This window comes from Cecembia calidifontis (genome assembly GCF_004216715.1).
GTDB lineage: Bacteria > Bacteroidota > Bacteroidia > Cytophagales > Cyclobacteriaceae > Cecembia_A > Cecembia_A calidifontis.
In genome coordinates this window covers 1556273-1613943 of the sequence record NZ_SGXG01000001.1, presented here as the reverse complement: position 1 = coordinate 1613943, position 57671 = coordinate 1556273, and the positions used below count along the sequence as shown (strand labels likewise).

At 41.3% G+C, this 57671-nt stretch carries 51 protein-coding genes and 1 tRNA gene (2 of these 52 running past the window's edge); 32 read left to right on the top strand and 20 right to left on the bottom strand.

Annotation, left to right across the window (positions count from 1 at the left end; translation table 11 throughout):
• The 4 genes from BC751_RS07015 to BC751_RS07000 form a co-directional block, all read left to right on the top strand.
• Nucleotides 1-742 carry the 3' portion of an IS30 family transposase gene (locus tag BC751_RS07015; protein ID WP_130273814.1) on the top strand. It extends 269 nt beyond the left edge of the window, so 742 of the gene's 1011 nt are visible here — the last part of the coding sequence; the start codon falls outside the window, past its left edge; the stop codon is at nt 740-742.
• 108 nt (nt 743-850) lie between these two features.
• The gene (locus BC751_RS07010; protein ID WP_130274917.1) at nt 851-1528 is read left to right on the top strand and encodes a hypothetical protein; all 678 of its coding nucleotides are present in this window, start codon (nt 851-853) and stop codon (nt 1526-1528) included.
• Nucleotides 1529-1588: 60 nt separating this feature from the next.
• On the top strand, nt 1589-2269 hold the full coding sequence (locus BC751_RS21875) for a hypothetical protein (RefSeq protein ID WP_165389810.1): 681 nt from the start codon (nt 1589-1591) through the stop codon (nt 2267-2269).
• A gap of 4 nt (nt 2270-2273) precedes the next feature.
• Nucleotides 2274-2819, top strand: coding sequence for a hypothetical protein (locus tag BC751_RS07000; RefSeq protein WP_130274915.1), 546 nt, complete (start codon nt 2274-2276; stop codon nt 2817-2819).
• Here the strand turns inward: BC751_RS07000 and BC751_RS06995 are convergent.
• The gene (locus BC751_RS06995) at nt 2812-4014 is read right to left on the bottom strand and encodes an IS4 family transposase (RefSeq protein WP_165389808.1); all 1203 of its coding nucleotides are present in this window, start codon (nt 4012-4014) and stop codon (nt 2812-2814) included. The two genes, BC751_RS07000 and BC751_RS06995, sit on opposite strands and share 8 nt — an antisense overlap.
• Nucleotides 4015-4192: 178 nt before the next feature.
• Here BC751_RS06995 and BC751_RS06990 point away from each other — a divergent pair, with 178 nt between their 5' ends.
• From BC751_RS06990 to BC751_RS06975, 4 genes are all read left to right on the top strand, one after another.
• Complete coding sequence (locus BC751_RS06990; RefSeq protein WP_130274914.1) at nt 4193-5419, top strand: T9SS type A sorting domain-containing protein; 1227 nt, start codon at nt 4193-4195, stop codon at nt 5417-5419.
• A gap of 494 nt (nt 5420-5913) precedes the next feature.
• A complete protein-coding gene (locus BC751_RS22705) occupies nt 5914-6150 on the top strand; it encodes an AAA family ATPase (RefSeq protein ID WP_207226850.1) in 237 nt (78 codons plus the stop codon).
• Between the two features lie 489 nt (nt 6151-6639).
• Entirely contained in the window at nt 6640-10032 is a 3393-nt protein-coding gene (gene ileS / locus BC751_RS06980; RefSeq protein ID WP_130274913.1) for an isoleucine--tRNA ligase, read from the top strand.
• A gap of 75 nt (nt 10033-10107) precedes the next feature.
• Nucleotides 10108-10761, top strand: coding sequence for a lipoprotein signal peptidase (locus BC751_RS06975; protein WP_130274912.1), 654 nt, complete (start codon nt 10108-10110; stop codon nt 10759-10761).
• Here the strand turns inward: BC751_RS06975 and BC751_RS06970 are convergent.
• Entirely contained in the window at nt 10756-11568 is an 813-nt protein-coding gene (locus BC751_RS06970; protein ID WP_130274911.1) for an ion transporter, read from the bottom strand. The two genes, BC751_RS06975 and BC751_RS06970, sit on opposite strands and share 6 nt — an antisense overlap.
• A 494-nt stretch (nt 11569-12062) precedes the next feature.
• Between BC751_RS06970 and BC751_RS06965 the strand changes: the two genes are divergently transcribed.
• Nucleotides 12063-13619 (top strand): SulP family inorganic anion transporter, encoded by a 1557-nt coding sequence (locus BC751_RS06965; protein WP_130274910.1) that lies wholly within the window; start codon nt 12063-12065, stop codon nt 13617-13619.
• On the opposite strand, the gene BC751_RS22570 is transcribed toward BC751_RS06965, so the two are convergent.
• On the bottom strand, nt 13616-13741 hold the full coding sequence (locus BC751_RS22570) for a hypothetical protein (protein WP_278043582.1): 126 nt from the start codon (nt 13739-13741) through the stop codon (nt 13616-13618). The genes BC751_RS06965 and BC751_RS22570 overlap by 4 nt on opposite strands.
• A 95-nt stretch (nt 13742-13836) precedes the next feature.
• Here BC751_RS22570 and BC751_RS06960 point away from each other — a divergent pair, with 95 nt between their 5' ends.
• From BC751_RS06960 to BC751_RS06950, 3 genes are read left to right on the top strand one after another with little or no spacing between them, the layout of a single operon-like run.
• Nucleotides 13837-14472: a TSUP family transporter gene (locus BC751_RS06960; protein ID WP_242617400.1), complete on the top strand. Its 636-nt coding sequence runs from the start codon at nt 13837-13839 to the stop codon at nt 14470-14472.
• A gap of 43 nt (nt 14473-14515) precedes the next feature.
• Nucleotides 14516-15028, top strand: a complete 513-nt coding sequence (locus BC751_RS06955; RefSeq protein ID WP_130274909.1) for an FKBP-type peptidyl-prolyl cis-trans isomerase — start codon at nt 14516-14518, stop codon at nt 15026-15028.
• Nucleotides 15029-15071: 43 nt separating this feature from the next.
• Nucleotides 15072-16100, top strand: a complete 1029-nt coding sequence (locus BC751_RS06950; RefSeq protein WP_130274908.1) for an oxidoreductase — start codon at nt 15072-15074, stop codon at nt 16098-16100.
• Between the two features lie 7 nt (nt 16101-16107).
• Here BC751_RS06950 and BC751_RS06945 read toward each other — a convergent pair whose 3' ends face one another.
• A complete protein-coding gene (locus BC751_RS06945; RefSeq protein ID WP_130277525.1) occupies nt 16108-17460 on the bottom strand; it encodes a deoxyguanosinetriphosphate triphosphohydrolase in 1353 nt (450 codons plus the stop codon).
• A gap of 114 nt (nt 17461-17574) precedes the next feature.
• Here BC751_RS06945 and BC751_RS06940 point away from each other — a divergent pair, with 114 nt between their 5' ends.
• From BC751_RS06940 to BC751_RS06925, 4 genes are all read left to right on the top strand, one after another.
• Nucleotides 17575-18396, top strand: a complete 822-nt coding sequence (locus tag BC751_RS06940) for a DUF4382 domain-containing protein (RefSeq protein WP_130274907.1) — start codon at nt 17575-17577, stop codon at nt 18394-18396.
• 139 nt (nt 18397-18535) lie between these two features.
• Complete coding sequence (locus BC751_RS06935; RefSeq protein WP_242617398.1) at nt 18536-19348, top strand: DUF4382 domain-containing protein; 813 nt, start codon at nt 18536-18538, stop codon at nt 19346-19348.
• A complete protein-coding gene (gene ribD, locus BC751_RS06930) occupies nt 19348-20385 on the top strand; it encodes a bifunctional diaminohydroxyphosphoribosylaminopyrimidine deaminase/5-amino-6-(5-phosphoribosylamino)uracil reductase RibD (RefSeq protein WP_423191585.1) in 1038 nt (345 codons plus the stop codon). The genes BC751_RS06935 and ribD overlap by 1 nt, the downstream gene beginning before the upstream one ends.
• A gap of 15 nt (nt 20386-20400) precedes the next feature.
• A complete protein-coding gene (locus BC751_RS06925) occupies nt 20401-20889 on the top strand; it encodes a GAF domain-containing protein (RefSeq protein WP_130274905.1) in 489 nt (162 codons plus the stop codon).
• A gap of 85 nt (nt 20890-20974) precedes the next feature.
• On the opposite strand, the gene BC751_RS06920 is transcribed toward BC751_RS06925, so the two are convergent.
• The 3 genes from BC751_RS06920 to BC751_RS06910 form a co-directional block, all read right to left on the bottom strand.
• Nucleotides 20975-22813 carry a potassium channel family protein gene (locus BC751_RS06920; RefSeq protein ID WP_130274904.1) on the bottom strand — a complete coding sequence of 613 codons (1839 nt, stop codon included), beginning with the start codon at nt 22811-22813 and terminating at the stop codon, nt 20975-20977.
• 157 nt (nt 22814-22970) lie between these two features.
• Nucleotides 22971-23543 carry an LOG family protein gene (locus BC751_RS06915; RefSeq protein WP_130274903.1) on the bottom strand — a complete coding sequence of 191 codons (573 nt, stop codon included), beginning with the start codon at nt 23541-23543 and terminating at the stop codon, nt 22971-22973.
• A gap of 76 nt (nt 23544-23619) precedes the next feature.
• Nucleotides 23620-24216, bottom strand: coding sequence for a hypothetical protein (locus BC751_RS06910; RefSeq protein WP_130274902.1), 597 nt, complete (start codon nt 24214-24216; stop codon nt 23620-23622).
• Nucleotides 24217-24598: 382 nt separating this feature from the next.
• On the opposite strand from BC751_RS06910, the gene BC751_RS06905 reads away from it, so the two are divergent.
• Nucleotides 24599-24979, top strand: a complete 381-nt coding sequence (locus tag BC751_RS06905) for a DUF2784 domain-containing protein (protein ID WP_130274901.1) — start codon at nt 24599-24601, stop codon at nt 24977-24979.
• A gap of 661 nt (nt 24980-25640) precedes the next feature.
• On the opposite strand, the gene BC751_RS06900 is transcribed toward BC751_RS06905, so the two are convergent.
• Both BC751_RS06900 and rbfA read right to left on the bottom strand, forming a co-directional pair.
• Nucleotides 25641-26864 carry an ABC transporter permease gene (locus BC751_RS06900; RefSeq protein ID WP_165389809.1) on the bottom strand — a complete coding sequence of 408 codons (1224 nt, stop codon included), beginning with the start codon at nt 26862-26864 and terminating at the stop codon, nt 25641-25643.
• 12 nt (nt 26865-26876) lie between these two features.
• Nucleotides 26877-27257 (bottom strand): 30S ribosome-binding factor RbfA, encoded by a 381-nt coding sequence (rbfA, locus tag BC751_RS06895; RefSeq protein WP_130274899.1) that lies wholly within the window; start codon nt 27255-27257, stop codon nt 26877-26879.
• A gap of 138 nt (nt 27258-27395) precedes the next feature.
• Between rbfA and BC751_RS06890 the strand changes: the two genes are divergently transcribed.
• A complete protein-coding gene (locus BC751_RS06890; protein ID WP_242617397.1) occupies nt 27396-28754 on the top strand; it encodes a hypothetical protein in 1359 nt (452 codons plus the stop codon).
• A gap of 55 nt (nt 28755-28809) precedes the next feature.
• On the opposite strand, the gene rpiB is transcribed toward BC751_RS06890, so the two are convergent.
• The 6 genes from rpiB to BC751_RS06860 form a co-directional block, all read right to left on the bottom strand.
• On the bottom strand, nt 28810-29247 hold the full coding sequence (gene rpiB, locus BC751_RS06885; protein ID WP_130274897.1) for a ribose 5-phosphate isomerase B: 438 nt from the start codon (nt 29245-29247) through the stop codon (nt 28810-28812).
• Nucleotides 29240-30100, bottom strand: a complete 861-nt coding sequence (gene tatC, locus BC751_RS06880; protein ID WP_130274896.1) for a twin-arginine translocase subunit TatC — start codon at nt 30098-30100, stop codon at nt 29240-29242. Before tatC ends, rpiB begins: the two co-directional genes overlap by 8 nt.
• Nucleotides 30101-30114: 14 nt before the next feature.
• Nucleotides 30115-31383 carry a serine hydroxymethyltransferase gene (locus BC751_RS06875; protein WP_130274895.1) on the bottom strand — a complete coding sequence of 423 codons (1269 nt, stop codon included), beginning with the start codon at nt 31381-31383 and terminating at the stop codon, nt 30115-30117.
• Nucleotides 31384-31469: 86 nt separating this feature from the next.
• Nucleotides 31470-32072 (bottom strand): trimeric intracellular cation channel family protein, encoded by a 603-nt coding sequence (locus tag BC751_RS06870; RefSeq protein WP_130274894.1) that lies wholly within the window; start codon nt 32070-32072, stop codon nt 31470-31472.
• A 68-nt stretch (nt 32073-32140) separates the two neighbouring features.
• Nucleotides 32141-34957, bottom strand: a complete 2817-nt coding sequence (gene uvrA / locus BC751_RS06865; protein WP_130274893.1) for an excinuclease ABC subunit UvrA — start codon at nt 34955-34957, stop codon at nt 32141-32143.
• Nucleotides 34958-35008: 51 nt separating this feature from the next.
• Entirely contained in the window at nt 35009-35593 is a 585-nt protein-coding gene (locus BC751_RS06860) for a VTT domain-containing protein (protein ID WP_130274892.1), read from the bottom strand.
• A gap of 138 nt (nt 35594-35731) precedes the next feature.
• Here BC751_RS06860 and BC751_RS06855 point away from each other — a divergent pair, with 138 nt between their 5' ends.
• Nucleotides 35732-36943: an MFS transporter gene (locus BC751_RS06855; protein ID WP_130274891.1), complete on the top strand. Its 1212-nt coding sequence runs from the start codon at nt 35732-35734 to the stop codon at nt 36941-36943.
• A gap of 75 nt (nt 36944-37018) precedes the next feature.
• Here the strand turns inward: BC751_RS06855 and BC751_RS06850 are convergent, their stop codons facing one another.
• On the bottom strand, nt 37019-37786 hold the full coding sequence (locus BC751_RS06850) for a hypothetical protein (RefSeq protein WP_130274890.1): 768 nt from the start codon (nt 37784-37786) through the stop codon (nt 37019-37021).
• A 79-nt stretch (nt 37787-37865) separates the two neighbouring features.
• Here BC751_RS06850 and BC751_RS06845 point away from each other — a divergent pair, with 79 nt between their 5' ends.
• Together BC751_RS06845 and chrA are read left to right on the top strand one after the other, a co-directional pair.
• Nucleotides 37866-38846: an isopenicillin N synthase family dioxygenase gene (locus tag BC751_RS06845; RefSeq protein ID WP_130274889.1), complete on the top strand. Its 981-nt coding sequence runs from the start codon at nt 37866-37868 to the stop codon at nt 38844-38846.
• Nucleotides 38847-38849: 3 nt separating this feature from the next.
• A complete protein-coding gene (gene chrA / locus BC751_RS06840) occupies nt 38850-40046 on the top strand; it encodes a chromate efflux transporter (RefSeq protein WP_130274888.1) in 1197 nt (398 codons plus the stop codon).
• A 557-nt stretch (nt 40047-40603) separates the two neighbouring features.
• Here the strand turns inward: chrA and BC751_RS06835 are convergent.
• Nucleotides 40604-41932: a M24 family metallopeptidase gene (locus BC751_RS06835; protein ID WP_242617396.1), complete on the bottom strand. Its 1329-nt coding sequence runs from the start codon at nt 41930-41932 to the stop codon at nt 40604-40606.
• Between the two features lie 191 nt (nt 41933-42123).
• On the opposite strand from BC751_RS06835, the gene BC751_RS06830 reads away from it, so the two are divergent.
• Nucleotides 42124-42198 (top strand) — tRNA-Val (locus tag BC751_RS06830).
• A gap of 696 nt (nt 42199-42894) precedes the next feature.
• On the opposite strand, the gene BC751_RS06825 is transcribed toward BC751_RS06830, so the two are convergent.
• The gene (locus BC751_RS06825; protein WP_130274887.1) at nt 42895-43410 is read right to left on the bottom strand and encodes a hypothetical protein; all 516 of its coding nucleotides are present in this window, start codon (nt 43408-43410) and stop codon (nt 42895-42897) included.
• Nucleotides 43411-43988: 578 nt separating this feature from the next.
• Between BC751_RS06825 and BC751_RS06820 the strand changes: the two genes are divergently transcribed.
• Entirely contained in the window at nt 43989-46514 is a 2526-nt protein-coding gene (locus BC751_RS06820) for a M14 family metallopeptidase (RefSeq protein WP_130274886.1), read from the top strand.
• A gap of 391 nt (nt 46515-46905) precedes the next feature.
• Here BC751_RS06820 and BC751_RS06815 read toward each other — a convergent pair whose 3' ends face one another.
• Complete coding sequence (locus BC751_RS06815) at nt 46906-48114, bottom strand: ATP-binding protein (protein ID WP_130274885.1); 1209 nt, start codon at nt 48112-48114, stop codon at nt 46906-46908.
• A gap of 436 nt (nt 48115-48550) precedes the next feature.
• Here BC751_RS06815 and BC751_RS06810 point away from each other — a divergent pair, with 436 nt between their 5' ends.
• The 7 genes from BC751_RS06810 to BC751_RS06780 all read left to right on the top strand — a co-directional run bounded on the left by BC751_RS06810 (nt 48551) and on the right by BC751_RS06780 (nt 54250).
• Complete coding sequence (locus BC751_RS06810; protein ID WP_130274884.1) at nt 48551-48763, top strand: hypothetical protein; 213 nt, start codon at nt 48551-48553, stop codon at nt 48761-48763.
• Nucleotides 48760-49092: a hypothetical protein gene (locus BC751_RS06805; protein ID WP_130274883.1), complete on the top strand. Its 333-nt coding sequence runs from the start codon at nt 48760-48762 to the stop codon at nt 49090-49092. The genes BC751_RS06810 and BC751_RS06805 overlap by 4 nt, the downstream gene beginning before the upstream one ends.
• Nucleotides 49089-49607, top strand: coding sequence for a DUF2306 domain-containing protein (locus BC751_RS06800; RefSeq protein WP_130274882.1), 519 nt, complete (start codon nt 49089-49091; stop codon nt 49605-49607). Before BC751_RS06805 ends, BC751_RS06800 begins: the two co-directional genes overlap by 4 nt.
• 49 nt (nt 49608-49656) lie before the next feature.
• A complete protein-coding gene (locus BC751_RS06795) occupies nt 49657-50724 on the top strand; it encodes a sensor histidine kinase (RefSeq protein ID WP_130274881.1) in 1068 nt (355 codons plus the stop codon).
• Entirely contained in the window at nt 50721-51476 is a 756-nt protein-coding gene (locus tag BC751_RS06790) for a LytR/AlgR family response regulator transcription factor (protein ID WP_130274880.1), read from the top strand. Before BC751_RS06795 ends, BC751_RS06790 begins: the two co-directional genes overlap by 4 nt.
• 236 nt (nt 51477-51712) lie before the next feature.
• Nucleotides 51713-52867, top strand: coding sequence for a DUF4221 family protein (locus tag BC751_RS06785; protein WP_130274879.1), 1155 nt, complete (start codon nt 51713-51715; stop codon nt 52865-52867).
• A gap of 219 nt (nt 52868-53086) precedes the next feature.
• Nucleotides 53087-54250 (top strand): ATP-binding protein, encoded by a 1164-nt coding sequence (locus BC751_RS06780; RefSeq protein ID WP_130274878.1) that lies wholly within the window; start codon nt 53087-53089, stop codon nt 54248-54250.
• 233 nt (nt 54251-54483) lie between these two features.
• Here BC751_RS06780 and BC751_RS06775 read toward each other — a convergent pair whose 3' ends face one another.
• On the bottom strand, nt 54484-55686 hold the full coding sequence (locus BC751_RS06775; protein ID WP_165389808.1) for an IS4 family transposase: 1203 nt from the start codon (nt 55684-55686) through the stop codon (nt 54484-54486).
• A 261-nt stretch (nt 55687-55947) separates the two neighbouring features.
• Here BC751_RS06775 and BC751_RS06770 point away from each other — a divergent pair, with 261 nt between their 5' ends.
• On the top strand, nt 55948-57105 hold the full coding sequence (locus BC751_RS06770; RefSeq protein ID WP_207226849.1) for a vitamin K epoxide reductase family protein: 1158 nt from the start codon (nt 55948-55950) through the stop codon (nt 57103-57105).
• A 160-nt stretch (nt 57106-57265) separates the two neighbouring features.
• Nucleotides 57266-57671, top strand: partial view of an IS1634 family transposase gene (locus BC751_RS06765; protein ID WP_242617395.1) — the start only. Its footprint extends 1481 nt past the window's final position; only the first 406 of its 1887 coding nucleotides appear in the window; the start codon lies at nt 57266-57268; the stop codon falls past the right edge of the window.

The following is a 57671-nucleotide window of genomic DNA, read 5'->3' as shown; positions in this document are numbered from 1 at the left end:
CCTTGTTGTTGACAAATTGAGCCCAGAGCTAATATCGGTCACCTGGAAGAAACAAGGTAAAGAAGGGGTTTGTCATGAGACACTCTACAACTGGATATTTACTGCCAAAAAAAGTAGCCATTGGAGATACCGAAGGGACAGGGAGCTTTACAAGAATCTCCGGCATGGTAAAAGAAAGCGTAAGAGAGGTAATTACAGGCATACCAGAGGAATTATCAGGGAGAGAGTTCCAATTGACCAAAGGCCTCCTGTAGTTGAAAAAAGACAAAGGATAGGAGATATTGAAGTAGACCTTATGATGGGGAAAAACCACAAATCAGCTCTTTTGGTACTGGTGGACAGGGCAACCTTGGTTACTACCATAGAGAAACTTGATGGTAAAAATGCAGATATCATTGAACAGAAAATAGCAAAGAGAATACAGAGAATTGGTGCTTCGTTCTTCAAATCAATCACTTTCGATAATGATATGGCATTCGCAAACCATTATAAAATCAGAGATAAATTCAATATCCCAACATTCTTTACAAGACCATACACTTCACAGGATAAAGGAACAGTGGAAAACAGAATCGGACTTATCAGGGCTTTCCTGCCAAAGGGTACTGACCTCAATCAAATCTCTCGGGAACAGATCCAAAATATAGAAACCAAAATCAATAACAGGCCAATAAGAAAGTTTAATTATCTTAGTCCTATCGAATGTCTAATGAAAAAATTAGGCGTTGCATTTATGACTTGAACATGGCCTATTTTTTGTTGTATTTTTTATTTTAAATTTATAGTTTTATTTCAACAAAAAACCTTTATAAGATATTCAATTCACAAAAATTTTTAACCAATAACCATCATGAAAGATAAATTCTTAATGGCCGGAATTAGCTTGATGCTTATTCTGATTACAATTCAGTCCAAAGCCCAGCAAACAGACACGATTCCGGTACCACGTTGGGAAGTAGGCGTGGATGTCCTTTCATTATTTGATCAGAATTCACTGGTCCCCTATTCTCTTTTTGGAAGGTATTTACTTAATCCTACAGGAGACAAAAAATCCCACCTGAGGGCCAGAATTGGTTTTGACGGTTTTTCGTATTTAGATACAGCCAACCATCCAAACAGGCTGGAACATGACAGCCGTGCTTTTGCTTTCTCGGTCATGGTAGGCTATCAGAAGGAAATAACTTCAACTGACCGCTCCAGTCTTTATTTTGGATCTGATTTATCCTTTTCAAGGGAATCCAGCAACAAAAAGTGGGACATACCCGGTCCTTTTGGTGTCCAAGGCTACGAGGATTACAGTCACAGCAAGATTGGGCTACATATCTTGGCAGGATATTCCTACAGCTTAGGTAGTCGAATAAGGATTTCATTGGAGTCTTCCCTTTCAGTTTTCTTTAGAAGGGAAATTTTTGATCAGGATGTCACCTTCTTTGCTTCTGATAATCGGCTTTATGAAGACAGTTCCGCTAGCAGAATCGATTCCCGTATCAATCCTTTCCACCAACTTTTGTTCACCTATAAATTTTAAACCTTGATTTCTTCATGGTTAAATAATTACCTCATTATGAATCATTTATAAACTACAACTATGGTTTTTAACAAATTTCTTCTTATAGTATTGATGGCTGTAATAGGAGCCTTATTTAGTGCCTCATCTCATGCACAGCAAACCAAATCGTCTAATCGCTGGGAAGTTGGTGTCGATGCTTTGTCCCTTTTTGACAAAAATACCTTTGTGCCTTACTCGCTATTTGGAAGGTACCTGCTCAATCCTGAAAGCGATAAGAAATCTCACCTTAGGGTTAGGATAGGCTACGATTTTTTCACTTATCTCGACACAGCAGTCAGGGGAAATACTTTTGACCATGACAGCCACAGGCTCGCTTTTATGGCCTTACTGGGATACCAAAGGGAATTTTCCACTTGGGAGAGGTCCAGTCTGTATTGGGGTGCAGAACTTTCATTTTCCAGTGATTTCAGGAAGGTTAATTGGGATTTGCCCAATATCCAAGGATTTGAATCACTGACTTGGCGCTTTATTGGTCTTCATGGATTGGTCGGTTATACCTACCATTTGACCGAAAATATTAGCTTTTCCTTGGAGTCTTCCGTTTCCATCTCCCATAGGTATTATCATACCCTCGAGGATGTATTCTTTTTCCGAGATGATGGTAGTGGAATTAGTGGTAGGAATGGAATTGATTCTAGCAATCGTATTGACACCGCCATAAATCCATTCCATCAGATATTGTTCACTTATAAATTTTGAATATATGAAGAAAATTTTATTGATCTTATTTGTATTTGGAATAGCTATAAATGCATATACCCAAACTACGCCAACACTAACACTTGATATAAGTCCATTTGGTAACAGTCCATTTTGGTATGGGGAAACTACTTCTTTCAATTATGAATGGAGACTAAACGGAACCATAAGCCCACTACCCCTGGGATGTGTACAATCATCATTTTCTGTCTTAAATAATAGTGGTGCTACTGTGGTCAAAAGACCCGGAAACAACCTGGATGTTACCTGGGGTGGCCAAAAATCCACCACAGCTAGGGTGAACATCTTATTACAGCAATGTTCAAATAATTCTTTCAATCGTGATTATCCGTCTAGTAATTACAGTGTCATGTCTATATTGGGAGAGACACCTTCTCCTATTACAGGCACCAGCGATGTTCCGGTCTGCCAAAATACCCCAATCACCTACAGTACCACTGCCATGAGCATCCCAAACGGAATAAACAGGGCTGCAGATGGTTATGAATGGACTATTAATGCCGTTAAGTTAAGGAATGTGATTAAATAGATTTGTAATTCATTGAGTATTTCAGTTTAGCTCTGAATTTCCGCTTGAATACCTGGTTTCTTTTTGAATATTCTATTTTGGAAGCGATTTTCTTTACATATTTCTGGATAATCTGCTCCAATTCACCAATTAAATCTCTGATTTTAAGAATCAGGGATTTTGTTTTTGACAATGCATAAGTTTTATTGATTATCAAGGTCCTTGCTGACTTTGATGTCCGTCCTGTTTTGGTTTTTGGCTCCACATCATAGCAAAGAATATTGCAGAGTGATATGATCAGGGTCTTAGCATAGAAGTCCTGCTGGACCGCCCATGCTGTTTTGCCGGAAAAATCAGATACTTCAAGTCTTGATTTGATCAGTTTATATGCTTCTTCTATTCCCCATCTCTGTTTGTACAGGTTTATTAGAGAGGAGGCTGTATATTTTTTCCTGTCCAACAGCGAAGTCGCATATATTGAAATCTTACCCTTCTTATTCTTTTTCTTGATCAGTCTTACGGTCATGGTTTGGGATAACGAGGGATACTTTTCAAGCAGCCATCTGTATTTTGGAGGGAGTATTAATGTATATTCCGCATCAGAGGAACTACTTCGGGAAAAATCTTCGACACATTTCCACCAATTGTCTTTCATCCTGAAAAGAAAGTCGGCCCCTTTTCCTTTCAATTCGAAAAAAAGTCTCAGTGATGCATAATACCTGTCGCACACAAGAAGATCCCCTTCTTTAATATGTCCAAGATGGGCATGACATAGGGTGGCTTCCGAAGTGGTGTAGCTTTCCATACCGGCATCCAGTACAAGGCCGTTGTAAACATCATACAGGTAAGATATCCTGCTCATGTAATGTCCCGCATCCGCATTGGGCCCAAAACCATGATAGCTGAACTTCTCTGACATGGAGGGATGATCCGGGAGTTCAAGTGTTGAACCATCAACAGAAAGCACCCTATGCCCCTTCCATTTCTTGAACTTTGCATGTTGGTAAAAAAGACTGCAGATCAAACCGTTAAGCTTTTTAAAAACTGTATAGCACAGTTTTTTCCTGGCCTGGGTAAATGCACTTTTAGTGGGCGATAAGGAAGATTCCCCAAAAAACTCTTCAAGGCAGATATTAAGTCCTTTGTTGCTCTTTGACAAAATAAAAAGCACAAGAACTTCAAAGGAAAAGAAACGGTCACGAAGAAAATCTTTCACCGAAGTCCTACTTTCGATGATAAATTTTTCATAACTTAGTTTTAACTTGAATTCATTTACAATTAAAGTTTTAAGGCTTCCAGCACTCCCTGCTTTCGGAAGCCTTATTTTATACCTCTAATATAATGAATTTCAGTTAATTAACCACTAACTAAACGGCATTAAATGGACTATCCCTGTGGGTTGGAAATTCTCGGATGGAAGCGTATCCAACGGAACCCCTAGACTTTTTCTTGGAACCAATGGCAGAACTCAGCAATTCACTCCTAACTGTAATGGTGCCGGCGCTGTGGTTGTCCGGGCTTGGACCAATGCAGAAGGAAGAGGAACTCCCCATTATAGCTTACCTAGAAGTTTAACAATAACCAGAAGTCCTAATATCTCTATAAGTACACCAAGTGAAATCAGGTGTGGAGTACCTTTTACTGCAACTGTTCCTGAAGTCTCCTGTGCTACTTCTTACAATTGGACAGTACCACAAGGATGGACAATATCAGGAACAGGAAGGATAGTAACAATTACTCCTCTTGGCACCTCAGGTACAATATCCGTAAACATTCCTGTTCCAGGTGGTTGTAATCTATCAGGATCCCAAAGCGTAAATGCTCCTTTTAATTATGTCATTAACGGTCCTTCTTTAATCTGCTCAACAGGTGTATTTTCTGTGGGAACAGTTCCGGCAGGAACTTCGATTTCTTGGACTTCTTCAAATCCTTCAGGTCTTTCTATCAATAGCTCAACTGGTTTGGCTACACGTTTAAATAATTTCAATGGACCAATTACAGTTACTGTTAATATTAGCAATCAATGTGGAGCAGGATCATTTTCTCGTAATGTCTGGGTCGGCACTCCCCACATTACCAATATGAGGGTCAACAACCAGCCTGTTTTTCCAAGTCAGAATGTCTCCTTATGTCCCGGCAACCATTTTCTCAACGTGACTCCAACAGGAGGTGATGTCGGAATTGCCACCTGGACAGTTCCATCAGGTGTTCCTCATTGGATCGGAAACAATACGATGGACTTTACTTTTCCCTCTCATATGTCGTCCATTGCTATCTCCGCCAGGGCTTCCAATTCCTGTGGACAAGGTGCCAACTACAATTTCTTCCTGACCCGACAGACATGGAACTGCCCAAGCTCTTTTGCTGTGGTCGCTTACCCTAATCCTACCAGTGATATCCTAAACATAGAAATGATGCCTGTCACAACAGATGTTTCTAAGGAGGATGCACCAGCTATTGAGTCAGCCACCCTGCTGAATTCAGAAGGTAGGGAAATGGCCAAAGGCTACAGGGAAGGTTCAAAAATTGTTTTCGATGTCAGAAGCCTGAAAAAGGGTGTTTACTTTATCCATGTAATGGTGGATGGCGAACTTATAAGAGAACAAATTCTGATTGATTAAAGTCTAATTCAAATTTTTAGAAAAAGGGGGAACCATTGTAGTTCCCCTTTAATTTTCTCTCCATAGGTTCAAGCATGTCTTCCACCTAAAGTCAATGTCATCAAAATTAAACCCACAACCCAAAAAACATTCTTTTGGCTCACCTGAATGTCAATAATGCCAATCCGTGCCTTTCAGGCCTGGCATCACCCCCCCTCCATCATGAAATGGGCTGCCCCATTCCTAGGGTATTCTAACCTTTAAGGCTGAGGATCGCTACTCGAAATTTGTAATTTCGAGTAGCGATAGAAAGAATTTGTAATTCTTTAACCTTCAAGATAGACAAGTTTGAAAATCCTTTTTGATACGGCGCTATTTACCCTGAAATTAAAAATCCTTTTTTAATTTTAAGGGCAAATAATTGATTTTAGTTCACGATTAAACGAATGATAACTAAGAATTACTAGGGCTTATTTCATTTTTCCCGTCAGTTGGCCTCCTTGATCCTCCGCCAGGTGGGAAAAACCACTTTGTCAAAATTGTTGGCAGATAAAACCCATAAAGAAATACCTTATCTAGACGTAAGGCTTCCGACTGATTTAGCAAAGCTGGAAGAACCCGAGTTATTTCTTAAACAATTCAAGAACCACTGTATTGTTATTGATGAGGTGCAGTGCAAAGCCGATTTGTTTCCGGTCCTAAGGGCATTGATAGACCAGTATTGCATGCCGGGAAGAATCATATTACTCTGATCCGCTTCGCCTGAACTTATTCGTTACAGTTTTGATTCTTTAGCTGGTAGAATTCCTTACAAGGAGTTAAGTCCTCTCAACCTTATTGAGGTTTAATATAAGCATTTGTTACTGTCCCTTGATTTGGATTGCTTTCAAGACTTTCAATAAGTTCAATTAATTCATCTTTCAGAGAAGGATATTTCTTTAATAATTTTTTTACCTCCTTTCTCAAACTCAGGTGTAGCTTTAACTTCAAAAATCATAATCCAAGAAGTAAGTCTTTGGCATTTTTAGCATTAAGTTTCCCGATTTAACTTTTATTGGAAAGGAAGACTCCCACACAATTCCCAAGAATTTCTCCCCAATCCTGTAAAATCTCTTAACTTTGTGCCCGCATTCGAGTGTTATAATGCACCAATTGCGGCTGTATCAAAGGCTTTTGCAATCCTTTAAAGGTTTTACATTGTAATTATCTTGGGGCCTTTCCCCATCAATCTATAGAAGACCGTGAAAAAATACCAGGAGTTTAAGCAAGTTGATTATCCCCAGATAGGAGAAAGCATCCTACAGTTCTGGAAAACGAACGATATTTTTAACAAATCCATCCAATTCAGGGAAGGTGCGGATACCTTTACCTTTTTCGAAGGTCCTCCTTCCGCCAATGGAACGCCGGGAATCCACCATGTGATGGCCAGAACCCTCAAAGATATTTTCTGCCGTTATAAGACCCTGAAGGGCTTTCAGGTAAAAAGAAAAGGAGGCTGGGATACCCATGGCTTACCGGTGGAATTGCAGGTGGAAAAGGAATTAGGCATCACCAAAGAGGATATCGGCAAAAAAATCTCCGTAGAAGAATACAACAGGAAATGTCAGGAAACGGTCATGCGCTTCAAAAATGAATGGGATGACCTGACTGAAAAAATTGGCTATTGGGTGGACCTGGATGATCCTTACATCACCTTCGATGCCAAATACATAGAATCTCTTTGGTATCTTTTGAAGAGGCTTTATGAAAAAGGCCTACTGTATAAAGGCTATACCATACAGCCCTATTCGCCTGCTGCCGGAACAGGTCTGAGCTCCCATGAGCTCAATCAGCCAGGTTGTTACAGGGACGTAAAGGATACTTCCATCACGGCACAGTTCAAGGTCAAGGGGCAGGACAATACCTATATCCTTGCCTGGACCACCACCCCTTGGACCCTTCCTTCCAACTCTGCTTTGGCAGTGGGAGAAAACCTGGATTATGTAAAGGTAAAAACTTTCAATCCCTACACATACGAACCCATGTATGCCATCCTGGCCAAGGCAAGGATGCATGCCTACCTGAACCCAAAAGCTCAGGAAATAGCACTGCAAGACTACAAACCGGGTGACAAGCTTATCCCATACCAGATTGTGGAAGAATTCAAAGGTAAAGCCATGCTGGGATGGGAATATGAACAGCTTTTCCCTATACCTGCTTTAGCCTTGCCGTATCCAGCCTTTACGGTTGTGGCGGGTGACTACGTGACTACAGAAGACGGTACCGGAATCGTTCACCTTGCCAAAGCCTTCGGTGCAGATGACTTCAGGACCCTTGTACAAAACAATGTGCCGGGCATTTTTGTAAAAGACGAATTGGGTAATGAGGTACCCGTAGTCGATAAACAGGGAAAATTCCTTCCTGTAGTAGGGGAATACCTGGCTGCCAAAATGAAGGAACACGGCATCAACGCCCACAAGGAATTTGGTCCAGATGACTTTTTTGTAAAAAATTACACCAATGATGATGAATCTGACAAAGAATATAAAAATACGGACGTCATTATTTCCATCATTCTCAAAAACGAAAACAAGGCCTTCAAGGTAGAAAAATACGAACACAGCTACCCACATTGCTGGAGAACGGATAAGCCCATCTTGTACTATCCATTGGAAAGCTGGTTTATCAAAACCACCGCATACAAAGACAAGTTGGTGGAGCTGAACAAAACCATCAATTGGAAGCCCGAGGCTACCGGTACGGGCCGCTTCGGCAACTGGTTGGAAAACCTGGTGGACTGGAACTTGAGCCGTTCCCGATTCTGGGGAACTCCCCTACCGATCTGGAGGACAGAGGATGGTTCGGAAGAAAAGTGCATAGGTTCGGTAGCCGAATTGAAGGCTGAAATGGAAAAAGCCATTGCCAAAGGATTCATGAGCAAATCCCCCTGGGAAGGCAAGGAAATGGACCTGCACAGACCTTATGTGGATGATGTGGTGCTTGTTTCCTCCAAGGGGGAAAAAATGTTCCGCGAGCCAGACTTGATCGACGTTTGGTTTGACTCGGGAGCTATGCCTTATGCCCAGTGGCATTATCCATTTGAAAACGAAAACATCTTCAAAGCCAACTATCCGGCAGACTATATCGCAGAAGGGGTGGATCAAACAAGAGGTTGGTTCTTCACCCTGCATGCCATCGCTGGTATGCTCTTCGATTCCGTGGCTTTCAAAAATGTGATCGCCAACGGTCTGGTACTGGACAAAAACGGCAACAAAATGTCCAAACGTTTGGGCAATGCCATCGATCCTTTCAAGACTTTGAAAGAATACGGACCGGACGCCCTAAGATGGTACATGCTCAGCAATGCCAACCCATGGGACAACCTGAAATTCAATCTAGACGGGGTAGCTGAAGTACAGAGAAGGTTCTTCGGTACCCTTCAAAATACCTACAACTTCTTCGCTCTTTATGCCAACCTGGACAGCTTTGTCTATGAAAGCGACAAAGCAGTACCGGTGACAGAAAGGGCAGAGCTGGACCAGTGGATCATTTCCAAACTACAGTCACTGATTTTGGAGGTGGAAAGCTCCATGGACAACTACGACGCCACCAAGGCTACCCGTGCGATCATGAACTTTACCGTGGACCAACTGTCCAACTGGTATGTGAGGTTGGCAAGAAAGCGTTTCTGGAGAGGGGATATGACACAGGACAAGCAGGCAGCTTATGAAACCCTTTACGAGTGCCTCATGGCCCTGAGCCAGCTGATGTCCTCTTTTGCACCTTTTTACGCAGAATGGATGTACCAAAACCTGACCGAAAGCAATAGAGAAGCGGGGCAGAACCTACCAGAATCCGTGCACTTGGGCAACTGGACTGCTGCGGACCGATCCCTCATCCAGGAAGACCTGGAAGCCAGCATGGATCTGGCACAGCGAATTTCCTCCTTGGTGCACTCTTTGAGAAAAAATCCAAAAATCGGCATCAAAGTACGTCAACCTTTGCAGCGCATTATGATTCCTGTTTTGAATGAAAAAACCAGGATACAACTGCAACATGTAGAGGAACTGATCAAATCTGAAGTAAACATCAAGGAGGTAGAGTACATTGATGATACCTCCGGGATTTTGGTCAAGGATGTAAAACCTAATCTTCCTGTCTTAGGTAAAAAATTGGGACCCAAAATGCGTTTTGTAGTAGCTGCCATTAAAAACTGGGGGCAAGCTGAAATTGCCGAAATTGAAAGAAACGGAAAAATAAGCGTAGATGTGGAAGGGGAACCCATGGACATCCTACTGGAAGAAGTATTGATCAGTTCTCAAGATATCCCGGGTTGGTCAGTGGCCAGTGATCAAGGACTGACAGTGGCTTTGGACATTACCTTGACCGAAGAACTCAAGCAGGAAGGTATTGCCAGAGATTTGGTAAATAGGATCCAAAACCTTAGAAAAGATATGGGACTGGAAGTTCAGGATAAAATACGCATCAAAGTGTCCAAGCACGATGAATTGGTTGATGCTGCACTGACCAATTTTGCGGGTTATATCCAAACCGAAACCCAGGCTTTATCGTTGGAACTCGATGGGGCTCTGACAGACGCTACTGTCTTGGATATGGATGAATTCGAGCTGAAGGTAAAGATAGAAAAAGCCTAACATCAAAAAATACAGGCCGCAGATTGGGAAATATTTCAAAATATTCCTTAAATCTGTGGCCTTTAATAGATATTCATGAAATACTTCAAATACTTTGGCATTGCGCTATTAGTGATCCTTATAGACCAGGCGGTAAAAATGTTGGTCCATTATCAGATGGATTTTGGCACACCTGGACAGATAAAGGTATTCGGGGAATGGTTCAAACTGCATTATACCACCAATCCCGGTATGGCCTTTGGAATGCAGATAGGAACGGAGTATGGAAAAATGATCCTTACAAGCTTCCGTCTGATAGCTATGTTCGGCATCGGGTATTACCTCTTCCATATCATCAAAAAGAAAATGCATCCGGGATATATTATCTGCATATCCATGATACTTGGCGGAGCTATTGGCAACCTGATTGACAGTATATTTTACGGTGTATGGTTAAACAATGCGCCTTATAATGCCCCGACTCCCTGGTTTCATGGGCAGGTAATTGACATGTTTTACATTGATATTTGGGAAGGGTATCTGCCGGATTGGATACCTATCTGGGGAGGAAGCTATACAGCTTTGTGGCCGATTTTCAATATTGCGGATGCAGCTATATTTATCGGAGTGGCCATTATACTGGTTTTCCAAGGTAGGTTCTTTGATGAAAAACTTGCCGAACAGAAAACAGAAGAAATTGACGAAATCCAAAAGCAGTTCATTGAAGGAGAAGAAAACACCAATTTATAAGGCTTCTCCACAATATTTGCAATAATTGGCATCATCATCCAAATGTCTAGACTTACATGTAGGACAAACTTTTTTCCCTGAACTTTGAATGGTTCCTTGTACGGCTGTCAGCTCGGAACTAACGATACCGGTTGGAACCGCTATTATGGCATAACCCAACAGCATGATGACAGATGATAAAAATTTTCCCAAAGGGGTAATTGGTGTAATATCCCCATAACCCACCGTAGTAAGCGTTACGATTGCCCAATACATAGAAACCCCAATACTGGTATAGCCGCTTTCCGGTCCTTCGATGACGAACATCAAGGTGCCTGTTATCAATACTATTGTCAGAACTGTCCCTACGAATAACTGGATTTTGGTACGGGAATTCCTTAATGCTGTTTTTAATGTCTCTGCTTCACGCAAATACCTGCTTAATTTGAAAATCCTTACCACCCTTAACAGCCGCAAAGCCCTGATGACCACCAAAAACTGTGTGTTGATCAAAAACAGACTCAGGTAAGTGGGTATTATGGCCAATAAATCCACCATTCCATAGAAACTGAAAAAATATCCCAATTTCCTCTTGCTCAACCAAATCCTTAAAAGATACTCTAGGGTAAAAAGGCCTGTAAAAATCCATTCCAAAACATAAAATTCGTAATGATACTTTTTATTCAAAGATGGCTCATAATCCAAAATTACCACTGCTAAAGAGCCCAAAATCAACAGCAGTACTGAAAGGTCGAAGGTTTTAGATGCCCTGTCATCACTTTCAAAAACAATATGAGCCAGACGGGATTTGGATGGCAATAAGGACATATGGCTTGGGTTTTTCCGAATTTAACCAGTCAAGGTTAACTTTCCAATACTTAGGCTATCCATTCCTCTTTTTGAACTTGTACTTCCATCTTTTCCAGGTGTTAGCAGGTTTAGCCCGGAAAAATTTGAAATATTGGTATCTTTTGACCTTACCCATTCAACTTCACTTCTCTTGGAGAATACCGAGGTGCAGATAATGGTATCCCCTGTAAAACAATGATTCCTCAAAAAACCGTATTTTATTTCAAAACAATCGATTTCGAAGACATAAATATACAACAAAGAACCATAAATTATTTTAATATCAAAGATTATTCTGTTTTATTCAAGATTTCAAGGTATCTTTGCAGCTTGTTACTTATCTTATAAAAGACAAACAACAGGATGACTGTAACTCCACCCTGAAAAATATTTTTAGACATCCCAACCCTGCCTTCCCTAAAGGAAGGTATCAAATAATTTATCCTATCCGAAATTACTAAAATTATAGTATAATGACCCAATTATTTTACAACCTGTTCAAACCTGCCCAGGCAAATCTGAAAGATGAAGTATTATCCGGCTTGACTGTAGCCTTGGCCCTTGTTCCTGAAGCAGTTGCATTCTCCTTGATTGCGGGCGTAAGTCCCTTAGTTGGGTTATATACAGCCTTTATCATTGGCTTGATTACTTCTATTCTCGGCGGAAGACCTGGTATGATTTCCGGTGCTACAGGTGCCATTGCTGTAGTAGTAGTCGCCTTGATTGCTACCCATGGAGTAGAATACCTATTTGCCGCTGTAGTACTAATGGGACTTATTCAAATCTTAGTCGGTGTATTGAAACTTGGGAAATTGATCCGATTGGTGCCCCATCCGGTAATGTTTGGCTTTGTCAACGGCTTGGCCATTGTGATTGCAATGTCCCAATTTGAACAGTTTAAATTTACAACTGCCGATGGAATGACTACATGGATGTCCGGTACACCATTGTATGTCATGATTGGCCTCGTGCTTCTTACGATGGCAATCATTAAATATTTGCCAAAATTGACAACGGCTGTACCCTCTGCCTTGGTGGCCATTTTTACCATTTCAGCCATAGTGATATTTGGGGGAATTGATACCAAAACAGTTGGGGATTTGGCCTCCATCAGCGGTGGCCTACCTAAATTCCATATTCCCATGGTGCCTCTCAATTGGGAAACTTTTATGATTATTCTTCCCTATTCAGCCATCATGGCCGGGGTAGGTTTGATTGAAAGCTTGCTGACTTTGACCCTGATTGATGAAATCACTGAAACCAGGGGCCATGGTAATAAAGAATGTGTGGCCCAAGGGGTGGCCAATTTAACCACAGGATTCTTTGGAGGCATGGGAGGCTGTGCCATGATCGGCCAATCCCTTATCAATGTCAATGCCGGTGGTAAAAACAGGATCTCAGGAATAGTCGCATCTATTGGATTATTGGTTTTTATCCTTTTCCTTTCTAACTATATCGAAATGATTCCAATGGCGGCATTGGTAGGACTGATGTTTATGGTGGCCATTGGGACTTTTGAATGGGCGTCTTTGAAGGTCTTTAGAAAAGTTCCATTCCATGATGTTTTGGTCATGGTAACTGTTACTATGGTGACAGTGTTTTTACATAACCTTGCACTTGCCGTTCTTATCGGTGTCATCATTTCCGCTTTAGTCTTCGCTTGGCAAAATGCCAAAATGATCAGGGCCAGAAAAAAAGTAGACGAAAACGGTGTAAAGCATTATGAAATTTTCGGCCCACTTTTCTTCGCATCAGCCATGACTTTTGGACAAAAATTCGACCCCATTAATGACCCAGAAGAAATCGTCATCGATTTTGCAGAAAGCCGAATTGTGGACCATTCGGGCATAGATGCCATCCATAAAGTGACAGAACGCTACGAAAAATTGGGCAAGACGGTTTATATCCGTCATCTGGATAGCTCGAGTAGGGTGTTATTAAGCAAAGCCGAAAAAATCATCAATGTCAACTATACCGATGATGATCCCGCATTTAAAATCATATTGGAGGAGGAAAAAGCGATGGCTTAATCAATAGAATAGCTTTCTTGAAGCTCTTCATAGGTCTTGGATATTTTTTGTCCAAGACCTAATTTCAATACAAAACTTATGGAAATCTTTGTCATCTCCATTACCCCATTCCTGGTTGCCATATTGACCTTTTTTTCGGGTTTTGGCTTGGGAACGATTTTGACCCCGGTCTTTGTGGTGTTCTTCCCAGTGGAACTGGCTATTGCATTGAACTGGTGTGGTGCATTTTTTCAACAACTTTTTCAAGCTCATTTTAGTGGGTCATAAAGCAGGTAAAGCAGTTTTAGTCTCCTTTGGCATCCCTGCCGTGATTGCCGCTTTTGCAGGTTCTTGGGTATTGCTCAACATTACAGATTGGGAACCGCTTTTCTCTTATCAACTGTTTGGAAAAACTTTTACGGTTGAACCGGTCAAGTTCATCATCTCCATTCTCCTGATCATTTTTGCTTCCATGGACCTGATCCCTTATTTCCAGAAACTGCAATTTGGTAAGGAAAAACTTCCTATTGGAGGGATGTTAAGCGGGTTCTTCGGGGGGCTTTCCGGAAATCAAGGCGGCCTACGCTCAGCCTTTTTGATCAAAGCAGATTTATCCAAAGAAGCCTTTATTGGTACTGCTGTGGTAGTTTCCACTTTTGTCGATTTCACAAGATTAAGTGGATATGCCACCAGGTTCCTGAAGGCCGACCTAATGGATAATATCCTACTCGTCTCCATGGCTACCCTATCTGCCATTATTGGTGCCTACTTAGGCAACAAACTCCTGAAAAAAGTGACACTTAAATTTCTTCAGATAACTGTGGCCGTCATGCTTATTTTAATTTCTATTGCCCTCGGCGCTGGGTGGATTTAAAATTCTTCTCTTATTTTTATACCTTGATTTAATTAAGGTAAAGATGAAAGTAGAAAAAAATAAAGTTGTCGCCATCGCTTATGAACTGCATGTGGATGACGGTGAAAATGGAAAAGAATTTTTTGAAAGAGTTTCCAAAGAAAAACCTTTTTATTTCCTCTTTGGTGCCGGAAATATTTTGCCCAAACTGGAAGAAGCCATTGAGGGAAAAAGTGCAGGGGAATCCTTTGAGGTTTTTATAGATTTTGAGAACGGTTATGGGGATTATGATGAAAGTAAAAAAGTCATCATTCCTAAGGCCAATTTCAAAGAGAACGGCAAAAAACAAAAAGACATCTTAAAAGTGGGCAAAGTCATCCCGATGCAGGATGATCAGGGCAATCAACTCAGAGGGGAAATCACAAAAATTGATTACAAGGGTGTTCACATGGATTTTAACTCCCCTTTGGCCGGCTTGGACCTTTATTTCAAAGGGGAAATTGTATCCATCCGTGATGCCGATCCCGAAGAAATTGACCATGGACATGTGCATGGACCTGGAGGGCATCATCATTGATAGAAGAATGAAAAATGGAGAATTATGAATTAAGAATGGAAAGATGAAAAAAATCAGAACAGCATTGGTGGGCTATGGGTCAGTCGCGGAAAAAATGCATGCCCCACTAATTTCGGTATGTGATGATCTGGAATTGGTAGCAGTAGTGGAAAGAAATGGAGAGCGCTCCAAGGAAAAATATCCCGAAATCCAAATATTCAAAAGTTTGGAGGATTTATTGAAAGCCGATGCAGCTGATCTGATCGTCATTGTCACACCGAATGAGTTCCATTTTCATTATGCCAAAATGGCTTTGGAAGCTGGTAAGCATGTAGTAGTGGATAAGCCGGTGACGGTACATCCCAGTGAAACTAAAATACTTCATCAACTGGCCAAGGAAAAAGGAAAGATACTTTCTGTTTTTCAAAACCGCCGATGGGATGGTGACATTCAGACCATCCGGAAATTGCTCCAAGAGGAAACGCTGGGAAGGATTGTTCATTTCGAATCCCATTTTGACCGGTTTAGGCCACATTTGGCGGACAACTGGAGAGAGAAAGATGTACCGGGAAATGGCATTACCTATGATCTGGGCACTCATTTGATAGACCAAACCGTCATGTTGTTTGGCAAACCTAAATGGGTTTATGCAGAGATATTGAAACAGCGCAAAGGAGCTGTTGCAGATGATTTTTTTGATATTACCCTGATGTATGAGGGAATGAAAACAAGGCTTACGGCCAGTGTGATGGTCAATGCCCCTTTGCCCAAATTTTTGGTCTTAGGTGAAAAAGGAAGCTATGTGAAATACGGCCTGGATGTCCAGGAAAAAGCTTTCAAGGCAGGGGAAATACCCGAAGGTCCTAATTGGGGATTAGAAAATGCAGAAGCCTGGGGCACCTTGCACCTGGAAAATGCTTCAATTCCCTATCCAACGGAAAGAGGTGATTACCGGTATTTTTATCAAAACATAGCAGATGCTATTTTTGGAAAAGCAGAATTGAAGGTTAAAATAGAGGAAGCAATCTCAGTTCTTGAAATTATTGAAGCTGCTTTTCAAAGTAATAGGGAAGGCAGAAGGATAGCACTTTGATCCTTCATCATGTTCCGGGCAGTGCAATCCCTTTTACCTTTCTATACAGTGAAAGGGCAAACTTATCTGTCATTCCCGAAATGAAATCCACCAGTGCCCTTAACATAGGGTAGGGATTGGTTTGCTCCCCCCAGCCTTCCATTGGAAAATCACTGGGCAATAGCCTGAGTATGCTCCTGTCCTTTCCGGAATACAAATCTGTCTGGTAATATTTATGGTTGAGCGCCTGCGAAAATACTTCCAGCAGTCCCTCCAAGACCTGAAATCCGGCAGCTTCTTTTTCCAAGACCGGCTTAGACCGATAGATTTTTTCCACTGATAGATTGGAAATCTCGGATAATGCCTGAGCAGCAGGAATTATGTCTGTCAGAGATTGGTCAAAAACTCCCTTAAGGATATCCTCCTCTTTTTCTTTAAAGGCCTGAACACATTCCTCTATCAATTTGCCAATGGCCATGGCCCTTAATATGGCCAGCTTCTGGGATTCAAAACTGTATTTTTCCAATTTCTCCGGCTGAAACTTTTCCCCAAGAATCCTACCTAGCAAAGCTATCGTTTGTTCAACGGACACCAGTCCAAGTGTGCAGCCGTCCTCTAGGTCAATAATGCTGTAGCAGATATCATCGGCTGCCTCCACCAAAAAAGCCAAAGGATGCCTTAACCAACAATCTGAATTGGCCTTGCCAATACCCAAAACCTCTGCCAAGTGATTGAAATCATCCTTTTGATCTGAAAAAAAACCATACTTTTTCTGACTCCTTCTTTCTTTATTCCTTTCAAAAACCAGGGAAGGGCGGGGATATTTTGTAAATGCAGCAAGGGTGGCATAGGACAATTGCAGCCCGTTCTTTTTGGAAACAAGCATCCTGAATCCTTGGGCATTTCCTTCAAAATTACAGAGATCTGCCCATTCTTGAGAAGTCACATAGGGCTGCCAAACGTAACCATAAGGATGATGCCTGAAAAAATCAGAAATAGCCTCTTCCCCTGCATGACCGAAGGGCGGATTGCCAATATCATGGGTCAGAGCCGCCGCGGCAACAATAGCCCCAATGTCCGCTGCATGGATCCCGATTGTAGACAGATGAGGATGTTTTTCCAAAAGGAATTCCCCTACTGACTTTCCCAAAGATCTTCCTACACTGGAAACTTCAAGACTATGGGTCAGACGGGTATGGACAAAATGGTGCTCAGGCAAAGGAAAGACCTGAGTCTTATCCTGTAAATTGCGGAAAGGTGCAGAAAAAATAATCCTATCATAATCTTTTTCAAATTCAGTCCGGACGGAATCCTGAGGGTCCTTTGTTTTCTTCAAAGGATCAAATCTTCCTGAACTTAATAATTTTTCCCAGTGCATCATGGCCAAAAATACTAAAGCTGATAGGAAATCTTCCATTTATTGGTAAAAAAAGAGCTTGAAACATTTTTTGGCATTAAGCTTGCTGAATTTTGATAAAACCAATTCAATCACCAAATGAGAAATCTTGTTAAATCCTTATCACTCGTTTTTTTGACCGTTTTTTTCTTAAGTTCCTGCGACATGGAAACTGATCGGGATCAGATCCGTGATGGGCATGCCAGGGTCAACTTTTACCTTATTGATGCTCCCGCAGCTTATGATGAAGTATGGGTTGAAATACTTGAAGTCAGGATTTTGATGAAAGGGAACAATGAATCTAACGAAAGCGCCTGGATCAACCTTCCCTATGAGAGAAACAACAATAAAATCAACCTCCTATCCCTAACAGGGGGAAATTCAGAACACCTGGGGGAAATGGAAATTCCTGCAGGAGAAATTTCCCAAATCAGGTTGGTACTTGGTGATGACAATTATATCATGCAAAATGGCAGGAGAATAGACCTGAAAACACCCAGTGCCCAGCAGAGCGGCTTAAAACTAAAGGTAAATAAGCCCTTAGAGGCAGGAATTTCCTATGACCTTGTTATTGATTTTGACGCTTCCAGATCCATTGTAAGGGCAGGCAACTCCGGTCAATATATTCTAAAACCCGTTTTAAGGGTAGTAGCCCAAGAATTGGCCACTGTGGAAGGAACAGTACTTCCTCTTGAAGCCGGACCGGTGCAGGTATCTGCCATTTTGGGACAAGACACTGTGGGTACTTTCACAGACAACAATGGCATGTTTCTCTTGAGAGGTCTTAGAGGCGGAACTTATAATTTCTGGTTTGTTCCACAAGAAGGTTACCAGGATTCTTTAATCCAAAACATCACCCTGCCTGTTGGACAAATTACCAAACTCGATCCGGTTATCCTGGAAAAAGCAGTAGAGGAATAAACATAACCATAGAAACAAAGAGGCTGTCTCATCGAAGGGGACAGCCTCTTTTTCTTTTTTACCTTTCAATAAACAGATCGAAGCCTGTGCCCTTCCACCTTTCTTTTGATAAATTATTCCATTCCGATTACATTTGAGTGTGAAAAAGACCAACTTGATTTTCCTTTTATTTTTGTTTTGTTGTTTTTCCTGTGCTACGGAAGACTTAAACAGATCCAATGGCCTGGTCAATGTCTTTATTATTGGTTCGCCCGGTGAGTTTGATGAGATTTGGCTAGAGATCCTTGGTGCAGAAGTAAAAACAACCGGGGGTAGAGGGACAGACAATACCATCCCTGTTTTCTTGCCCAATACACAAACGGACAAAAGGGTAAATGTAGGAGCCCTTACCGCAAGCTCCCAGTTTTTGGTGGGAAGAGGAGAATTTTCAGAAGGAAATATCCTGGAAATCAAACTTCTCTTGGGAGACGACAACTTTATAATCGTAGGAAATCAAAGAATTCCATTATTGTTCAATTCAGAACAGGCAAAAGAACCCATTCTTTTGGTCAATTATGCCATACGGGGGGGTATATCGCATGATATTTTCCTGGATTTTGATGCATTTAGTTCCTTTCAGATCAGCGGAGGTTTAGAGCCCATGATTGCTTTAGATCCTGAAATAAGACCTTTTCTCTCCCTGAATACAGGAAGGGCAAGCGGAAGTATCTCCCCCGCCAATCAGAGGGTAGCCATCGTAACCGTCGATGAAAATGACATCTTATGGAGTACCACCTCAAGCCAAGCTCCATCCGGGAATTTTTCTCTGAGAGGATTAGAGGCAGGAAAACTTTACAGGACATTCATCCTTCCATTTAATCCTGCTTATCTCCCTGATACATTGGACAGCGTCAGGGTAAATGTAATCCAAAACAGACAATTGGGTACCATTAATTTGAGATTAAGAAACTGATGTTGGATGTTCATGACAAATACATGCTCAGGGCCATTGAATTGGCGGAATTAGGTAGAGGGAAAGTTAGCCCTAATCCAATGGTGGGCTGTGTTATTGTCCATGATGGAATCATTATTGGGGAGGGATATCATGAATATTATGGAGGACCACATGCTGAGCCCAATGCCATCCGTGCTGTTCAAAATCCGGATTTGATTAAAACTTCCACAGGCTATGTGAGCTTGGAGCCCTGCGCACATTGGGGGAAAACACCTCCATGCGCAAACTTATTGTTGGATGTAGGTATAAAAAAAGTGGTCATCGGTGCAGTGGATTCCAATCCCTTGGTAGGTGGCAAAGGCATTCAAATACTACAAAAAGCAGGAATAGAAGTAATAAGTGGCGTGCTTAATGAAAAGGTGAGAGCACAAAATGTCCGCTTTTTTACTTTTATGGAAAAAAAGCGGCCTTACATTATCCTCAAGTGGGCCCAGACATTGGATGGCTTTGTTGCCAGAGAAAATTACGATTCCAAGTGGATCAGCAATCCCTATAGCAGACAACTGGTCCATAAGTGGAGATCGGAAGAAGATGCGATCATGGTGGGGACTTTGACGGCACAATATGACAACCCCAAACTCAATGTCAGGGACTGGACTGGGGAAAACCCCATCCGTGTGGTGATTGACCGCCATTTGAAATTGAATCAGGAATTATTCCTTTTTGACGGTACCCAACATACCTTGTGCTATAATCAGGAAAAAGATGAGCTAGGCCCTCAATCTGAAAAAGTCCGGCTCAAAGAAGCTTTTGACCTGGAGGATATTTTAGAGGATCTTTACAAAAGAAAAATACAGAGCCTCATAGTAGAAGGAGGCGCGCAAGTGCTCAAAAAATTTATAGACAAGGAACTTTGGGATGAAGCACGTGTTTTTACAGGAAATATTGCCTTTGGCAAAGGAATACCCAGCCCAGTAATCTCGGGACAGGTTGGGAAGCAATATGATATTCAGGGTGACCTTCTTACTATTTGGCATCCCAAACCCAAACGTTAAATAAAAAAATTGATCATGGCAGAATCATTGTACATACCCAAAGAAACTGACAAAGCCGGAATTTACCAGGCCATACTCCCACAAATTGAAGCATTGATTAGCGGCGAAACTGACCTTTATGCCAACCTTGCCAATGTTGCTGCGGTGTTGAAAGAAGCTTTTGGCTTTTTTTGGGTAGGTTTCTACCTGGTCAAAGACAATGAACTGGTACTGGGTCCTTTTCAGGGTCCTTTGGCATGCACAAGAATCTCATTTGGAAAAGGGGTGTGCGGAACAGCATGGAAGGAATCCCGTACCCAATTGGTTCCAGATGTAGATCTTTTCCCAGGACATATTGCATGTAGTTCTGCGTCAAAATCTGAAATTGTGGTTCCCGGAATAAAAGATGGAAAGGTTTGGTGTGTTCTGGATGTGGACAGTGACCAATTGGATGATTTTGATCAAAATGACAAAATTTTCCTGGAAGAGCTGATGCAGCTATTGTCAGCAAAACAATCAAAATAAAAAAACCAATCTTCTTCTGGGGCATACCAGTTCTATTTCCCCAGTTCCAGCCCATAGGGAATTATAGAAAAGATGGGGTTGGTGGTCAGGTAATTTCACCCCTGCTCAAAACAAGGAGCTGCTTGGTACTTTGAAAAATTTCCGCTTCTAAAACCACATTTTTTTCCTCATTCACAGTACCTAAGTAAATCATTTCATGGGCCGCAAGAAGTCTTTTGACCTCATCCATATCCTTTAAAAGATCAGAAGAAATGTGTTTCCCTACCTCCAATAGATTGAATTCGGAACCCTCCGTAAATGCCAATTCGGAAAAAATCTGTTCCAGGTTTTTCTGAAAGGCAAGTTGTGCAATGTATCTGGAGGAAAGTTTATGTGAAAGCACGGTATTGCACCCCAGTAAAGTTGTATTAAGCAACTGTTCCGTTACAGGATCACCTAAAATGGTGATGATTTTTGTCAAAAACTGGGCATCATCCTTATGTGCAGCAACCAGCAACATCGTCAACCTGAAGCCAAGTTCATCATCTAAGTTGACGACTATGTTATCAAAATTACCTTCTTGAATTTTTTGCAAGAATTCTTCGGAGAAATAATCCGCCTTAGATTCAAACACGTGTTGAGACTCTTGAAGGGCCTTTCTGCTTTTCCTGTCGATGAAATCTCCTATATTTTCCAAATTCCAGGCGTCTCCGATGACACAGATCCGCTTGCTCACCTCTTCCTTTGGCGGAATGATATCATTTCTTTTGTCTGGCAATTTTGTAAAACCGGACAACTGGAATTTTATTTGCTTCACGTTATTTGTCAAAAAAATAAACCAGCAACCTTTACTAAATCTATTTCCAAACGAACAGAGATCTATTTGAAAATTCCCTAGCTCATCCGCTTTGGAAAACCCAATCAAAGTGCCTCCCTTAAAACTAAATAACAGCTGCTCAAATGGCATTTGCTCAAACTTGCTGATCTCACCAAACTGTTTGGGATCGATAAAATGGATGGTAGAACCATCTGCGGACAAAATCTCAAAAAACACCTTGTAATAAACCGGATCGACTTTCGCCCTTGCAATGATGCTTCCAATCACATCTCCCGGTGTGATCACTGCAAAGAGGTTGCCTGATTTATAATGGGAGAGATTTAATGCAATCTTTCTGGCATCTTGATGAGTAGAAAGTTCAATAGAGCATTTGACCGGGCTACCTTTTTCCTGTCTTTCTTTTAAATGATTAAAAAAAGGAAGATTATTGGTGAGGTTGGTGAGTATCTTGAGGTTGAAATTGTCTGAATCAAAGGAATTTTCAAAATCATCAGGAGACAAAATTACCAGGGCCTTTGCCAGTTGAATGGATAACCTTTCAAATGTCTGAAAGGACATGACATCCCCCTGCCTGATAAAAATATCCAGGTTTTCCCATCTACGCTTATCAAATTGGGCCCTAAAAGCAAGTACCTTGGCAGGTTCATGAAAAAGCAATACCACATCTTCCAGGACGCCCTTTTCTCTTGCTCTGATATTGATTTGGTCCAAAATCATCAGCAACTTGATGTTATAGTTAACAAAAAGAATGTGACCCCCTTTTTTGTAAGGGAGTGAACCGCTCTTGATGTTTTCTATGAGTTTAATCAGCGCAGCAGACAAAACAGAAATGATAAATGAAAAAAGAACAAGTCCAATGATTACCTGAACCAGGCCTGTTGCAATCTGAACTGGTCCTTTTGCATCTGCGTAATAAGCTGGATCAGCAAAAATCCTATAGCTACTTGGTAAACCTCCCAAAAATGGGGAAAGCAAAAATATTACTGTGGCACTTGTGATAAAAATGGCAATCAACTGGATCCAAATGGGCGCTAAAGCAAACCTTTCCGGAGATAGGAACCGCTTAATTTTGCGGCTAAAAAATCTGATTTTATCGAGGAAAGGCAACTTTTATTCCATTTTATTTTCTTAAATATAGGAATCCTTAAAGAAAATTTTCGGCTTTGTTTTAAAAAATATGGGAAGCTTTTTTCGGATCTATTCTTTGCAGAAGAAAAGCAGCAAATTGACAGTTTTAAAAAAAGACAATTCTTCGGTTTATTCCTTATTTCACTTCCCACTTTTCGATAAAAGTTGGCTCAAAAGCAGCCATTTTATCTAAAATTACAGCAGGGTTATCCCCTACAATAAGCAGGTCCAATTGGGCCTGATGTAGGAACCCTTCCTTTACAGCATGTTTTAAAAACTGCAAAAGGCCTTCATAATACCCATTTACATTATACAAAGCCAAGGGTTTACGGATATAGGCCAATTGGTTTAAGGTCATGATCTCAAAAAGTTCTTCAAAGGTTCCAATCCCTCCTGGCATGGCAATAAAGCCATCCCCTTTCTCAGCCATGAGCCATTTTCTGTCTCGCATGGTTTCTACCACTGTCAGTTCCGTACATCCCTGATGTGCCACCTCAATATCCACAAGCTTTTGAGGAATCACCCCATAGACATTTTTCCCCGCCTCCAGCATGGCATCTGCAATTACACCCATAAGACCAACATTCCCAGCTCCATATACCAAGGAGAGGTCCCTTTTAATCATTTCATTTGCCAGGGCCAAAGCCCCCTCGGCAAAAATGGGATTCTTTCCTTTATTTGAGCCACAATAGACCGTGATTTTCTTCATAACCAAATTTAAGAAAGTCTTGGAAAAGGAAAAGCCTGGACAAGCCAGGCCATACAGTACTTTTGGTTTTTTATTATTAAATCGCTTTTTGATTCAAAGCATCCACTAACTCGCGTTTGAGCTTCCTCTCTCTTTCCAGGGTATTCTTTCTATGCTGGTCAAATTCTTCCCTTGTTTCTTCCAGATCTTTTCTTGCCTTGGAAATCACTTTATGACTCTGACTGAATTTATACAGGAAAAACAAAAACGCACCTGTAAGTAAGGCAACTATGGCCCACATCATACTGTTATAGGCTGATTTGTGGATAGGAATTCCTAAAAAAGCAAAGCTATCCCTTGCTTTTTCCGCACTTTCCAATTGCTCCCTGAGATCAGACATCTGAGCCTGTAAATCAGAAATTTCACCTTGCCGTTCTTTCAGTTCCTGTTTTAGGGAAATCAATTCATTTTTGAATACATTCAGCGAATCCGTAACATTCTGTCGGATTTTATCCAAATGCACTTTCTTTACCACCTTGTAATCCTGATAATTATTGGATATGGAATTGAGGTAATCAAACTGGCTTGTAATAGTCCCACTATTGAGCGATCCAGTATTCTCTTGTTCCTGTGCATTTAATAAATGGGAAAACAAACAAAAAGTAAAAAGGGCGATAAACAGTTTATTTTTCATTGGCTATAGGTGAATTTGTACTTATTTTATACCTACTCAATCTAAGGAATTGTCAACACTGATCTAACAGCAATAAATATGCCTTTTTTAACAACTAAATACAAAAAATTGTGAAAAATTTCATGCATTTTATCAACACAAATTAAACAAATTCAATACATTTCCTTATTTTTTTGGATCATAATATGCTGATTTATTCCTATTATACTACTTCATATCACTTTTTATATGTAACTCAATCAAAAGCACTATGTTTTTTTGGTGTTTGACATGAATAAATTGCCCTTCATCCCCAAGCAAAGAAATTAGAGCCCTAAAATTGAATTCTATCGAGGATTGAAAAATATTTCATTAAATTCAATTCCCAGTCACAGTTATTGAAATGAACGAATCCTTCTTTTTAAATATAGGGGACATTTTTTTTACCTGCTTTCATTCCGCTTTGATAGTATTCAACCTCTTCGGATGGGCTTGGAAACCCCTAAGAAAATGGCATTTGGTAAGCATCTCGCTCACTTTCGCTTCCTGGATAGTTTTAGGAATTTGGTATGGCTGGGGCTACTGTCCCTTAACAGATTGGCATTGGGAAATCTTAAGCAAAATGGGAAAACAGAATTTACCTCATTCCTACATTGCCTATTTGATGCAAAGAGTATTGAGCCTAAACTTGGCAACCGATTTGGTAAATGCCCTGACATTGGGCTTGGCACTGATGGCACTGGCATTATCTCTATTTGTAAACTTTAAAAAGCGGCGGAAATAAAATTTAATAGACATACAGGCATCCTTACTTTTTTTGAAACTTCCTAAAAAAAATGCATGGCTTTACCAATATTTCAAGGTATGAATAATATTGGATGAAAAAATGAACAAACTCAGCATTGAAGAATTTTCAATTCAGAGACGATACAACTCTTTCATTTTATGTTTTTGTTAATTAAAATTAGTTTTTGTTAAATTATATGTATTTTTTAATCAATTTTGTTGTAATAATTTTAATTTTAACGAGCTTTTATTAACTTTGAATCATCAAACAAGACAAATGGTCTTCACACACTGTAGGATGTTGAAATTGGCAGACATGCCCTCCTGTCTCGGGGGTAGGGATTCCGGAATAAAGCGAACATGGAGCTCGTGTTCTTGCCTAACTGCCCTGTGGAGGTTCGAATCCTTCTCCTACAGCAATAAAAAACAAGGACAGCAAAGGGCTGTGTAGCAATTGAAAATTTTATACTGTAGGATGTTGAAACTGGCAGACAAACCCTCCTGTCTCGGGGGTGGGGATCCCGGAATAAAGCGAACATGGAGCTTGTGTTCTTGCCTAACCGCCCCGTGGAGGTTCGAATCCTTCTCCTACAGCTGGTTATTTTGGGTTTATTGTTAATTGACTAAAGCTGTGAGATTCTGTTTCACAGCTTTTTTCATTATAAATCGTTTGGCCTTACCTTAGAAGCAATCAAGGCTGGCCTATAAGATGCAAGAAATGTAATGGCTATCACTGCTACACTTGTCCAGAAAAAGTCCGTCCAAACCATTTTTACAGGGTAATTTTCAATCACCGAAGAAGCTATACCCAAAGAAACCAATCCGAAGGTATCCTGTGCCCACACCAGAACAAAGCCTAAAACAAGCCCAATCAAAGCACCTGAAAAGGCAATAATAGCCCCTTGTTTAAGATAAATACTCCGTACCAATTTTTCCCTAGCCCCGATAGCAAACAAAATCGCTGTGTCTTTCTTTTTTTCTATCGCCATCATGGAAAGCGAAAAAAAGATATTGAAAGAAGCTACAGCCAGAATAAAACTCAAAGTTATAAAAACAAAAAGCTTCTCAATTTTAATAGTCCGTAGTAATCCGGCATGCTGTTCATCTGTATCTTTTACAGTAAATCCTTCCCCTAAATGTGCCCTAAGCCTCTTTTTTACCTTCTGAATATTTTCTCCTTCTCCTACTTTGATTTCAAGTGCTGTTCTCCTTGATCCGTAATTCAAGAGACTTGCCACAAAGTCCAGTGGAGCAATAATGTAATTGTCATCGAACTCTTTGTCAACACTAAAAAAAGCTGCAGGGCGCAAAACCCCAGTATTGTATAATTGGGAAGGATCAATCGTCCCTGCACTTCTTGGAGCTTTCGGATAAAACACTTGTAACATTTCGAATTCATTATCAAGGTCCATGGAAAGGAAAAAACCAACACCCCTTCCAATGATTGCTTTTGGCCTTCCGGAAGTTCCAAGATCTAAGTTCCCCCAGGTATAACCTCTTCCAAACCTCCCATGATCCAGGTAATTATCGGAAACACCTTTCAACCTGGCCAAATGCTGGTAATCCCTGTATTTAAATAAGGCATTGTCCTCAATTACCTCAGTTACGATTTCCACCCCTTCTATATTTTGTATGGACTCCAGCCATGCAGCCTCCACTTCAAAGGATTTCCCTGCCGCAGCTTCTATTTTAAGCTCCGCATCAAAAGAGGCATACAGAGACCTGACAAGATCTTCCAGTCCATTGAAAACAGATAGAACAACGACCAGGGCCATAGTCCCCACTGCAACTCCAATCATGGATATACGGGACAGAATGGTGATAAAATTCCGCTTCTTTTTGCTACGGAAATACCGGGATGCTATAAAAAATGAAAGGTTCAATGATCCTAAAATTTAATCCTCCTCCTCTTCCTCCTCATCGGAAGCCTCGGGAATGTCCAATGATGAAATAACTTTGTCCATATGTTGGGCATAAGAGGCAGAATCATCCATGAAAAGTGCGATTTCAGGAACTATCCTCACACTTTTTCCTATCCTATTCCCAAGGTGCTTCCTAAGTTCGCTCTTTTTTTCATTAAGCTTATCAAAAACAGGCTTATCCTTTTCCAATAAAAAACTGAGGTAAACTTTTGCCAATCCCAGGTCAGGACTTACAATTACACGGGAAACAGTCACAAAGGAAGTCCCCAAAAGGTGTTTGGCTTCCTTTTGAAATATCTCCCCAATCTCTTTTTGGATCAATTTGCTGTATTTCTGCTGTCTTTTACTTTCCATAGTTCATTTAATTGACGCAAATTTAGTGAATTAAATGCGTAACCTTTAATTTCGTGCGATCTGATTGTATTCACATAGCCCTTCTTCATTGCTTTGATAAGCTTTTTTAGAATAAATGACCCTTTACGCCTCCTGGCCGTGGCAGGCATCATGCTGATTTTGAGCGGCATTTATTGGTTTGTTCTCAATCCTCCTGTCCTACAGCCAGAAATCATCTGGCTACTGATTGGTGAACGCATGTCAGAAGGTAAAATGATGTACAGGGATATTTTGGATGATTCAGGTCCATTTTCTGCTGCCGTATTTTGGGGCCTTTACCTACTTTTTGGAAAAAGCCTATTGGCCAATAAAATTCTAGCTGCTTTGTTCCTGCTTTTACAGATAACCTATATCAATTACCTATTTAACCAATACAAGTCTTTTGAAGAAACAACTTATGTGCCTGCTTTCGTTGGTGTAATCCTTGTCCATCTTTCTTTTGACCTCTTGATCTTATCCCCTGCACTGATGGGCAGTACTTTTATTGTCTTTGCATTAGGGCAACTTTTCTCACAAACAGTACTGCAAAAAGAGGGCAGTGATTCGGTTTTATTAACAGGGATTTTTTTGGGAATAGCCGCTTGCTTCCACTTCCCATTGGTGTTTTTTCTCCCGTATATGATTATAGTAGGCATCATTATCAGCGGCTTTACTTTTAGACAACTTCTCATTTCACTTTCGGGTTATTTCTTGCCCATTTTGATTTGTTCTGTTTACTATTTCTGGAAAGACGCGCTACCGGACTTTGTTTCTAAATATATCCTCACAGCCAGGACAGCTGACATCTATGTTCATGTCAGGTTAAGGGACATTTTTATTTTGTATGCCTCACCCATTCTTTTTTCATTCCTAGGGCTATTCTTAGGTGCTATTCTAAGATCTTTGACTGTAAACCAGCAAAAGCAGGTACAATTGATGATGTTCTTTTTTGTCTTTGCCGCAGCTTCATTTTTATTGACCAACAGGAGAGCCCCCTATCAGTTTATTATCATGCTGGCCCCATTCACATACTTTATTTCCATGTTGTTTCTGTCCTTGAAAAAAGGTAATCTCAACAATGGATTAAGTGTTGCTTTTCTCATTTTAGTACCTCTCGTAGGCTTAGGATGGCTGACCGTAAAAACCTTAAAGGAAGACCTTGGAGACTATGGGGTATATCCAAGCGGGCAGCACCGCATCACCGAAAACAAAAAAGTTCTGGTATTAAGTGATGACCTTGCTTACTATGAAAATGCCAAACAGGCTACACCTTACCTCAATTATCACCTTACCCGGGAATTGCTCAACTCAATCGACAACCTCCATGAAATTTCTCTGGCATATAAAAACATCAGCAACGATTTACCGGAAGTAGTGGTTGATGAAGATGGTGTTTTTGAAGCTTTTTTGGAAAAAGTCCCAGTTTTAAAAGAAAAATTTCAAAAAACAGGAAAATATTATTTGCTACAAAAGCCATAAAAAAAGCTGTCGGGTTGACAGCTCTTCTAAATCCTATCCTGAGTTTTCTCAAAGATTACCGGCAGGCAATTTTATCCACCCTATTTTGATGCCTCCCTCCTTCGAAATCTGTATTCAAAAAGGTGAAGGCCATTTTTTCCGCTAATTCATAAGCAACAAATCTTGCAGGCAAGGCAATGACATTGGCATTATTGTGCTGCCTGGCCAAAGCAGCAAGTTCTTCGTTCCAGCACAGTGCTGCTCTGATTCCCTGATGCTTATTGGCAGTGATAGCTACACCATTACCACTTCCACAAATAAGTATCCCTTGATCAAATTCCCCCTGCTCTATAGCTGTACATAGGGGATGTACATAATCAGGATAATCTACAGAAGCATCGGAAAAGGGTCCAAAATCCTTGACCTTATACCCTTCCTGCTCAAGTTTTGCAATCAGCCTTTTTTTGTATTCAAATCCGGCATGATCGCCACCTATTGCAATTTTCTTAGTCATTTCTCTGATATTTCAAGTTTTCTTCCTGTTCCTTCTTGGCTCTTTTCTTTTCCAATCGTTTTGCAATCTGGATCCCTGCTTCATACAGGACCAAAATAGGCATAGCTATCAAAATCTGACTGATCACATCCGGAGGAGTAATCACCGCTGCCACAATTAGAATCACTACTATCGCATGCCTTCTGTAGGTCTTGAGCATGGCCGCAGTAACAAGCCCGGACATGGAAAGGAAATATATGACTACCGGCAATTGGAACATGATGGCCGAGGCCAGAACCAGCATGGTCAAGGTAGTGACATAAGAAGTGATGTCAAATTCATTGAGAATAGAGGGGTCCAATTGATAATTGGAAAGAAAGTTGATCGAAAGAGGCGCTAAAATAAAGTATCCAAATGACGCTCCTGCGAAGAAAAGTAAACTGACAAAAAATACTGCTCCCCTGGCTGCCTGTCTTTCTTTGGAATAAAGACCCGGACTGATAAACCTCCAGGCTTCCCAAAATACATAAGGGAAAGAAATGATCAACCCGACTACAACTGATGAAGTCAGGTGCATGGAAAACTGTCCCGTCATCTGCCTGCTCTGAATGGTAAAAGGCAGATTGTCTATGCAAAGTGCAGGCGTAGAAATAGCATCTGCAATTTTACATAGCATCTGATAAGTGAAAAAATCCACCTTGGAAGGACCAAGAATGATTTTGCCAAATACGATGCTTTTTGCCAAAAAGGCAATGACGGTAAATATCAGAATGGCAGCAATGGAACGCAGTAAATGCCAACGCAACTGTTCCAAATGGTCCAAAAAGGACATGCCCTCCTCTTCCTCTTCTTCTCTATACTGATCTAAGGCCACGTTTTGGAATCAAATTAATACAATGGAAACTGAACCATCCAATCGTTAACTTCTTTTTTTATATGAGCCAATACGGACTCGTTATCATGATTTTGAAGTGCCTTGTCTATCAAGTGGACAATTTTCTTCATATCGGCCTCCTTCAATCCTCTTGTTGTTACGGCGGCTGTACCTACACGCATACCGGATGTTACAAATGGCGAACGGGTGTCGAAAGGAACCATGTTCTTGTTGATGGTAATATCAACTTTGCCCAAGGTCTCTTCTGCCAATTTACCTGTAAGGTCTTTATTTCTTAAGTCAATCAACATCAGGTGATTGTCAGTACCTCCTGAGATAATCTGATAGCCCAAGGCTACAAATTCATCCGCCATTACGGAAGCATTTTTCTTCACCTGAATCACGTAGGCCATGTATTCATCAGAAAGAGCTTCCTGGAAGGCAACCGCCTTGGCGGCAATAATGTGTTCCAAAGGCCCTCCTTGTGTACCAGGGAATACCCCTGAATCCAACAAAGAAGACATTTTCCTCAATTCACCCTTTGGGGTCTTCAAACCAAACGGATTATCAAAATCCTCTCTCATCAAAATCAGCCCCCCTCTAGGACCCCTCAAGGTCTTATGGGTAGTGGTAGTCACAATATGGCAATATTCCAAAGGATCATTGAGCAATCCCCTTGCAATCAGTCCCGATGGATGGGAAATATCGGCCAACAAAATCGCACCTACCTGATCGGCAATATCCCTTAATCTTTCATAATCCCAATCCCTGCTATAGGCAGAAGCACCACAAATCAACAATTTTGGCTTAACTTCCAATGCTTTGGCTTCTACTTTATCATAATCGATCATGCCCGTATCTTCCTCCACTCCGTAGAAATGTGGTTGATATAATTTACCGGAGAAATTAACTGGAGAGCCATGGGTCAAATGCCCGCCATGGGAAAGGTCAAAACCCAAAATCGCATCACCGGGATTCAAGCAGGCCAAAAATACAGCAGCATTGGCCTGGGCGCCGGAGTGCGGCTGCACATTGGCCCAAGTTGCGCCAAAAAGCTCCTTGGCCCTATCTATGGCAAGCTGCTCAATCTGATCTACGATTTCGCAACCGCCATAATACCTTTTATTGGGAAGTCCTTCTGCATATTTGTTGGTCAACACACTTCCTGCAGCTTCCATAACCTGCTTGGAGGCAAAGTTCTCTGATGCAATCAGCTCAATTCCTACTTTTTGTCTGTTTTCTTCTTTGGCGATGAGGTCAAAAATGACTTGGTCTCTTTTCATGGGGGATTTTGAATTAAGTGCTCAAAAATAGTTTGATTCAATCGATTATCCAATTGTATTGAACAAGGAAATCAGCCTTTTTCAAACTAATCCAATCTCGGCAAACTGAGTTTATATCTGACCGCCACCAACCTGATAGAAATTACCACACATATGGAAATCAAAAGGTTGGTATCCCTTTCCAAACCCAGGTAATTCAATAACAAATACAAGATGGCGCCGGTAAGGCATGCCGAGGCATAAATTTCTTTTCGGAATAGGATAGGGATTTCATTGACCAAGGTATCCCGTATCACACCGCCCATAACCGCAGTAAACATCCCCATAATGGCAGCAATCTCTGGCCTTACACCAAATGCAAGGGCCTTTTCCACGCCCAAAACGGTGAAAAAACCTATCCCAAGGGTATCAAACAAGAACATGGTCTTTCTTAATTTGAGTAAGAACCTGGGAAAGACAAAGGCTGCCAGGACTCCCAACAAAATAGCATAAAGAAAATAAACATCGCCAATCCAGACCAAAGGATAGGAACCCAAGAGCACATCCCGCAAAGTACCTCCCCCTATGGCCGTAATGAAACCGGTAAATCCCGCCCCAAAAAGGTCATGTTCCTTATCCCTGACAGCCAATGCTCCGGAAATAGCAAAAACAAAGGTCCCAATAAGCTCTAAGGGATATTGTATATCCATCGCTTTGTTATTTAGATGAATTGATTCCAAAATGCCTAGAGGAAACAAGGTTATTTTCCTCCTTGTACTTATTCGAAGCTTTCTCTAAGGTACTTTGCAGTATAATTTCCCTCTATCCCCATCAAAGCTTCCGGAGTTCCTTCAAATGTAATCTGTCCTCCCTTCTCACCGCCTTCGGGACCCAAATCGATTACCCAGTCGGCCGCTTTGATCACTTCAGTATTGTGCTCAATGATGATCACAGAATGGCCCTGATCGATCAAAGCATTGATGGAATATAGTAATTTACGGATATCATGAAAATGAAGTCCTGTGGTAGGCTCATCAAATATGAAAAGGACATGATCGCCGGGACGCGTACCGCCTTTGCCAAGGAATGAAGCCAGCTTCACCCTTTGGGCCTCACCGCCGGACAAGGTATTGGAAGACTGGCCCATGCCGATATAGCCCAAGCCTACCTCCTGCAAAGGCTGTAGCTTATTGATAATCGCATGCTTATCTTTGAAAAACTCCATGGCTTCATCGATGGTCATGTCCAGCACATCTGAGATATTTTTGTCCTTAAACTTAATGTCCAGAATTTCATTTTTAAAGCGCTTGCCTTTACAGGATTCACAGGTAAGGTGGATATCCGCCATAAACTGCATTTCTACAGTAACCGTTCCCTCTCCCTGACAGGCTTCACATCTTCCTCCATCTACATTGAAACTGAAAAATGCCGGTTTGTACCCCCTTTGTTTTGCCAAAGGCTGTTCAGCATATAAAGTCCTAATGGCATCATAAGCTTTTACATAGGTAACAGGATTGGAGCGGGAAGATTTCCCAATTGGATTTTGATCCACAAATTCCACTTGGGTGATTTTTTTGTAATCGCCTTCCAGCTTATCGAACTTGCCGCTTTCATCTATCACCGTGCCGAGCATTTTTCCCAAGGCCGGGTAAAGCACCTTTTTGACCAAAGTGGATTTCCCGGAGCCACTGACCCCGGTCACTACCGTCAAGACTTTTAAGGGAAATTTTACAGTAAGATTTTTCAGGTTGTTTTCCCTGGCACCCTTTACCGTGATGCTGTCCCTCCACTTCCTGTTCTGTTGCTTATCCTGAATTTTTTCTTCTCCCTTCAAGTACCTGGCAGTATGGCTTTGCCCGTGGACCAAAAGCTCTTTCAAATCCCCTTGAAAGACCAGTTCCCCTCCTCTGACACCTGCATCAGGACCTATGTCAATGATCTGATCTGCCGCTTTCATGATCTTCTCCTCATGCTCCACCACGATCACCGTATTGCCCAAATCCCTTAAAGATTTCAGAACTTCAATCAAACGGTCTGTATCCCTGGGGTGAAGCCCGATACTGGGCTCATCCAGGATGTACATGGATCCAACCAAAGCCGACCCCAAAGAAGTAGCCAATTTTATCCTTTGGTATTCCCCTCCCGAAAGTGTGGAAGTTAGCCTGTTCAATGTCAAGTAGCCCAAGCCAACTTTATCGATATATTCCAACCTGTTTAGGATTTCTTTTAAAATCCGGTTGGCTACTTTTCGCTCTGCTTCTGACAATTCCAGATCTTGGAAGTAAGCCAAAGCCTTGTGGATGGGCATTAAAACAATATCTGCGATGGATTTTGAATGGATCTTCACATAGGAAGCGTCTTTCCTCAACCTTGTCCCCTTACAATCCGGACAGGTGGTACGGCCCCTAAATCTTGAAAGCATCACCCGATATTGGATTTTGTGGGTTTTGGATTCCAGATCTGCAAAAAAATCATTCAGTCCCCGAAAATAAGCATTTCCTGTCCACAGCAATTCCTTTTCCGCTTCATTCAGATCTTCATAAGCACGATGTATAGGAAAGTCAAAATAAATCCCCTTATTCACCAAAGGCTCCAGCCACTTCCCTGTGGATTCCCCCCTCCATGGGGCAATTGCTCCTTCGTATACAGAAAGACTCTTATCCGGTATCACCAGTTCCGGATCAATCCCCAACACAGAACCGAATCCCTCACAGGTCTTGCAGGCTCCATAAGGATTGTTGAAACTGAAAAAATTAACCGAAGGCAACTCAAAGCTCATGCCGTCAAGTTCAAAACGGTCTGAAAAAGTCTTTTTGTCCTTGCCGGGCACCACAACGGTACACTCCCCATGCCCTTCAAAAAAGGCTGTCTGCACAGAATCCGCTATCCTGAACTGATTGTCCTCGTCATCGTGCCTGACCGAAGCCCTATCTATCAGAATTTCATATTCCCCATTGGGCAAATCTGCTGCCCCGACTAAATCTTCCACAAAATAGGCCTCTCCATTGACAAGAATCCGGGTGAAACCTTTTTGCAGCAATAGCTCCAACTCCTGCTGCTTGGTCCTTCCCTTCACCCAATGCAGGGGACAGGTGATCATGACCTTTTCACCTTCCTCAAAATTGTTGATAAAATCCACCACATCAGTTACTGTGTGGTGTTTCACTTCATCTCCACTTACCGGTGAAATGGTTTTCCCTATCCTGCTGAACAGCAATTTGAGATAATCATAAATTTCTGTGGTGGTACCTACAGTGGATCTGGGATTCTTGGTGGTGACCTTTTGCTGTATGGCTATGGCAGGGGACACACCTTTGATGTATTCTACATCCGGTTTTTCCATCCTCCCCAAAAACTGACGGGCGTAGGAACTCAAGCTCTCCACATACATGCGCTGACCCTCTGCAAAAAGGGTGTCAAATGCAAGGGAGGATTTACCCGAGCCTGAAAGGCCGGTGACCACTACCAATTTATTCCTAGGAATGGCTACACTCAGGTTTTTAAGGTTATTTACCCGGGCATTTTTGATGATAATGTATTCTTTGGGATCAAGTTGATCTATAGATGGGGAAGTCATGGTCTTGCTCAAACTCATAAACGGCAAAGTTACCAATTCAACCCTTCAAATGATAATTTGTTGGCAACATTAGCGCTGAATCAACCACAAAACATAAGCATAAGCGAAAAACCTAAGTATCCTGAGCAGGCTGTACCCTAAATACTTCCTCTTCTCCAGGCCTGCGGCTCCCCCCAATAAGGCGATAAGTGAAAAAGGAAGGGGGGTCAGGGAAGCTACTAATACCAAAAAAGCTCCATATCGAGAGAATAAGCTCATGTATTTTTGGATATACCTGTTCTTTGATTGTAAAAAATTTATCCTGTGGTTGACAATAAGCCCAAGATTGAAGTTGAAATATCCTGCAGCATAGGAAATGACGGATAAAAGACCAATGCTCAAAAAATAGGGTCCTATCCAACCGGTCTCCAAGGACCAAAGCATGAAAATCTCCGGGGGAATAATACCAAAAAGGACCTCAGATCCTACAAAAACAGTCATCACCAAATAGGGATTGTTGTAAATGGCACCAAACCATTCCAACCTTTCCTGTTCTGAAAAATATTGCCTGATCAGAAAAAATAAAACAACCAAAACCCCGAGATAAAGAAACCCTTTGGCAAGGTTTTTTATCAAAAAACTTAACCTATCTGCCCTTGAATTTCCATCAGCCATCTGCAGGATTTTTTTCTTAAAATTAGCCAGAAATTCTATTCCAGACCCAAATAAATTGAAGTTTACAGATGATACATGCCTACTTTTTATTTGACATTTGTCACAGGTATTGTTAGAATATTTAAGGAATTTTGCGCCATGAACCAAGTCAGACTAGGCCTAAAAGAAAACTGGCAACAGTTTACGCTTTTGGTCATCATCAATGCTTTTGTCGGAGGAATGGTGGGACTGGAACGAAGTATCCTCCCGCAAATCGCAGAGGTAGAGTTCGCTATTGCGGCCAAGACTGCCATTCTTTCTTTCATCGTTGTTTTTGGAATTGTAAAGGCCCTGACCAATTATTTTGCCGGTGCATTGGCCAATAAAATCGGAAGAAAAAATCTACTGGTAATCGGTTGGTTGTTTGGCCTGCCGGTACCTTTCATTCTTATGTTTGCTCCTGCTTGGGATTGGATTGTGGCCGCCAATGTACTGCTGGGGATCAACCAAGGTTTGGCATGGAGCAGTACAGTAGTCATGAAAATTGACCTGGTCGGGGAAAAAGACCGGGGATTTGCCATGGGCCTTAACGAATTTGCAGGTTACCTGGCTGTGGCGGCTGTTGCCTTTCTAACTGGTTTTATTGCTGCTGAGTTTGGACTTAGACCCTATCCCTTCCTTCTGGGGATTGCCTTGGCTATCGGCGGATTGTTGGGTTCCCTATTCCTGATCAAAGACACAAGAAAACATGTTGCGGCCGAAAACTCCATTTCTGATGTGCCCAGGTTATCCCATATTTTTTGGGAAACTACCTGGAAACATAAAAATCTGGGTTCGGTCACACAAGCGGGGCTGGTCAACAACCTCAATGATGGCATGGCTTGGGGAATTTTCCCCATACTTTTGGCCGGAAAAGGATTCAGTCTGGAGCAGATCGGCATAATTACCGCCATTTATCCTGCGGTTTGGGGGTTGGGACAACTCTTCACCGGAAAGATGGCAGATATCTACAATAAAAAACACCTGCTTTTTCTCGGCATGTTCTTACAGGGAATTGCCCTTTTCTTTTTCTTTTTTGCGCAAAATATGGCCCATTATGTGATTCTATCCGCCATTTTGGGATGGGGCACTGCCATGGTATATCCTACCTTTTTGGCCACAGCGGCTGAGAATACCCATCCACAAGACCGGGCAAAGAGCATCGGGGTATTCCGCTTGTGGAGGGATTTGGGTTATGCAATCGGGGCTATTTTGACAGGAATCATTGCAGATGCCCTGGGGATTGAAGCATCTATTTTTACCATTGCAGGTATAACACTGATTTCTGCTCTGGTCATAGCGGTAAGGATGGAAGTAAAAATCGCAAAATAAAAAGAGGTGAATCTCAAATTCTCACCCCCTTTGAAGGAGTTGAATTATTCTATCCAAATGCGTTTTCCCATCAAATCACTGAATAATGATTGTTTTTTGGACGGAAGAAAAAGGACCATCGAGTTCCTTTCCATCCTTTTTCAATAAACTGACGGTAAGCGCATATTCCCCCTTTGGCAAATTCGCAATCCGCACCGGGGTCATTTGGTCCAATTCATATTCTGCCGCATCCAATTGGATTCGCACCTTTAATTTGTCCAGTTTTAAATCTCCTCCCAAAACCAAAAAGTCTACAGTAGCTTCTTGTCCTTCTGGAAAAACCTGGCCATTACGGGGCAAATTTACCGCTATATAAGGCTCAGCCTGATAGGGAAAAGCCCTGGTCTCCCCGACCATAAAATCCCTGTCCACATAATTGCCAAATTCTTTTAAAGCCAGTCCTTCGGCATCTACTAAGTAGGCCACAGCCCTATAAGTCCCTTCTTTTAATTCTCTCTGGAAAATGGGGGCATTGTATCCCACCGGATCCCCGCCGTTAAGGATCATCATCAATTGGAAACCGCCCATTCCGGATGCAAAAGGGTAGTTTTTGATATTGAATTCAAAGGGAACTTTCCCCGGTCTGAATTTTTGATTACCCAATGGCGTGTACATTTCAATGATAGCGTCCGGATAGTCATTTTTCTCCTCATAAAAATAAAAACTGATGGCAGGACCTTCGCCCTGCGCTTGTTCAAGAGAATCAGTCTGAACTGTCAATTCCCCCTGTTTTTCTCTGGAGGTGTTGCAGCTAATGAGGGAAATAAGCAGTGAGGGCAAGAACAATAAAAGGCGTTTATTCATGGATTTTAAAGGCTAAAGGGCTAATTTATTTAAATTTCAATGAAAATGGCTTACCTTTCGGGATAAATATTTACCAAATATGACTGAGATTTTATATGATGAAATCCCATCTCTGGACCTGGCAGACTTTACCTCCGGAGATGCAGAGAAGAAGGCAGCTTTTGTAAAAAAGCTGGGTGATGCCTATCAAAACATTGGCTTTGTGGCCATAAAAAACCACGGTTTGAGTCAGGATTTACAGGATAGGCTCTATGCTGTGATCAAAGAATTCTTTGCCCTTCCTGATTCGGTGAAAGCCAAATACGAAAAACCTGAAATCGGCTTTCAAAGAGGATATACCGGAAAAGGTAAAGAACATGCTAAAGGAAGAAATACCGGTGACCTGAAAGAATTTTATCATGTAGGGCAGGAATTGTCCGACATTCCTGACAATGACCCCATCAAATCTGAATATCCAGCGAATATCTGGCCAGAAGAATTGCCTGAATTCAAAACCGTTGCTCTGGAAATCTACAAAACCCTCGAAAATGCGGGAAAAAATATGTTGCGTGCCATTGCACTTCACTTAGGGCTGGAGGAAGATTACTTTGAGGACAAAGTAGCCTATGGCAATTCTATCCTGAGACAAATCCATTACTTCCCAATTGAAAACCCGGATGCCGTTCCTGCCGATGCAGTTCGTGCTGCCGAACATGGCGATATCAACCTGATCACCTTATTGATGGGCGCCTCTGCCGATGGGCTTCAGGTCTTGAGGAGAGACGGAAAATGGATACCGATTACTGCATTGCCTGACCAATTGGTAGTGAATGTGGGCGACATGTTGGAAAGACTGACCAATAAGAAACTGAAGTCTACCATCCACAGGGTAGTCAACCCACCCCGTGAACTGATGCATACCAGCAGGTACTCTATCCCTTTCTTTATGCACCCAAGGTCTGAGATGGACCTGACCTGCCTGGAAAGCTGCGTAGATGCCGACAACCCCAAACAATTTGAAGACGCCACTGCCGGAGAATTCCTGGATGAGCGTTTAAGGGAACTGGGACTAAAAAAATAAAAAGTGTCGGTCAGGAAAGTACGATATTACCTCTACCTGAAGGATGTATTGCTACTTTCTTTCACAGCATTTGGTGGACCCCAAGTCTTTCTCGCCATGGTGCTCGACCTCATGGTGAGAAAGCGGGGCTACATCAAAGAAGAAGAACTCTGGGAACTGAATGCACTATGTCAGATTCTCCCGGGACCTACCTCTACCCAAACTATTTCCGCAATAGGCTACAGAATCGGTGGCCCCAATCTGGCCTACCTTTCCCTTTTTGTTTGGATTTTGCCTGCTACCCTGCTGATGATTGCAGCAGCTTTTTTGATAGACTTCCTTCAGGAAAATACCCCAGGTGCTTTGAGTTTTGCCAAGTTTATCCAGCCCATGGCCATTGGGTTTATCATCTATGCGGCCCAAAAAACCATTTTCAAAATGGTCAAAACTCCGGAGGCTACTGTCCTGATGATGTTTTCGGCCTTCGTTTCCTTTTTCTACAATTCTCCTTATGTATTCCCTTTGCTATTGGTCGTGGGAGGCATCAGCACTTCTCTTAAATTCCGGGATCAGCCAAAAGAAGAAGGTAACAAAAAACTCATGGTTTCATGGGCCAACTTCTTCCTTTGGGGAGGAGTTTTGGTTTTTGCCGCCGTACTGGGAGCCATCACCAAAAACCAGTCCATTTTGCTGTTTGAAAATTTTTACCGAAACGGTTCCCTGATTTTTGGCGGAGGACAGGTTTTGGTGCCCTATTTATATACCGAATTTGTGGAATTCAAAAAATTCCTGAGTTCGGAAGAATTCCTGACCGGTTACGGGATCTCACAGGGAATCCCCGGGCCTACCTTTAGCATCAGTTCCTATGTGGGTGCGCTTTCCATGCGGGAAGATGGCATCCCGGGACTGCTTACAGGTGGATTTGTGGCAGCGGCGGGCATATTTCTACCCGGAACTTTCCTGATTTTCTTTGTGATCAAGTTTTGGGACCAACTCAAAAAATACCGTCCGGTGCGTGCCGCCTTGGAGGGGATCAATGCGGTCAGCTGCGGGATGCTGATAGCTGCCGCCTACCTGCTTTTCGAACCCCTGGATGCCAATCTATTCAATATCCTGGCCATTTTTGGCACTTACCTGCTGCTTCAATTTACCAAGTTGAGCTCTCCAATCATCATCATCATAGGGGTATTGGCGGGCATTGGGTACAATTGGATTTTCTGACTTCGGTTTTGAAGGTTCAGCCACAAAGGCACCAAGACACTAAGTTTTGACTTTTCTTTGTGCCTTCGTGTCTTCGTGGCATTTCAATCCTAAGACCCTGAAGTGAATAGGCCACAAAGGCACCAAGACACTAAGCTATTTAAGATTTTATACCCAATAAATAAGATCGAAATTGAGTAGAAACTGGTGCTTTTACGAACGTCCCAAACAGCACATGATTAGGGATAGTGTTTTGATATGCATCCTTAATTCTAAATTCCTCATTCTACATTATTATTCCTTCCTTTGTGCCTTCGTGTCTTCGTGGCATTTCAATCCTAAGACCCTGAAGTGAATAGGCCACAAAGGCACCAAGACACTAAGCTATTTAAGATTTTATACCCAATAAATAAGATCGAAATTGAGTAGAAACTGGTGCTTTTACGAACGTCCCAAACAGCACATGATTCGGGATAGTGTCTGGATATCCATCCTTAATTCTAAATTCCTCATTCTACATTATTATTCCTTCCTTTGTGCCTTGGCGCCTTTGTGGCAAAATCAAACCTTGAGCCTTTCTATGCAAATGGTTTGTCGATCGCCGGACTTGGTTGGGTAAAGTACTGTGGTCCATTTTCTGTCATGTAGAAACAATCTTCCAGACGAACACCAAACTCACCCACGATATAAATCCCGGGCTCATTGCTGAAACACATCCCTGCCTGTAATGGTGTGCTGTTGCCCCTTACCAAATTGGTCCATTCGTGACCGTCCATGCCAATACCATGACCGAGTCGGTGGGAAAAATATTTGTAATCCGGACCAAATCCCGCTTTGTCAATCACCGACCTTGCCGCTGCATCCATTTGCTCACAGGTAGCACCCGCTTGCTTGGCCAATTCAAATGCGGCTGACTGCGCCTCTTTCACCACCTCCCAAACTTCTTTCTGCCTGTCATTATAGTCCCCAAAAACAATGGTCCTGCTGATATCCGATTGGTAGCCTTCCACTGTACATCCCCCATCTGCCAACACTATATCCCCGGGCTTTAATTTTTGTATTTTGCTGCTTCCATGCGGAAAAGCCGACCATTCACCAAAATTGGCCCCAATTGAACCTCTAAACCCTAATTTACTGTGTGCTTCTGAAGCAATGTCCCGAAAGTCATATTGGGTCATACCCTCCTCTAAGGAATTAAACAAAATTTTATAGGCTTCCAGGGTAGCCGTATTGGCTGCCTGCATCAGTGCGATTTCTGCAGGAGATTTATACATCCTGCAACCAGCAGTCACTCCGTCTCCATTGACAAAATTGATCCTGGAAGTTTCATTTTTGATCCCATCATAAAGAAAGAACCGGCAACGCTCTTCAATCGCCACCTTTTGATTGGGGGTTCCAAGGTCCCTGAGCAACTTAGCCGTAAGCGCATAAGGACTTTGATGTTCATTCCAGGTCAGCACCTTATTGCCGAATTTCACCAATTCCTCCACCTTATCCTGTTCAAATCTTGGGCAGATGTAGGCAATATCCCCCTTGGCAGGAATAACTGCTGCGACCATCCTTTCGGAAAGAAAAAAATCAAAGTCCAGAAAATACTTCATGCTGGTGCCGGGTTCCAGAAAAAGTGCATCAATTTTTTGTTCCTGCATCAGCTGCTGTGCCTTGGCAAGCCGGGCCAAGCGCTCATCCCTACTGATAGGCTCTATGGAAAGGTTCAAAGGCTGGACCGGTTTCGATGTACTTTTACTATCTTGTTTTTCGGGCCTGGAGCAAGCAAAGGCAGGCATGGCGAGGGCAGGGGAAAGAGATACCCACTTGACAAAGGATCTTCTTTTGAGTTTCATGGCGGTATGATTTTCAGAAAAATAAAAAATTCCATCAGACTTTACTGCCTCAGAAGTACCCATTTACTCTTGATTTATTTAAAAGGTCAAAATTACCATTCAAAAAGTTTTTGCAAATGTTCAACTGTTTACCTTATTTAGAGGCACCAAAATGGAACTATAGCTCAGTTGGTTTACAAAGCGTCCCGACATGGGTCGGGAAGGCCGCTGGTCTGGATCCAAAAACCAGGGTTACTAAAAGAAAATAAATATATGGAACTTTAGCTCAGTTGGTTTAGAGCGCTGCCTTGACAGGGCAGAGGTCGTGGGTTCGAATCCCTCAAGTTCCACTTTTTTTAGACTACTAGAGACGAGAAGCGAGAGGTTAGACTCGATGGATGTCAGGCGGATTGTAACAGAAACAATAAACAAAGCCTGCCCCGAGCATCGGGGAAGCAAGAAACAAGACTCGTTTTCCCGAAGAGCTGATGATCCTATTTTTAGAAGCGAGAAGCGAGAGGTTAGATTCGGTTCACTTTGGAAGAACAATCTGGTCTTTTGTCTTTAAATATGCTATTCGAATAAGTTGAAATAAGCCTTCGACGAAATATTTTTTTCGTGCATGAAAATAAAATATGACCTATTCTGGGTAATATACTCTAAGCTGAAATGGTGATTCTACAAATAGATGATCCTTTCAGGGTCGGGAAATCAGATATCCCTATTAATCAGATTTTTTAAATCAGGCTATAATTATCCCGAAGGGATAACATATTTATAGAAGTAATTCGGATAGATGAGTCCCCCAACCCCGAAGGGTATCGAATATCATTAAAATGACCTGATTCTTTGAAGCCAGTTATTCACCATGTAGGTTCGTTTCTTGTAACTATACATGATTATTCATACCCATACCAGTAAATAACTCCCTGTGATCTAATTGATTATGGATCACTTTACCCATTTAAAGTTTTTATAAAATGTTTTACGCAAACAACATTTTATACCTAATGTTGTTGTATGACCAGAACATAATTAGAAAATGTTTAATCTTTTGCCCAGTTTAAAGAGACTTTATAGCGATAAAAAACATTGTAATCCAATTCCCTTTCTGAAACACGCTTTACATACAAGATGTCATTGTCATCCATAAAATGTACTGCGCCAGAAATTGGGAGCTCTGATATTGCACCTTGATAACTGAAATATGATAGCTTTTTATTATCCATGAAAATCAAGTGTCCGTTGTTTATCGTAACAAATGACAGATTCCGGGTATAATCTTTAGGCCCCTCTCCTTGATTATTAAATGAGTTCTGAAGCCTACCCTTTGAATCAAGAACATGGAAAGTCTGATCAAGATAGCTATAAGCTAAAAGTTTACCATCAATAACTTTGGGGAATACTAAGCCAAACTCGTAGGGTATCTCAATTTTTACAGAATCCACAAGCTCAAAATAGAAAGCTGAATCCTTAATTTCGGAATTTTCATTCCGGTTCCATGAAGTGAAAAAAAAAGAATTAATTGAAATAAAGATTGTAATTGATAAAAAAACAGACACTAGGACTATTCAATCTCTTCAAAACTGATCTCAGGAATTTGTTGTAGGATTAGAACATCATAATTGATTTCAATTCTCCATAAAAACATAGTTCAAAAACAGCTTCATCAGAAATAATCTCTTTCTAAAGATCACTTACGTTGTTAAACGTAAAAAAATAAATATTAAAATTCATAATTTTAGGCAAATTCTTGAACTCAACTTCAAATTTTTAGCTAAATTTATGAAGTTGAATTCAAATACAACCCCCACACAAAATCCTAATTCCCTAAGATCCTTTCAGGAAACCTATCCGGAGTCAGCGTTCAAAGTCATAAGTCCAGAGAATTTTTATGAATTGGCGGGTCTGGGATCATAAATTAAATTACAGCAATTACCGCCATTTAATTTCCATCAGCAACTTATTCCTTGAGACGGATCTAATATCCATAAATATCTAATATCCATCAGTATCCCGTTCGCCTTAGCGGATCCAACATACACAAATATCTCTATCAACCCCTATATCCCCCTCTCCCAAAATTCACCTTGTCCACTTCTTCAAATACACCTATCTTACAGGTTCAAAATTTACGTCTATGAAGAAAATATACGCGCTGATACTTGGACTGCTGCTGAGCTTCCAAGTTTTTGCCCAAAAAAGCCCAGAGGAATTCCTGGGCTACAAAATGGGAGAAAGATTTACACCCCATCACCAAGTGGTAGATTACTTCGAACACCTGGCTTCCACCCTACCCAATGTCAAACTGGTCTACTATGGGGAAACCTATGAAAAAAGACCGCTGTTCATAGCCATTGTCTCCAGCCCTGAGAATATGGGAAACCTGGAGAATATCCGTTTGGATAACCTCAAAAGAACAGGCATGGTTGAAGGTAGTCCCAGCACTTCCATAGCCATCAATTGGATGTCCTACAATGTGCATGGCAACGAAGCCGTAGGCACAGAAGCGGCCATGAAAACATTCTGGCAGATCGCCGATCCCAACAATGCACAATCCAAAGACTGGTTGAAAAATCAGGTCCTCATCGTAGATCCCTGCGCCAATCCCGATGGAAAGGACCGCTATACCGTTTGGTACAACCAAAAGCAAAACAAAAGATTGCAGCCTGACCCTCAATCTGTAGAACACTTTGAGCCTTGGCCAGGTGGAAGGCCAAACCATTACCTGCTTGACCTCAACAGGGACTGGGCCTGGCAGACACAAATAGAATCCGAACAACGCCTGAAACTTTACCATGAATGGATGCCCCACCTTTTTGTGGATTTCCATGAGCAGGGCATCAACGATCCATTCTATTTTGCTCCGGCTTCCAAGCCTACCCACGAGCAGCTCACGCCTTTTCAACATGAATTCCAGGAAATCTATGGCAGGAATACCGCCAAATATTTCGATCAAAACGGTTGGTTCTATTTCACCAAAGAAAGGTTTGATCTCCTCTATCCCTCCTATGGTGACACTTATCCCATGTACAGTGGCGCTATCGGGATGACCATCGAAAAAGGCGGTTCAGGACGTGCCGGACTCGGTATGTTAGATGCCCTGGGTGACACGGTTACCTTAAAAGAAAGGATTGAGCACCAGCACATGGCCGGGATCTCAGCAGTGGAAGTGACTGCCCAAAATGCTGCCAGAATTACTGCTGAATTTGCCAATTACTTCAAGAATAACAGCAGCAATCCAAGAGCCAAGTACAAGAGCTTTGTGATCAAAGGTGATCAAAACCCGGAAAGGGTAAAGGCGCTTCTTGCACTGATGGACAAAAACAAAATCCAATATGGATATGCCGGAAATCGGTCTGGACTGAGGGGTCTGGATTACAATACCGGAAAAACAGCGACTTTTTCTACGACTGAAAAAGACATTGTTATCAATGCCTACCAACCCAAATCGGTGTTGACCCAGGTACTTTTTGAACCAGAAGCGACCCTAGAGGATAGCATTACCTATGACATTACGAGCTGGGCATTGCCTTATGCCTATGGTGTGCAGGCTTATGCCTTAGAAACCCGTCTGGATCCTGCCAAAAAGTTTGAAAAACCTGCATTCAGCCCCAATAAGGTGGATGGAAAACCTTTGGCTTACCTGGCACCTTGGCATGCCACTGTTCACGCGAAGTACTTAGCGGCCTTATTGAATGAAGGCATCCGGGTAAGGTTTGCAGAATACGATTTCGAGATAGGAGGGAAAAGCTATCCTGCTGGAACTTTGATCCTCCATAGAAATGGCAACCAATATGTGGCCAACTATGACCAGAAAGTAGTGGACTTGGCCAACAAGTTTGAGATCCCACTGACAATCAGCAATTCCGCTTATGTGGACAAAGGAAAGGATTTTGGCTCTCCTGATGTCAGACCTATTGTCAGGCCAAATGTAGCCCTATTGGGGGGCAGCGGTACCTCATCGCTCAATTTCGGTGAATTGTGGTACTACTTCGAGCAGGAGCTGGATTACCCGGTGAGCATTTTGGAGGCGGAAAACCTATCAAGATTTGACTTATCCAAATACCATGTCATCATCTTGCCTTCAAGCTGGGGATCTTACCTGAATGAAAACAATATGAAAAAAGTGATGGAATGGGTAAGGAACGGAGGAAAGCTGATTGCCATTGAGAATGCTTTGAATGCTTTTGCGGATAAAAACGGTTTTGACCTAAGCCGCTATGACACAGAAGATGAGAAAAAGGCAGCTGAAAAAGAACAAAAGGAAATACAGAATGTAGAAAGACTGGAACCTTATCAGGAAAGAGAAAGACTGGCTATTTCCAATACTGCTGCCGGTGCAATATATGAAGTGACTTTTGACCGGACACATCCACTTGGTTTTGGATTGGGGGGCAAGTTCTATACCCTCAAAAATAACGGTTCACGCTTCTCCTATCTCAACAATGGGGTAAATGCCGGTATTATCCCAAGCAATGACGCTTACCGCTTTGGCTATATTGGTCATAAAATCAAACCAAAAATGGCCAAATCCATGGTGTATGGGGTAGAGCCTCAGGGAAGAGGACAGATTGTCTATATGGTGGACAATCCGATGTTCCGTGCCTTCTGGGAAAACGGCAAGTTGCTGATGGCGAATGCGGTGTTCTTGGTAGGACAATAATAGAGGCGAGAGATTAGAAGCGAGAAACTAGACTCGATCTGTGTAAAAATGGAGATTTTGTACCATGTACCAAGATAAAGTTCGAGCAAATAGAAAGCGAGCTTGCCTACCTTCAGGTAGAAAATGAGAGTTTAGAGACAAGAGACAAAGAAGCAGAAGGTCGGATTTCGGAAGGCTGATTTAGGAATGATTTGAAGTAAGTTAAGGTCTTATTCCTTGTGTCTTTTGTCTCATATCTTACAATTCGAAAAAAGCGGAAAAATCTGCGAAAATCAGCCCAATCTGCGTCATCCGCGTTCCATTATTATTGGAAGCATGAAAAACTAACCCTCCTGGACTTATCCTGTCCAGGAGGTTTTTTATGGAAATCCTAAAGAATAAAAATCAACTGTCAGAAATACTTCCTGAAAAAATCTTCTGACCAGGGATGCATAAAGGCAAATTGAAATTGAAAATCAGGATATGTATCCCTGAATAACTGGTACTTCTTGAGCTTAGCCATTTTTTCATCAAACTTCGCCTCTACAGCCATTGGAGGATTTTCATCAGACAAAACAAAATCAATTTCTTTTCCATCAGCTGTCCGCCAAAACCGGATTCCATCAAGCCCAAACTTATCAACCAACAAACGAAAAACTGATTGTTCCCAGACTTCACCCTTATCCAATCGCTGATTGATGGGTGTAAAGTTGTTGAGTAGTGCATTTCGCAGTCCAGAATCCAATAAATACCCTTTGGGCATTTTCACCAACTCCTTCCTTAAATTCGCAAAAAACGGACGCACAAGGGAAAGATGGAAACACTTTTCCATAATCCCCACATAGCTTTGTATGGTCTCATTTCTGGATTGAAGTGTGTTACTCAATTCATTGATATTAACCAATTGCCCGGTCTGAGAGGCCATAATCTGGAATAGCCGATAAAAGACTGCTTCATTTTGAACCCCTGATTCAATTATATCCCTTTTGATAAAAGAGTCTCTGATCTCATTGAGCATTTCAATTTTTTCGGGAATGGAGTTTTCTGTAATGACTGCAGGATATCCTCCATAAAGCATAAATGCCTCCCATTCCAACCTAAGTTCAGTCAACTTTAGACTCTTTGCATTTGGCTGTGATTTGATCCGTACCACTTCATCCCAAAGTTCTTCTTTACCGCTCAAAATCAAATACTCTTCAAAATCACAGGTCATCAGATTAAAAATCCTTTTTCTTCCAGCCAAAGAATCTTTAAACTTGGAATCAATGTAAAAAGCGCTGCTGCCGCTTGCTACTATTTTTACCAAGTGATTGTATTCATCAAACAGGAGCTTTAGAAAATTAGAAGGATCGGACAAATATTGAATTTCATCAAGAAACACAATGGTTTTAACCCCCTGACTGGGAAGGTAAGCTAATAGGTTGAGCGGATTAGCATCAAGTTCTGCCAAAAGTATTTTATTCTCAAGATTAATAAATATCTCAGGAATACCTTGCTGTTTACAATATTCACGCAAATTGTTTAATAGAGTAGTTTTACCAGACTGTCTGGCACCAGTCAGGATTGTAAACTCCTTTTTGGGAAGATGCTGTAAAAGCTTGTTAAATAATTTTCGGATCATCTATACAACTGGTTTAAAAACCAATAATAGTAAAATTATCAGATATTTTTACGGATACATTAGTAAAAATATCGGATATTTTAACTAATCAACTCGTAAAATCATCCGAATTTATCTCTAAGCAGGCAACCAAAAAGCTCCCTGGACAGATTTATTCATACCTCCTCTGTAAGCCTAGTGAACTTGGTTATCAAATTTAAAAGAGGAAGAGAAAAAGGTATGTCTGTATTTCAACCAAGCCTCCATACTATTTGCATACCCCATGGCCAAGGCTTTCCTAAGCCAAGCACATTAAAAAATCCAGTCGCTCATCTTAACATTTCAGTAAGCCAATTCTGATCTTCAGTAAGGTTAAATTTTTTATCCGTGCAAGCTCATCCAAATTTACTGACATCAAAAAACCGAAATGGATAATTGGCTTTAAATTCTAAAAGCAATGAAAAAAATGATGATTTTATTGTTACTGGTTTTTTGGGGGATAGAAAGCTTTGCCCAAGGCCCAACAAACCATGAAGGACTTGGCTTAGGGTTTCATATTACCCAGATGCCAAGCGACTTTGGCATTGGCCTGAATTTGACCAGCCCTATGTTTTGGAATGGAGGCGGTGCCCTGAGACTAAGGTCAACCTTGCCTTTTACCAGCATTTGAACGGTGATGTTTTTGAATGGAGCAGCTTCCCTCAACTGGGAATTGGATTTGTGGGAATTGCCGGACGGATCGGAAAACATATCAGGCTCTATGGAGAATCAGGTTTTTTGGGAACCTTTCCCAATCCCAATTTTTCATCCAAAAAATTCGAAGGAGGTGTCTATGGGCTGTTTGGTTTTGATTTTTTTCTCTACCCTCATTTCAATTTCTTTTTGGAGCTGGGAGTAACCACTCCTGATGGAAAAGCTGATAGAATACCGGGGGCACCTACCTATGCTACTGTTTTTTTGACTTCTGCAGGATTTAGATTTAACCTTAAAAAACAATGATAACCGAAATAATCTCCAAGTCCATCAGCTGGACACATATTTTGAGCGCCACTGCTTCATTGTTTCTCGGCGCCTGGGTCTTATTTATCCAAAAAGGGGGAATTAGGCACCGCCAACTTGGTAAGTTATACTTTCTAGCCATGCTCATCAATAACCTTTCTGCCCTCCTGATTTATAATGCCTTTGGCAGATGGTTCTTTCCCCATATGCTTGCTCTTGTCACTATAGCGGTTCTCATCCCTGGCTTTCTGATTACCTATAAAAAACAGTACAAACACTGGTTAAAGGTGCATATCATTTGCATGGTACTGAGTTACTACTTTTTAGTAGGGGGCGCCATCAATGAAACCTTCCTTCATGTCAAAGCGCTTAGGCCTTTGATTATAGGCGGGGATCCCGTGGTGGGAATAAGTCACTTTATTGCACAGTTGATTTTTCTGGGATTAATTACGTACTTCCTTATCAAATTCAGGCGATTAGGAAAATATCCGGAATCATCAAAATTGGCCAATTGACTTGACATGAACTGATTGCCCCGGCACGAAGCAAGCCATAAAAAATATTATGAGCAAATCCTTCTTTAGTAAAGCCACCATTAGCAACACCCTGAAAAGATTTCTTCTGGTCAATCTGGGGGTTGCTTTCCTATTTGTCTTTGTACAGTGTCCGGACTGTCTGTTCAGCAGGGAAGGTTTGTTGGAATTTATTCCGAATTTTGTTTTTGCTTTTCTACTGTCTTCCTCATTGAGTGTAGGAGGCTTTAAAGTGGAATCTTATTTTGACCAAAAGATCTCCTGGATAGAAAACCCTGCTAAAAGGTTGTTGCTGACCTCTGCTTCGTACCTGCTCTACGCCTATTTGGTAAGCTTTATCTTGATCAATTCCTATGTACTGCTGACAGTGGATGGGGTCACTGTTCAAAATTTAGGATTGGCCAGAATGGCTGTAAATGGACTCACGCCCACCTTACTTGCTGTCCTTATTGTTGCAGTGTTCATTACCAGATCATGGCTCTATGAATGGAAAAATGCTGCTTTGGAAGCCGAAAACCTGAAAACTGAAAACATAAGCAGCCAATATCAGTCTCTTAAAGACCAATTGAACCCTCATTTTCTTTTCAATTCCCTGAATACCCTTTCAGGACTTGTCCATGAAAGTCCAATCAAATCAGATGATTTCATACAGCAGCTTTCCAAAATTTACCGCTATGTCCTGGAAGTCCAGCATGAAGAATTGGTTCCTCTGCAGGATGAACTGGACTTTGCCCAAAATTACCTGAGTTTACAGAAAATCCGTTTTGAGAACAGCCTGGAATACACCATAGCTATTGATAGCAGCAAGGACTTTTTCCTTCCCCCACTTTCCCTGCAGCTATTGTTGGAAAATGCCATCAAACACAATATCATCAGTCAGGAAAAGCCTTTAGAGATCATCATAGCTCAGGAAGATGAAAATTTGTGGGTAAAAAACCGCTTCCAGCCCAAAACCAGCAAAGAGACAACTTCAGGAGGGGTGGGACTCAACAATATCATCCAAAGATACCGGCTATTAAGCAAGCAATCACCGGAAGTGATCCAAAATGAGCAGGAATTCAAAGTCAGGCTACCCTTACTACAAGTAAACCAAAAATGAAAATTTTACTCATAGAAGATGAAAAACCTGCCGCCTCCAGGCTGCAAAAACTGATCTCCGAACTATTGCCGGAAGCGCAAATACTTTCCCCTTTGGACAGTATACAGACAGCTGTTGACTGGTTTATGCAGCACCAGGCCCCTGACCTGATTTTTTGTGATATTCAATTGGCAGATGGCTTGAGCTTCGAAATTTTTGAAAAGGTCAAAGTCAGTTCCCCGATCATATTCACCACTGCCTATGACCAATATGCCATCAAAGCATTCAAACTCAATTCCATTGATTACCTTCTAAAGCCAATCGACCCCAAAGAGCTTGAAACCTCCATACAAAAGTTCAAGAGACTTCAAATCAAACCCATGGTAGATATCCAACAGCTTCAGGAGCTTCTGCAGCCCAAGCCAAAGGAATACAAAAGCCGGTTTATGGTGAAGATCGGTGAAAAAATTCTGGCCATACAAGCTTCTGAGGCATCCTTCTTTGTGAGTGAGGAGCGGGTCACCTTTTTACAGACTATGGCCGGCAAACGCTTCATCTTGGACTATACCTTGGATCAATTGGAAGCATTGCTGGATCCAAAGCAGTTTTTCAGACTCAGCAGAAAATACATCGCTGCCATTGAGTCCATTGCTGAGATCCATACCTATTCCAACAGCAGATTGAAAATCAGGCTTAAAGATTGTTCCGATAATGATATCCTTGTAAGTAGGGAGAAAGTGATGGCAATGAAGGAATGGTTGGACGGAAAATAAAGTTTTCACCAAAGTGGTTTTTCCTGATTGCCTGGGACCTACTAAGGCATCTGTTTTGAATTTGGAAGCTAGTGGTAATAGTTTAATTGAAGCCGATAGTTGAATCATTGTTGAAAAATATGGAATTGAATTCCATATTTTTCCAAGAAATATCAAAATCGTAGACAGGAATCGGTGTAAATGTTTTTGAAATTATATCTTTAGTAGTTACATTAAGGGTATAAAAACCTCGCGAAATGAAAAATTATCTTTTATTGGCATTCAGCCTATTGTTGTTTTCCTGCCGAGAAAAAGACAGTGAAAAACAGGCGGACTTCTCTAATATCACTTTCCAAATAGACACGGTAATTGTAGATCCAGGAAATGAAATCATCAATCTGAGATATGGCCTTTGGAATAGTGTCATGAACAACAGTCACTCAAAACTTTTTCTTTTCGATAATCAGGCTTACACTTTGGATATAATTGATTTGGATCAATTGATCCTGGAAAGGAAAGTTAAGTTTGAGAAAGAAGGTCCTAATGGTGTGGGCTCCTTTGTGAGTTGGATGGGGCTATGGGATGACAACAGAATTCTATTGGCCAGCTTTGAGGGCATGGGCCTATTTGACCTAGATGCGAACAAACTGAAGACCTATAAATTAGAAAAAGATAAATTTGAAGGAGACAGTCTTTTGGATGGGGAAAACTTTTATCGCAAATCCATCTTAGCTGAAAATGGTGATGTCATTTATGGCTTATTGGGAAATTGGGCTGATGAAATTGAGTCTTTTGCCAAGATTGATTTTAAAAATGGCCTTATAAAAAAGTTGGAACTCCCTGGAAGGTCGGAGCTTCCAGACTATTCTGTGATGCTAAGAACGGACAATATGGTTTCCATAATGGCTTCTGATAAAAGTGTTAAAAAGTTTGAGAAGAAGCTGATACTCTCTAGTTCTGCCTACAGCACACTTTTCATTATTGACATGGAAAAGGACAGCGCTTACATGGTAGATTACACACCTGTACTAACTTCCAAAGCCAAAAAAGGAGGTTACCCCTCAGAAGTAGATTCTGAAAAACGTTTTAAAGAGGTCATGGAAGATATCTATGCTGAAATCAACTTTCAGGCACCCATCTGGGATGCCAAAAACAGAAGGTTTTACAGATTTTCTTATGAAACCATCCCTACTGGTAATACAGATGGTCCTTTGTTTGAAGACCCTGAAAAAAAACCTATTGCCAAAATTTACATCAGTATTTTCGATGAAAATTTTAATCTTTTAGGAGAATCCTTAGTCTCCCAAATCCAGGGAATCCCAAATACCCCATTTGTCAAAGATGGCCTGATATGGTCTTATGTCAACGTTGATGATGAATTGGGTTTTGTGAGAATGGAAATCCAAAACTGATGCTCATGAAAAGATTGGGCTTTTATCAGAATCAAAGTCACTTAGAATCAATCATCTCAGGATTTGAGCAGCAAGTGATTTCTCCTTCTATTGAATTCACAATCGATTTCCCATGAAATTCGAAAGTTAAACTTACGTTTTTCATGGTATCTTATTTTGAATTATAAAAGTTAATCTCTAGTTTTACCAAGAAATTCGAAAATACAACTTACGTTTTTCATGGTAAAAAAGAGATATATTTGGCCTTTATTACAAGAATACCTCAGCCTATTCCCTGCTGTTGGGCTAATAGGACCACGACAGGTAGGTAAAACTACTTTGGTCAAAAATCTTTTATTGGAAAAAGAATCCATCTATCTGGACCTTGAAAAAGCCAGCGATAAGGCCAAATTAGCCAATGCAGAGCTATTCCTGAAAACCCATCAAAACAAAACAGTCATCCTGGATGAAATTCAGATGATGCCGGAATTATTCACTGAACTCCGTAGCCTCATTGACGAAAAGAGGGAAGCAGGTAGATTTATTCTCTTGGGATCAGCATCACCTGACCTGATCCGAAAATCAGCCGACTCTTTGGCAGGCAGGATTGCTTACCTAGAACTCACCCCCTTTCATTTGGGAGAAGTTGAGGCAGATGAAATAGATAAACTTTGGATCAGGGGAGGATTTCCCCTTTCCTATCTGGCCAATTCGGAAAGAGGAAGCAGACTTTGGAGAGAGAATTTTATCAAAACATATATCGAAAGGGATTTAGGGCTTTTAGGCTTAAATACCGACCCCTTTCTGGTGGAACGCTTTTGGCGCATGCTGGCCCATGCACAGGGAGGGTTACTGGTTTCTGAAAATTTCGCCAGAGCCTTGGGAATCTCCCGGCCCACAGTGAATAGGTACCTGGAATTTCTTCATGGCTCCTTTATGGTCCGCCTTCTTCAACCCTATTTTCCAAACGTGAAGAAACGTTTGGTAGCATCTCCAAAGGTCTATATCAGAGACTCCGGCCTTTTACATACTCTAACAGGCATTGATTCTTACGAGGATTTGATCAACCAATTACTGGTCGGGAATTCATGGGAAGGCTTTGTGATTGAACAGATCTGTAATGTACTCGGGGATCCCTATGAATATTATTTCTACCGAACCCACCAGGGCGCAGAATGCGACTTGCTACTCGTAAAATCAGGAAAGGTCAAACATGCCATTGAAATCAAAAACACCCTTTCCCCAAAAATCAGTAAAGGTTTCCGCATCAGCATGCAAGATACCAGGGCAGAAAAGGGGGCCATTATCTGTCGCATCACAGATTCCTATCCTTTGGAAGAAAATATTGAGGCTATGGGACTTTGGAATTTTCTTGAAAACAAGAAACCCACATTTTCTAAATAACTACTCCCCCATTATGAAAATGGGACTCAAAAAAATTCAAAAACTATAAGAAAAGTTTTAAATTCCGAAAACTTCAAATTCACTTATCAATTAGTTTGGAGGAGGGGGGTAAAACGAAGCTTTTAGAATATTCTTTGGTAGTTGACTCTTTGAGTGATGTAATTGCCTGTAAAATAGTATGTTATAAACATTTCTAGATTTGGCATTTAATGCCGTTAAGTTAAGGAATGTGATTAAATAGATTTGTAATTCATTGAGTATTTCAGTTTAGCTCTGAATTTCCGCTTGAATACCTGGTTTCTTTTTGAATATTCTATTTTGGAAGCGATTTTCTTTACATATTTCTGGATAATCTGCTCCAATTCACCAATTAAATCTCTGATTTTAAGAATCAGGGATTTTGTTTTTGACAATGCATAAGTTTTATTGATTATCAAGGTCCTTGCTGACTTTGATGTCCGTCCTGTTTTGGTTTTTGGCTCCACATCATAGCAAAGAATATTGCAGAGTGATATGATCAGGGTCTTAGCATAGAAGTCCTGCTGGACCGCCCATGCTGTTTTGCCGGAAAAATCAGATACTTCAAGTCTTGATTTGATCAGTTTATATGCTTCTTCTATTCCCCATCTCTGTTTGTACAGGTTTATTAGAGAGGAGGCTGTATATTTTTTCCTGTCCAACAGCGAAGTCGCATATATTGAAATCTTACCCTTCTTATTCTTTTTCTTGATCAGTCTTACGGTCATGGTTTGGGATAACGAGGGATACTTTTCAAGCAGCCATCTGTATTTTGGAGGGAGTATTAATGTATATTCCGCATCAGAGGAACTACTTCGGGAAAAATCTTCGACACATTTCCACCAATTGTCTTTCATCCTGAAAAGAAAGTCGGCCCCTTTTCCTTTCAATTCGAAAAAAAGTCTCAGTGATGCATAATACCTGTCGCACACAAGAAGATCCCCTTCTTTAATATGTCCAAGATGGGCATGACATAGGGTGGCTTCCGAAGTGGTGTAGCTTTCCATACCGGCATCCAGTACAAGGCCGTTGTAAACATCATACAGGTAAGATATCCTGCTCATGTAATGTCCCGCATCCGCATTGGGCCCAAAACCATGATAGCTGAACTTCTCTGACATGGAGGGATGATCCGGGAGTTCAAGTGTTGAACCATCAACAGAAAGCACCCTATGCCCCTTCCATTTCTTGAACTTTGCATGTTGGTAAAAAAGACTGCAGATCAAACCGTTAAGCTTTTTAAAAACTGTATAGCACAGTTTTTTCCTGGCCTGGGTAAATGCACTTTTAGTGGGCGATAAGGAAGATTCCCCAAAAAACTCTTCAAGGCAGATATTAAGTCCTTTGTTGCTCTTTGACAAAATAAAAAGCACAAGAACTTCAAAGGAAAAGAAACGGTCACGAAGAAAATCTTTCACCGAAGTCCTACTTTCGATGATAAATTTTTCATAACTTAGTTTTAACTTGAATTCATTTACAATTAAAGTTTTAAGGCTTCCAGCACTCCCTGCTTTCGGAAGCCTTATTTTATACCTCTAATATAATGAATTTCAGTTAATTAACCACTAACTAAACGGCATTAATTCAGCATTTTAAAATTTATTTTTTTAGGTTAGCCAACGTAATTAATCTTTTGAAAGAGATTATTTCTGATGAAGCTGTTTTTAACCTAAGTTTTTATGGAAAATTCTTATTTGATTTTAAAGAAAGTCCTACTTCTTCTGGATGTTCCTTTTACAAAAGAATACTTGAAAGATCAGGTAGCATCCCATCCCGAGCAGGAATCTTTGCTTACTATTTCAGATACCTTGAATCATTATAAGGTGGACAGCCTTGGACTTAACCTTTCTGTAGAAAAGCTGGATCAAATTCCGCTTCCCTGTATTATACAGATTCAAGAAAATGGACATCCTTATTTTAGCATTCTCACTAAAGCGGAAATAGATTCTGTTGATTACCTGGATGAAAAGGGGAAAATCAAAAACACTTCAAAAGAGGAATTTGCCAAAAACTGGACAGGTGTAACTCTACTTTTGGAGAAGTCTGATAAATCAGGTGAACCTGGATTTAAGGCGAGACAGCAGGATGCTTTCGTCTTCCGGTTTCTGCTTTTTTCCTTAGTACTCATAAGCCTGATTGGGTTACTTGGTTTTTCTCAGCCTATTTTCGTAAATCAAACCCATGCACTTATAATTATGTCACTATTGCTTCTGAAAGCCATTGGATTGTTCATTTCCTCGGTTTTGCTTTGGTCAGAAGTTGATAAGGACAATAAGGCCATAAAAGATTATTGCACAGGAGGCAAAAATACAGACTGTAATTCAGTCATTTCTTCCTTTTCTTTGCCGGGAGGAATAAGCTTAAGCATTATAGCCTTTGCCTATTTCTTTTCAGGTGTTCTCTTTGTGCTTTTGTCTTCTTTCTCCGGATCAGGATTGCATTTACTTGGCTATTTGACTCTGTCCGGAGTATTTATAAGTCCCATATCCATCTATTACCAATGGGCAAAAATAAGGAAATGGTGTGTGTTGTGCCTTTGGATTTCGACAGTACTGCTCGCAGAAATATTGCTTAGTCAGATTTTTTTGGTAAACTCCGGCTCCATACAATTTCAGGAATTGACAATGTTTTCCTTCCTATTTTTAGGGACAGTAGTGGCTTGGCTGAGTCTCAGGCCCTATTTACTGACCAATAAGGAACTTCAAAAGCAAAAAAGTAAGCTTGCCAGATTTCTTTCCAACACAGAAATCTTTGAACATTTTTTATCGGGTTCAAGAAGTATTTCCAATAATCCAGAAGGATTGGGAATAATGCTTAACCCAGATTGCAGCTTTTAGGGGTTAAAAAAGAAAATTTCGGGAAATTTTCTTTTTTTTAGCTCCGATTACCCGTACCCCCCTACGTGATTTTTTTTCTACGGGCTGTATAATGCCATTTTTTGGTTTGTAGTACACAAGGGGTATTGCATCTTGGGGTTCAATACCAGTACTTTACACCATGTATTTCAAGTTCTCTTTACGTAAACATCCCGATTCGGGAAGACTCAGCGGATACTACCGGCTGGTGGAAAGTTACCGTAATGCTGACAACAGGGTGTGTCATCGCACTATCCTGAATATAGGTTTCATGGAGGATGCTGCGCCCGAGCAGCTCAACAAAATACAGAAACACCTTACTGAGAAGTATGAGCACAAGGCTTCTTTTTTTGACCTGGAGGAAGATCCAATCGTCAGACGCTATGTTGAAGACTTCTGGAGTCGGATCGTATCTTCCAAGAAGCTGGATATCAAGTCGGAACAGCAGCTGTCACGGATGGTGGATATGGATACCATCCAGCACAGTAATGCCAGAGAAATAGGAGCAGAGAATATTGCTTTCCAGACATGGGAGAAGCTGCAGCTTA

Coding starts and splice junctions, on each gene's coding strand:
- BC751_RS06870 (WP_130274894.1), bottom strand. CDS start 32,072: ATGGATATACAATATCCCTTAGAGCTTATTGGGACCTTTGTTTTTGCT.
- BC751_RS06860 (WP_130274892.1), bottom strand. CDS start 35,593: ATGGCTGATGGAAATTCAAGGGCAGATAGGTTAAGTTTTTTGATAAAA.
- BC751_RS06970 (WP_130274911.1), bottom strand. CDS start 11,568: ATGTCCTTATTGCCATCCAAATCCCGTCTGGCTCATATTGTTTTTGAA.
- BC751_RS06955 (WP_130274909.1), top strand. CDS start 14,516: ATGAAAGTAGAAAAAAATAAAGTTGTCGCCATCGCTTATGAACTGCAT.
- BC751_RS06790 (WP_130274880.1), top strand. CDS start 50,721: ATGAAAATTTTACTCATAGAAGATGAAAAACCTGCCGCCTCCAGGCTG.
- BC751_RS22570 (WP_278043582.1), bottom strand. CDS start 13,741: ATGGCAACCAGGAATGGGGTAATGGAGATGACAAAGATTTCCATAAGT.
- BC751_RS06810 (WP_130274884.1), top strand. CDS start 48,551: ATGAAAAAAATGATGATTTTATTGTTACTGGTTTTTTGGGGGATAGAA.
- BC751_RS06965 (WP_130274910.1), top strand. CDS start 12,063: ATGACCCAATTATTTTACAACCTGTTCAAACCTGCCCAGGCAAATCTG.
- BC751_RS06905 (WP_130274901.1), top strand. CDS start 24,599: ATGAACGAATCCTTCTTTTTAAATATAGGGGACATTTTTTTTACCTGC.
- BC751_RS21875 (WP_165389810.1), top strand. CDS start 1,589: ATGGTTTTTAACAAATTTCTTCTTATAGTATTGATGGCTGTAATAGGA.
- BC751_RS06950 (WP_130274908.1), top strand. CDS start 15,072: ATGAAAAAAATCAGAACAGCATTGGTGGGCTATGGGTCAGTCGCGGAA.
- BC751_RS06945 (WP_130277525.1), bottom strand. CDS start 17,460: ATGATGCACTGGGAAAAATTATTAAGTTCAGGAAGATTTGATCCTTTG.
- rbfA (WP_130274899.1), bottom strand. CDS start 27,257: ATGGAAAGTAAAAGACAGCAGAAATACAGCAAATTGATCCAAAAAGAG.
- BC751_RS06925 (WP_130274905.1), top strand. CDS start 20,401: ATGGCAGAATCATTGTACATACCCAAAGAAACTGACAAAGCCGGAATT.
- BC751_RS06800 (WP_130274882.1), top strand. CDS start 49,089: ATGATAACCGAAATAATCTCCAAGTCCATCAGCTGGACACATATTTTG.
- BC751_RS06915 (WP_130274903.1), bottom strand. CDS start 23,543: ATGAAGAAAATCACGGTCTATTGTGGCTCAAATAAAGGAAAGAATCCC.
- BC751_RS06795 (WP_130274881.1), top strand. CDS start 49,657: ATGAGCAAATCCTTCTTTAGTAAAGCCACCATTAGCAACACCCTGAAA.
- BC751_RS06940 (WP_130274907.1), top strand. CDS start 17,575: ATGAGAAATCTTGTTAAATCCTTATCACTCGTTTTTTTGACCGTTTTT.
- uvrA (WP_130274893.1), bottom strand. CDS start 34,957: ATGAGTTTGAGCAAGACCATGACTTCCCCATCTATAGATCAACTTGAT.
- BC751_RS06815 (WP_130274885.1), bottom strand. CDS start 48,114: ATGATCCGAAAATTATTTAACAAGCTTTTACAGCATCTTCCCAAAAAG.
- BC751_RS06835 (WP_242617396.1), bottom strand. CDS start 41,932: ATGGGTACTTCTGAGGCAGTAAAGTCTGATGGAATTTTTTATTTTTCT.
- BC751_RS06875 (WP_130274895.1), bottom strand. CDS start 31,383: ATGAAAAGAGACCAAGTCATTTTTGACCTCATCGCCAAAGAAGAAAAC.
- BC751_RS06855 (WP_130274891.1), top strand. CDS start 35,732: ATGAACCAAGTCAGACTAGGCCTAAAAGAAAACTGGCAACAGTTTACG.
- BC751_RS06845 (WP_130274889.1), top strand. CDS start 37,866: ATGACTGAGATTTTATATGATGAAATCCCATCTCTGGACCTGGCAGAC.
- BC751_RS06780 (WP_130274878.1), top strand. CDS start 53,087: ATGGTAAAAAAGAGATATATTTGGCCTTTATTACAAGAATACCTCAGC.
- BC751_RS07010 (WP_130274917.1), top strand. CDS start 851: ATGAAAGATAAATTCTTAATGGCCGGAATTAGCTTGATGCTTATTCTG.
- BC751_RS06770 (WP_207226849.1), top strand. CDS start 55,948: ATGGAAAATTCTTATTTGATTTTAAAGAAAGTCCTACTTCTTCTGGAT.
- ribD (WP_423191585.1), top strand. CDS start 19,348: ATGTTGGATGTTCATGACAAATACATGCTCAGGGCCATTGAATTGGCG.
- BC751_RS06820 (WP_130274886.1), top strand. CDS start 43,989: ATGAAGAAAATATACGCGCTGATACTTGGACTGCTGCTGAGCTTCCAA.
- BC751_RS07000 (WP_130274915.1), top strand. CDS start 2,274: ATGAAGAAAATTTTATTGATCTTATTTGTATTTGGAATAGCTATAAAT.
- BC751_RS06975 (WP_130274912.1), top strand. CDS start 10,108: ATGAAATACTTCAAATACTTTGGCATTGCGCTATTAGTGATCCTTATA.
- BC751_RS06785 (WP_130274879.1), top strand. CDS start 51,713: ATGAAAAATTATCTTTTATTGGCATTCAGCCTATTGTTGTTTTCCTGC.
- BC751_RS06910 (WP_130274902.1), bottom strand. CDS start 24,216: ATGAAAAATAAACTGTTTATCGCCCTTTTTACTTTTTGTTTGTTTTCC.
- rpiB (WP_130274897.1), bottom strand. CDS start 29,247: ATGACTAAGAAAATTGCAATAGGTGGCGATCATGCCGGATTTGAATAC.
- BC751_RS06850 (WP_130274890.1), bottom strand. CDS start 37,786: ATGAATAAACGCCTTTTATTGTTCTTGCCCTCACTGCTTATTTCCCTC.